This is a genomic window from Pseudomonas sihuiensis, assembly GCF_900106015.1.
GTDB lineage: Bacteria > Pseudomonadota > Gammaproteobacteria > Pseudomonadales > Pseudomonadaceae > Aquipseudomonas > Aquipseudomonas sihuiensis.
Genome location: NZ_LT629797.1, coordinates 3563025 through 3618728, shown reverse-complemented (window position 1 = coordinate 3618728; position 55704 = coordinate 3563025). Strand labels below are relative to the sequence as shown.

Below are 55704 nucleotides of genomic sequence, written 5' to 3'. Positions count from 1 at the left end.
TGCTCGACGCGGTCCCAGCGGTTGTCGCGGTCCATGGCGAAGTAGCGGCCGGTGAGGCTGGCGATGCGGCCTTTGCCGAGGCGGGCGAAGGCGGCGTCGAGCAGCTCGATCGACGGCTGCGCGCTTTTCGGCGGGGTATCGCGGCCGTCGAGGAAAGCGTGCAGATAGATCTTCTCGGCGCCACGCTTGGCAGCCAGTTCGGCCATGGCGACGATGTGATCCTGGTGGCTGTGTACGCCGCCATCGGAGAGCAGGCCGAGGATATGCACGGCCTTGCCGGCGGCCACAGCCTTGTCCACGGCCTGGTTGATGGTGGCGTTATCGAAGAATTCGCCGTCACGAATCGCCTTGGTCACGCGAGTGAAGTCCTGGTACACCACGCGGCCGGCACCGAGGTTCATGTGGCCGACTTCGGAGTTGCCCATCTGTCCGTCCGGCAGGCCCACGTCCATGCCGCTGCCGGAGATCAGACCGTGCGGGTAGGTGGCGCGCAGGCGGTCGTACACCGGCGTGTTGGCAGCATGGATGGCGTTGTACTCGGGTTTGTCGCTGTGACCGAAGCCGTCGAGGATGATCAGAACCAAGGGTTTTGGCGTGGCACTCATTGAACTGGCTCGCTCTGCGTCTGAGGGGGCAATGAAACAGCCCGGCATTTTAGGGCCAAGCGCCTGGCGCGTCACTGCCAGACGGGGTTTGGCCGACCTGTGGGGCTGTGTATACTGGCCGGCATTTTACCGTCCTGGGCCATATAGATGTTCGCCAACCTGATTGAATTCATCATCAACCACTACGTACTGAGTGGAATGTTCGCCGTTCTGCTGGTGTTGCTGATCGTCACCGAAATGCGCAAGGGCGGGCAGAGCCTGTCGAGCCGCGAGCTCACCGCGCTGGTCAACAGCGACAAGGGCGTGGTGCTCGACGTGCGCGCGCAGAAGGACTTCTCTGCCGGCCATATCGTCGATTCGCTGCACATTCCTTACGACAAGGTGGCCGCACGTGTCGCCGAGCTGGAAAAGCACAAGGCCAAGACCATCGTCGTCGTCGACGCCATGGGTCAGCATGCCGGCAGCGTCGCCCGCGAGCTGAAGAAAGCCGGTTTTATCGCCGCCAAGCTGTCCGGTGGCATCGCCACCTGGCGTGGCGACAACCTGCCGCTGGTGAAGTGACATGACCAGTGTGGTCGTCTACTCCAGCGACTGGTGCCCCTACTGCATGCGCGCCAAGCAACTACTGGCCAGCAAAGGGGTGGACTTCGAGGAAATTCGCGTCGACGGCCAGCCGGCCATCCGCGCGGAGATGACCCGCAAGGCCGGCCGCACCTCGGTGCCGCAAATCTGGATCGGCAGCACCCATGTGGGTGGCTGTGACGACCTCTATGCCCTGGAGCGCGCCGGCAAGCTCGACGCCCTGCTGCAGAGCCCCGCTTGAAACCTCAACGTTAAGGAAGGCAAACGCCATGACCGAGCAAGCCAACAGCGGCGCAGCCGCTGCCGATTCGCAGAATCCGCAATTCTCCCTGCAGCGTATCTACGTCAAGGACCTGTCCTTCGAAGCGCCGAAGAGCCCGGAAATCTTCCGCCAGGAGTGGACGCCGAGCGTTGGTATGGATCTGAACACCCGCCAGAAGGCACTGGAAGGTGACTTCCACGAAGTGGTGCTGACCCTGTCGGTGACCGTGAAGAATGGCGAAGAAGTCGCCTTCATCGCTGAAGTGCAGCAGGCCGGTATCTTCCTGATCAAGGGCCTCGACGCTGCCTCCATGAGCCACACCCTCGGCGCCTTCTGCCCGAACATCCTGTTCCCGTACGCCCGCGAAGCGCTGGACAGCCTGGTGATCCGCGGCTCGTTCCCGGCGCTGATGCTGTCGCCGGTGAACTTCGACGCGTTGTACGCTCAGGAGCTACAGCGCATGCAGCAAGCCGGCGAAACCACTGCTCACTGAGTGCTCGGTTCGGTTGCATGAAAAAGCGCCCCTCGGGGCGCTTTTTTGTGTCCGCTCGCGGCCTTAATTGGCGCCAGCGAAGCCGTTCTGCCGCCAGGCCTCGTAAACGGTGACGGCCACGGTATTGGACAGGTTCAGGCTGCGGCAGCCGGCGCGCATCGGCAGGCGTACGCGCTGCTCGGGCGGCAGGGCGTTGCGCACCTCTTCTGGCAGGCCACGGCTTTCTGGGCCGAACAGGAACGCGTCGCCGGGCTGGTAGGCGATCTCGTGGAACGGCTGCGAGCCCTTGGTGGTGAAGGCGAACAGGCGCGGCTGGCCAAGGCTGTCGAGGCAGCTCTGCAGGTCCGGGTGGCGCTTGAGCGTGGCGTATTCGTGATAATCCAGGCCGGCGCGGCGCAGCCGTTTGTCATCCAGCTCGAAGCCCAGCGGCTCGATCAAATGCAGCTGGCAGCCGCTGTTGGCGCACAGCCTGATAATGTTGCCGGTATTGGGCGGAATTTCCGGTTGAAAGAGGATGACGTGGAACATGCAACACTCCGAGCGCTTGGACGAGCGCCATTCTACGCCGCCAGAAGATCCACGGCCGCGTTTGCGCTGGCGTTTCGTGGCATCGGTGATGCTGATCGCCTTTCTTGTCGGCATGATGATCGGCCGGGTGTTCGATCCACCGCGTCTGCGTATCGAGGATGCCGAGGCCTGGGAGCTGGGATTGCAGCTTTGGTTCAATCGTGAGCCACAGGCGCAGGCCGAACATGTCGATGGCGCCTTGGTGTATCGCTACGAGGATGCCTACGGGCGGGTGCGTGAGGGGCAATTGAAACTGCCGTTGGGGCTGGTGAACTGGCGCGTGGAGCGCGACGGACGGGATCTGCTGCTGGTGCTGGTGTCACCCCGCCCGCTGGACGGGGAGTGGCGCGGTGCGCAAGAGGATGGACGTTGGCGGGCGCGCCTGACGCTGCGTCCCAAATAAAGAAGGGGATTCCCCGGCCTGCCTGTACCAAGGTCCCCGAAACGGGTGGCGCCGTGCTCGTTGCCAAGCTGCGGCGCGTTACACATGACGCGCGGTGGCGTCGAATAAAGAAGGGGATTCCCCGGCCTGCCTGTACCAAGGTCCCCGAAACTGGGATTGCTTTAGCATATGCAGGGCGTGTGCCAGTTTTGTTACCGGAGCTGAAAGACTTGGTTTCGCTAGGGTTTTAGGCCCTCTGGCGAGGGCTGCGGCGTCATTTGCTGCGCCGATGTGCACCAGCGTGCAGCGTGATGCACCGATGGCGCACCACGCTGTTCTGGATCGCTCGATGGGGCTCAGCGTGGCAGTAGTTTCAGCGTGCCCTGGCTGCTGGCTTTGACGTCGGCGTCGCTCAGGTGCTGTGGCTGATACTCGCCAGTTACGTGGGCGGTTGCCTGATCGCCATAGTGGGTATCGAACGGTACGCCGCTCTGGCCGACGGGAATGCCGCCCAGCGCCTTGTCAGCAGCTGCCAGGTCGACCAGGCGCCGGGTCGAGGGGCCATAGACCACGGGCCAGGGCGCCGGACCAACCTTGTGCGAGAGGTTGTTCGGTGTTTCATGGCCGCCTGGTGCGGCGAATGGGCCGACGTTCAGCAGCCAGGCCAGTGGCTGCTGCTGACCAAGCGGATGCTCGTGGGTGAGGGTATGACCGCGGCCCCAGTTCCAGGCGTCGACATCATTGCCGAACACGCTGCGTAGATGCGTCAGGCTGGCGCGCCAGGCGTCGGCGACGATCTGCGCACGGCTTTCGCGTTGCTCGCTGCCCTGACGATTCCACCAGGGCGAGTCGGCGTTGGCGGTCAGGCGCGGCAGGGCAGTGTCGAGCACGCGGGTTTGCAGCAGGCTGTCGAAGAACACCTCGCCCAGCTCGTCGGCCATGGCTTCGCGGGCAAGCTGATAGGTCAGCTGGTTGAACAGGGTGGCGGCCACGGAGTCGAGCTCGTGGTCGCCATTCCACTTGGCCAGTTGCTCCACCAGTGCGCGCTCCTCATCGGTCGCTGCTGCTGCGCGCAGCTCGTCGAGGATCGGCGCCAGCAAGCGCGGACCATAGCCGGTACCAGGATCAAGCTGCAGCGCCTGGCTGTTTTGCGTGTCCCATTTCACCGAGGTATCGCTCAGGCGCTGGTTCAGGCGCCGACCGCGATCAGGCAGGTTGTAGTAACCGGGAATCTCGATGCCGCTGGCCGGTACGGGCTGGTAGTTGGCCGAGAGGATATAGCCGCGCTCGGGGTTCTCTTCCTGCGGGTTGGCGCTGAAGGGGTGATAGCCGAGTTTGTCCGCCTCACCGCTGGCGCCATCGAGAATGAAGGTCGGGTTGACGCCATCCGGGCGCAGCGGCAGCTTGGCTGCGGCCCACCAACCAATATCGCCGCTGGCACTGGCCCAGAGCACGTTGAGGCCGGGGGCTTCGATCTTCTCGACGGCGGCGCGGGCCTTGTCCAGGCTGCTGGCGCGGTTTAGCCGGTAGAAGGCATCAAGCATTGGGTTGTCGGTTTCGAGGAAGGCCCACCACATGGCGATCGGCGTGCTGCCGTTGGTCTGGCCCAGGGCGTCGTTGATGATCGGCCCGTGCGGCGAGCGGCGTAGGGTGATCTGCACCGGCTCGGCGTCTTTGACCCGGATGGTTTCGGTGCGCTGTTCGAGGTCGACCCAGTTGCCCTGGTGCCAGACCTGGTTGGGGTTGTCCGGATTGGTGCGCTCGGCGATCAGGTCGAGGTCGTCGTTCTGGAACATGGTCAGGCTCCAGGCGAAGTCACGATTGTGGCCAAGCATGGCGCTGGGAATCAGTGCGTGGTGGTAGCCATACAGCTCGTAACCAGGTGCCTGCAGGTGCGCTTCGTACCAGACGGCCGGCAGCGAGAAGCGAATATGCGGGTCGCCCGCCAGCAGCGGTTTGCCGCTGGCGGTGCGGCTGCCTGAAACGGCCCAGGCGTTGCTACCTTCGAACTGGGGCAGACCGGTGCCCTCCAGAGCGCTGTTGCTGAGCTGGGCGAGGGCGGAAAGATCCTGCCAGTCGCCGGCGGCCAGGGAGGTGCCAAGCACGCCCTGCGGATGCCAGTCGAGGTCGAACAGCTTGAGATAGTCCGCGCCCAGCTCGTCACGAATATGGGTCATCAGTGGTTCGGTGCGCAGGGCTGCAGCGAAGCTGTAGGCCATGTAGCCAGCGACGCTGAGCGTATCGGCCATGGTGAACGGACGCGGCTCGATGCCCAGCAGGTCGAACTCCAGCGGTCGTGAGCGGCTGGCCTGGTACTGGTTGACCCCTTCGAGATAGTGCTGCAGCGCCTGGGTGGATGGGTTGTTGGCGTCCAGCCTGGCGGCGTAGGCATCGGCATGGCGAGCGATTTCCAGGGTGCGGAACAGGCGGTCGGTAGGCACCAGCTTTTCGCCGAGCACTTCGGCCAGTTCACCGCGCGCCAGGCGACGCAGCAGCTCCATCTGGAACAGACGATCCTGAGCGTGGACGAAACCGAGGGCGCGGTACATATCCGCTTCATTCTCGGCGCGAATGTGCGGCACGCCGCGTTCGTCGTAGTCGACCGTGACCGGCGCCTGCAGGGCAGCGAGTACTCGTTCGCCGTCACGCTGCGGCTGCTTGTCGTGCAGGTACCAGGTCAGGCCGCCAGCGGCCGCGGCAACCACCAGGGCAAGGGCGGTCAGGGAGCGTTTCATCGAGCGATCCTTATTGTTGTGGGGCAAGCGTGCGGGCATTTTGCTCAGGCGCGTGGGTAGTGGCATTGACCATATGCCTCAATGCTGAAAGTCTATGGTCAATACTTGCCCGGAACCGCCATGGTCGATAACGCCTTCGTCGCCCTTACCCACTCCTCGACCCTGCGTCGGCTGCTCTACGAGGCCCTGGCGGCGCTGGGGCTCGACCCGACCGACACCTACCGCCGTGCCTACGCCGGTGTGCCGCTTGCTGCGCCGCTGCTGGAAGCGCGCGAGGAGCACGACAATGCGCCGCGTTTCTGGCAGGCGCTGGAGGGCATCAGCGGTGACGCCGATATCGGCCTGCACCTGGGCGAGGTCATGCAGCCTCGGCCGATGGATGTGGTCAGCTACCTGCTGTTGGCGGCTCGGGATCTGCGCCAGGGCCTGCAGGCCTTCGTGCGTTTTCAGCACATTCTGTCCGGCGGTTTCGTTGCGCGGCTACAGGAGCAGGGGGACGAGGCGCACCTGGTGATCGATCTCAACTACCGCGAGGTTGGCTCGCTGCGTCAGCAGATGGAGTGCCTGGCCGTGCTGCTGAGCAAGATGCTGGCGTCGGCTGCTGGCGGCGAGCTGCCGTTGCTGGGTGTGGAATTTCGCCATCGTGCTCCGCGCAATCTTGCCGAGCATCGCCGTTTACTGAGTGTCGAACCCCGTTTCTCGCGGCCGCACGACGTGCTGATCCTGCCGCGTGCGTTGCTCTCCCGGCCTTCGCGCTGCGCCAGCCCGCGGCTGTTCGAGGTGCTCAGCGAGGAAGCCGAGAAGCAGTTGGCGGGGCTGGTGGAGAACCAGTTGCTGGCGCGGGTGCGCTACTGGCTGGAGGTCAATCTGGGTGGTACGACCTGCAGCCTGGAGGCCTGTGCACGGGCGCTGGGCAGTAATCGCGGTGCCTTGCAGCGTTCGCTGAGTGAGCAGGGCAGCAGTTTTCGCGCACTGCACGATGAGGTGCGGCGCCTGCGTGCGTTGCGCCTGCTGGATCAGGGCCTGGGCGTGCGCGAGGTGGCGCGGGCGTGCGGTTTCGCCGAGCTGTCGCCGTTCTACCGCGCCTTCCGACGCTGGCAGGGTGGGACGCCACGCGGTCTGGTAGCGCGCCACGGATCGACTGGCGTTTGAGGTGCTCTCGGGTGGGTTAGCCGCCTGTCGCACTTGTCAGTCGATTCGCCATGTCAGCTGCGGCGTAACCCACCGCCGGCGTAAGGCGATCTACCGCCTGGTGGGTTACGCGACGCCCTGCTTTGCTCGGTGACAGGGCGTTTGGTTTTCAGTGTCGTTAACCCACCCTTGTATCTACGGGGTCAATCGTTGCTCGGCTTGGCCCAGTCACAGAAGCAGCCCACCGCCAGGGTATTGCTGGCATTCACCTTGCGCCCGGCCGCCAGCGCTTCGAGAATCGGCTCGATGAAGCTGTTGCTCGAGTTGCACACCAACCCTTCGCTGTAGGGGCCGAAGTAGGCCAGCTGGCCCTGTTTGTCCCAGATCGCTACGGCAGGGCTGGCCGGCAGGTTGGCGCTGCCGGGTAGCTCATCGATGGGTTGCAGCGCGGCCAGTTCGGCGGGCAGGCGGCCCTGGCTACCGGGCTTCTGTACGACATGAAATTGCACGCCCTTTGGCGTGTAGTGTTCGATCAGTTCGGCCAGGTGCTGCTGGTTGCCGACATTGCATGGGCAGGCCGGGTCCCAGAAATGCACCAGGCGGATCGCACCGGGGCCACTCAGTTCAGCGGGCAGTTGCAGTTCGGCGCCGGAGAACACCGCTGCGCGCTCGTCGAAGGTGCGCAGGTAACGCGTTTCGAACCAGCGGTAGGCCAGCACCATGCCGGCCAGCCAGGCCAGGGCGAGCAGGGCGATGAGCAGGTTCTTGCGTGTCAGGCGGGGCATGGGGCAGGCCGGGCGTAAAAGGGCGTGTAGCTTGCCACGATGCGCCGGGCAGCTGAATATCGCAGCATTCGAGGAGATGTCGTCGGGATCGTCCGCGCGCATCCTGCAACCTATGGAAAGCCCTATGTCAGAGCCGTTTCAGCCCGATCAATTGCGCCCTCTGCTGCGACCCTTGGCCGCAGCACACCTGGATCTGCCGGCGCTGCAGGCGTATCGCAGCTTCTACGGCTTCGACCGGTCTGCGCGCTTTGCCGGGCTGGACAACCGCCTCGGTAGCTTCAATGCCGCCGGCTACCAGATTGCCGTGCAGCTGTGGGTGCCGGCCGAACCGCGTGGCACCCTGCTGTTGCTGCACGGCTATTACGACCATATGGGTCTGTACCGGCATGTGGTCGACTGGGCACTGAGCATGAATTTCGCCGTGCTCGCTTGCGACCTGCCAGGGCACGGCCTGTCCAGCGGTGCGCGCGCCAGCATCGGCGATTTTGCCGAGTATCAGCAGGTGCTGGGCGGGTTGTTCGAGCAGGCCAGCGAGCTGGGGTTGCCGCAGCCCTGGCATCTTTGTGGTCAGAGCACGGGGGGCGCGATTGCGCTGGATTATCTGCTCACGGACGGCAAGCGCCCGGAACTGGGGCAGAGCATTCTCCTGGCGCCATTGGTGCGGCCGCGCGCCTGGGCCTGGTCGAAGCTCAGCTATCGAATGCTCAGCCCCTTCGTTCGCGAAATTCCACGGCGCTTCAGCGAGAACTCCAGCGACGCCGCCTTCGTCGACTTCGTGCACAACCTCGATCCCCTGCAGCCGCGCAGCTTGCCGACTGCCTGGGTGGGGGCGTTGGCCAAATGGGTGCCGCGCATCGAGGCGGCCGGGCGCAGCGTGCACAGCCCGCTGATCATTCAGGGCGAGGCGGACATGACCGTGGACTGGCGCCACAACCTCGAGGTGCTGCAGGACAAGTTCCATCAGCCACAGATCCTGCGGCTGACGGAGGCGCGTCACCACCTGGCCAATGAGAACGAGGCGCTGCGCCTGCGTTACTTCGATTTTCTGCGCGAGCGCTTGGCGTAGGGTCAGATGCCCTGCGGCGCTGGTGCAAGCTCGTTGGTGCTCATGCCTACTGCAAGGCCTGCGCGCAGCGCCTGCAGGGCAGCCTGGTAATAGGCTTTACCCGCCTCCGACTGGGCGAATTCGACGAACTGCTCCAACTCGGGGTCGCTCAGCTCGCGATAGACGTGCAGCAGGGTGTTGTCGAGATCCTGTTCGATCTGCGTCATCAGACGCTCACGCTGGCCATTGAGCAGCCCCTGAGCCTGGCCGCCGCCGAGTAGGCCGGGAATCATCTGGCTGAGGCTGTCGGCCGCCACGCCGGCCAGCGCCAGACTGACTTCGGCGCCGGCTTCCTTGGCGGGAATGGCCTGGGCCAGGTGACGAATCAGCAGGCGACGGGTGGCATCGGCGTCGGTGCGTGGCAGACCATTGGCGTACTTGGCCAATTGGTCGCTACGGGTGGCCAGCGTCTCGGCGGCGACGATCTTGCGGCCCAGTTCGGATTCGAAGAAGGCCAGCGCCGGCTGCGGGTCAGCCAGCTCCTTGCTCAGGCTGTGTTGCGCGCGCTGGTCGATGGCGGCAGCTGCGAAGCGGCGATTGCTGTTATCCACCAGTGCCTGAAACACCGCCGGTGGCAGGGTGCTGCGGTAGCGCTGCTGAGCAGCGTCGAGCGCCTGATTGAAATGTTCACGCTGTTGCGGCCAGCCGGCAGCCTGATACAGGCGCAGGTGGTCGTCTGCCAGGGCCGGCAAGGTCAGGCCAATCAGCAACAGGGCAAACAGAACGCGCATCGAAAACTCCTTGGCAAACTTTCCTGGCCGGCCGCAGGGTGCTGCGGCCGGTTATTTTCGGCGGCTGGCGGAGGCTTGTCGAGTCACGACATGCCACTGATACAATCGCCGCCATGACCGAATCCAGCCTGCACGACCTCTTTTCCGGCCTTATCGACGACCTTGCCAGCCAGGGCTGGTCGCAACGGGCGTTGTTCGCCCCAGAAGTTCTGACCCGCGAACTGGCCGTCGAGTGTCGCACGCGTGCACAGAATGGCGAACTCAATGTCGCCGGCGTTGGGCGCGGGGGCGCGCAGCAGGTGCGGGAAGGGATTCGCGGCGATCGCATCCAATGGCTGGAACCTGGCCAGAGCCAAGCCTGTGACCAGTATCTGCAATTGATGGACGGTTTGCGTCAGGCACTCAATCAGGCGCTCTATCTGGGGCTCGAAGACTACGAATGCCACTTCGCCTGCTACGCACCGGGGGCCTTCTACCAGCGGCATCTCGATCGTTTTCGCGATGACGACCGCCGCACGGTGTCGGCGGTGTTCTATCTGAACGAGGACTGGCAGACCGAGCAGGGCGGGGCGTTGCGCCTGTATCTGGCCGATGGCCGGGAGCATGACGTACTGCCTCAGGCTGGAACACTGGCGCTGTTTCTATCTTCCGAGATGCCTCACGAAGTGCTGCCGGCCACCCGCGAGCGACTGTCATTGACCGGCTGGTTCAGGCGTCGGGGTGGCGCGGTACTCTGAGGCCTGTGGGCTGTCTGGCGACAGTCATGGAGAGGGCGATGCAGAAGATATTGGTCAGCCGCTGCCTGCTCGGGCATCGGGTGCGTTATGACGGTGGTGCTCACGGACCCTTCGATCAGCTGCAGCGGTGGCTGGACGAAGGACGGGTGGTGGCGCTGTGTCCGGAGGTGGCGGGTGGGCTGCCGACGCCACGTCCGCCTGCGGAAATTCGCGATGGACAGGGTGGTGCGGTGTTGGATGGTCGGCTGCCAGTACTGACGATCGAGGGCGAGGATGTCACGGCTGCGTTCGTCGACGGCGCCGAACAGGCGCTGGCGCTGGTGCGCGAGCACGACATCCGCCTGGCACTGCTGAAGGCGCGCAGCCCTTCGTGTGGCAATCTGGAAAACTATGACGGCAGCTTCAGCGGCGTGCGAGTGCCGGGCGAGGGCGTGACCGCTGCCCTGCTGAAACGAGCTGGAGTGAAGGTGTACAACGAAATGCAGTTGGACGAAGCGGCCGCCGAGTTGGCGCGGTTGGAGCGGGATTGAGGTAGCCCGGATGCAATCCGGGGCACGGTGGTGCGCGCGGCGCACCCTACGGAATGAGAAAGGGAGGCCCGAAGCCTAATGCTGATCAGATAAGTTCGTCACCACCCCCTCCTACTTGCAGTAGAGGGGGGCGCTTTTCGTAGGAGCCAGCTTGCTGGCGATGCTTTTTATGGCGGATCGCCGGCAAGCCGGCTCCTACAAAGATCGAGTGCAACGGCTTAACTGACTGGCATTAGGCCCGAAGCCTCCCTTTGTTCATTTCTGCATACCTTCGGGGCTCGCGAGCCAGAGCGAGACAAGGCGGGAGCGACCGAGGAGAGCGGAGTTTACGTCAGTAAATGAGCATCTCCGAGGTTGTTCCCAACGCCGTATCGCCGACGCGCAGCCGCTCCGGTTTAGAACAGGACGCGGCTGCGGATGGTGCCATTGACGTGCTGCAGCTTCTCCAGCGCCAGGTCGGAGTACTCGGCGTCTACGTCGATCACCACGTAGCCGACCTTGTCGTTGGTCTGCAGGAACTGACCGGAGATGTTGATGCCGTTGTCGGCGAACACCTTGTTGATGTCGCTCATCACGCCCGGAATGTTCTGGTGGATGTGCAGCAGGCGGTGCTTGCCTGGGTGTGCCGGCAGGGCCACTTCAGGGAAGTTGACCGAGGACACCGAGGTACCGTTGTCGCTGTACTTGACCAGCTTCTCGGCCACTTCCAGGCCGATGTTGGCCTGCGCTTCGGCGGTGGAGCCACCGATGTGCGGGGTCAGGATCACGCGATCCAGGCCACGCAGCGGGCTCTCGAACTCTTCGTCGTTGGACTTGGGTTCGACCGGGAACACGTCGATGGCCGCACCGATCAGGTGCTCGTCCTTGATCGCCTGGGCCAGGTGATCCAGCTCGACCACGGTACCGCGTGCGGCGTTGATCAGGATGCCGCCCTTCTTCATCGCGCGGATTTCCTTCTCGCCGATCATCCACTGGGTGGACGGCAGCTCCGGCACGTGCAGCGAGACGATATCGCACAGGCCCAGCAGCTCGTACAGGTCACCGATCTGCGTGGCGTTGCCCAGCGGCAGCTTGGTCACGGTGTCGTAGAAGAACACCTGCATGCCCAGCGCTTCGGCCAGTACCGAGAGCTGGGTGCCGATCGAGCCGTAGCCGATGATGCCCAGCTTCTTGCCGCGGATCTCGAAGGAGTTGGCCGCCGACTTGATCCAGCCACCGCGATGGCAGGAGGCGTTCTTCTCGGGGATGCCGCGCAGCAGCAGGATGGCTTCGGCCAGCACCAGCTCGGCCACCGAGCGGGTGTTGGAGTAGGGTGCGTTGAACACGGCAATACCGCGTTCGCGGGCAGCGTCCAGATCGACCTGGTTGGTGCCGATGCAGAAGCAGCCGACGGCGACCAGTTTTTTCGCGCAGTCGAAGACGTCAGCCGTCAGCTGGGTGCGCGAGCGGATGCCGATGAAGTGGGCATCGGCGATCTTCGCTTTCAGCTCATCGCCCGACAGAGCGGTTTTGAGGTACTCGATGTTGGTGTAACCGGCGGCCTTCAGCGTGTCCACGGCGTTCTGGTGGACGCCTTCGAGAAGAAGGAACTTGATCTTGCTCTTGTCCAGAGAGGTCTTGCTCATCGGAGTACCTGTGTCCCACGGGATGTTGTCAGGGAAGGGCCGAGAAACTCAGCCAGCGCCCGTAGATCGCTGCATGGCTCGATTCACGGGGTGCGTATGCTAGCATGTTCGCCTTTTTCAATGCTCGGTTGCGACCTGAATGGTTCTCAGGGCGACCATGAATCCTTTGAGAGTTCCGTAGATGACCACCCCTGCCCAGATCGAAGAGCTGAAGACCCTGGTTGAACCCGGCAAGGTACTGACCGACGCCGATTCCCTCGAGGCCTATGGCAAGGACTGGACCAAGCATTTCGCCCCGGCGCCTTCGGCCATCGTCTTCCCCAAGACTACCGAGCAGGTGCAGGCCATCGTGCGCTGGGCCAACGCGCACAAGATCGCCCTCGTGCCGTCTGGCGGCCGTACCGGCTTGTCGGCCGCTGCCGTGGCGGCCAACGGCGAAGTGGTGGTGGCGTTCGACTACATGAACCAGATTCTCTCGTTCAACGAGTACGACCGTGCAGCGGTATGCCAGCCGGGCGTGGTGACCAAGCAGCTGCAGCTGTTCGCCGAAGAGAAAGGCCTCTATTACCCGGTGGACTTCGCCTCTTCGGGTTCCAGCCAGATTGGCGGCAATATCGGCACCAATGCCGGCGGTATCAAGGTGATTCGCTACGGCATGACCCGCAACTGGGTGGCGGGCCTGAAGGTCGTGACCGGTACCGGCGAACTGCTTGAGCTGAACAAGGACCTGATCAAGAACGCCACCGGTTACGACCTGCGCCAGCTGTTCATCGGTGCCGAAGGTACGCTGGGCTTCGTGGTCGAGGCGACCATGCGCCTGGATCGCGCGCCGAAGAACCTCACCGCAATGGTGCTCGGCACCGCTGATTTCGACTCGATCATGCCGGTGCTGCACGCTTTCCAGAGCAAGCTCGACCTGACCGCGTTCGAATTCTTCTCCGACAAGGCCCTGGCCAAGGTACTCGGCCGTGGTGATGTGCCGGCGCCGTTCGAAAGCGAATGCCCCTTCTATGCCTTGCTGGAGTTCGAAGCCAGTACCGAGGAAGTGGCCAACCAGGCGCTGGAAACCTTCGAGTACTGCGTCGAGCAGGGTTGGGTGGTCGACGGCGTGATGAGCCAGAGCGAGCAGCAGCTGCAGAACCTGTGGAAGCTGCGCGAATACATCTCCGAGACCATCAGCCACTGGACACCGTACAAGAACGACATCTCGGTCACGGTCAGCCAGGTGCCGGCCTTCCTCAAGGATATCGACGCCATCGTCGAAGCCAACTACCCGGATTTCGAGGTGGTGTGGTTCGGCCATATCGGTGACGGCAACCTGCACCTGAATATCCTCAAGCCCGAGAACCTGTCCAAGGACGAGTTCTTCGCCAAGTGCGCAGTGGTCAACAAGTGGGTGTTCGAGACCGTACAGAAGTACAACGGCTCGATCAGCGCCGAGCACGGTGTGGGCATGACCAAGCGTGATTACCTGCACTACAGTCGTTCGCCGGCGGAAATTGCCTGCATGAAGGCGGTCAAGGCGGTGTTCGATCCCAACGGCATCATGAACCCCGGCAAGATTTTCGCGGTTTGATCTCGTAGGGTGCGCTGCGCGCACCCATGATCCAACGCGTCTTGGTGCGCGCGGCGCACCCTACTGATCAGGAGTCCCCGATGAGTTATCAGCACCAGTACGTCGACGGAACCACCGTCCACTTCCCCCTCGGCAAGGTCGTTTGCATTGGCCGCAACTACGCCGAGCACGCCAGGGAACTGAACAACCCGGTGCCCAGCGAGCCCTTGCTGTTCATCAAACCGGGCTCCTGTGTTGTGCCGCTCGATAGTGGCTTCGCCATTCCCGAGGATCGCGGTTCGGTGCATTACGAGGCGGAAATCGCTGTGCTGATTGGCAAGCCGCTGTCGAAGGCGCCGGATGCCGAGGAAGTGCGTGACGCCATCAGCGGCTTCGCCCCGGCCCTGGACCTGACCCTGCGTGACGTGCAAGCCAAGCTCAAGGAGAAGGGCTATCCCTGGGAAATTGCCAAGAGCTTCGACGGTGCCTGCGTGCTGGCGCCTTTCGTACCCGGCGATGTCATCGAGGACCTAGCCGATATCGGCATTCGCCTGGTGATCAACGGCGAAACCCGCCAAGACGGCAACAGCCGCGACATGCTCAACCCCATCCTCAGCATGATCCAGCACATGGCCGGGCACTTCGCCCTGCAGCCGGGTGACGTGATTCTCACCGGCACGCCGGTCGGCGTTGGCGCGCTGAACAAGGGCGATGAGCTGGTGCTGGAGTTGGTCGGTCACAGTAGTTTCAACAGCCGCGTGCTATAAGCTCTGACCGCCGCCTCTTCAGGCGGCGGAACTCTTCCAGACATCGGATGTCGGATCGCCATCAAGCAGCCGAACCGTCGCCGATGCCCTCCCTTCGTTCCCGCCTTTCTCGCCCCCGTTATTGGTTGTCCGGCATGGCCGTGCTGGCCGCGATCACGGTCGTAAAAACCCAGCATCTGGATGATCGCGCCCTGCTCTGGTGGCAGGAGGGGCATACGCCGTTGGTCGAGCGCTTGGCCAGCGTCTGGCTGCCTGGCTACCGTGCGGTTATTCAGGCCAAGCCCTTGTCTGGCCTGGAGCGAGATGAAACTTCGGGGCTTACCTACAACCCGGTAACCGGCACCCTCTTCACCGTCACGGGCAAGAATCCACTGTTGGTGGAACTCTCGCGTGAGGGGGAGGTGTTGCGGCGTATCCAGCTGAAGGGCTTTTCTGATCCGGAAGCGGTAGAGATGATGGATAACGGGCGCATGGCCATCGTCGATGAGCGTCGTCGTCAGCTCACCACCTTTACCCTGCGTGACGATGACCTGGAACTGGATGCGGCCGATTTACCCGGTTTCGACCTGGGCTTTGTCGACGCGGGTAACAAGGGCTTCGAAGCCGTTGGCTGGGATGCGCGCAGCAGCAGCCTGATGCTGGGCAAGGAGCGTAGCCCGATGGGCTTGTTCAGCCTGCCTTTTCCTGGCGAGGACGGTGCAGCTGGCATGATGCAGCCTTTCAACTACGGCAGTCTGGGAGTGCGCGATATTTCTTCGCTGAGTATCGATGCGCGTACCGGCCATGCGCTGGTGCTGTCCGATGAGTCGCGCATGCTGCTGGAGCTGGATCGTAGCGGTCACCCGGTCAGCTTTCTCAGCCTTACCGGCGGTCTCAACGGTCTGGAACAGGGCATCAAGCAGGCTGAGGGCGTGACCATGGACGAAGAGGGCAACATCTATATCGTCGCCGAGCCCAATCTTTTTTACGTTTTCAGCAAGGCGCAACCGGGTGCCAGTTGAGTGGGGTGGCGGATTCAGTTTGGCTTAAGCCGCGATTCAGTCTGGCTTCAGCTAGCGGCACTAATCTGACCCCGTCACTTACGAACAACGAGGTTCACACCATGAAACGTACCGCTCTCGCTCTGATGGTTCTGCCGCTGCTCAGCACTGCCGCTTTCGCCACTGGCTACACCGGCCCTGGCGCTACTCCGCAGGTCACCACTGTATCCGCTGCACTGCAGGCTGCCGATGACACCCATGTCGTACTGGAAGGTCAGATCGTCAAGCGCCTGCAGGACGAGCTCTACGAGTTCAAGGACGCCACCGGCACCATCCAGGTCGAAATCGACGACGAAGACTGGCCGGGCCAGACAGTTTCGGAAACCGCCAAGGTGCGTCTGACCGGTGAAGTCGACAAGGACTTCAACAGCCGCGAGATCGATGTCGATCGCGTCGAACTGATCAACTGATCGCGATATCCCGCCCGCCCGCCCGCCACGTCAAGCCCGTGGCGGGCTTTTCCGTGGTCGTCAGAGAAGTCCATCATGCGTCGTTTGCTCTCCATAAACCCCTGGTTCTATCTGCTGTTCTTCGTGTTCTTGCTTGGCGCCGTGCTGGGTCAGCAGTATCGGCTGTTCGAGCGAGCCTGGTTCTCCGTGCAGGAATGGCAGCATGGCGCGCAGTGGCGCGGTCAGTCGCTGTGGCTGGGTGACTACCGCGTGGTGATCGAGGCCAAGCCGATTGCCGATATCAGCGACGTATCGGCGCTGACCTACGATCCGGATCGCCGCAGCCTGTTCAGCGTCACCAACAAGCCGGCCAAGGTGATCGAGATCAGCCTGCAGGGCGAGCTCAAGCGCACCATCGATCTTGAGGGTTTTGGTGATCCCGAGGCCATCGAATATGTGGCGCCCGGTACCTATGTCATTGCCGACGAGCGCGAGCAGCGCCTGGTCAAGGTGCGCATCGACGACGCCACGCGCGTGATCGACGCAGCCGATTTCCAGCAACTTTCCCTGGGTATCGGGCGCAACGGCAACAAGGGTTTCGAAGGGTTGGCCTACGATGCGAAGGATCAGCGTCTGCTGGTGGCCAAGGAGCGCGATCCGGTGCGTATCTTCGAGGTGCTCGGCTTCCCCCATGTCGACGAGAGCAAGCCGCTGGCGCTGCAAGTCAATACCGACCCCAAGCGCGATGCGCGGCTGTTCGTGCGCGACCTTTCCAGCCTCGACTTCGATACGGCGACCGGCCATCTGCTGGCGCTGTCGGATGAGTCGCGCCTGGTGATCGAGTTGAACACCGAGGGCAAGCCGATCAGTACCCTGTCGCTGCTACGTGGCCAGCATGGCCTGCAGCGCAGTGTGCCGCAGGCGGAGGGGGTGGCGACGGATGACGACGGCAACCTGTACCTGATCAGTGAGCCGAACCTGTTCTATGTGTTCAGGAAACAGGCCGACTAGCCCGTCTGGTCGTCCGTTTGCGCATCGGGCGCGTTCTTCTGCACCGACTCGATGCCGCTCTTGCAGCTGGCGGCGCTGGCATACATCTGACTTTGCCCGACTACCTGGCCGTTGGTGGCCATGAGCAGGAAGTAGTGTTTGTCGTTGCTCGAGGTCTTGGTCTCGAAGGCGCCGTCGCGCTGTGAGTTCTTCTTCACCGACTCGATGCCGTTCAGTGCCGAGTCCTTGGCCTTGTACATCTCGCTGGTGAGGATGACCTGGCCATTGCTGGCCAGCAGGTTGAAGTGGAATTGGCCGTCTTTGGCTTTCTTCAGCTCGAACTTTCCAGACATGTTCATTTCTCCCTGAGCGCCCGGCGGTATGCCGCAGCAATGTCAGCAAGCGTAGACCATCAATGTGAATGGCTCTTGCCGACATGGGTATGGCCATCGTCCGCTAGCGGCTGCACGCCGCCGCTGACGTTGAGCTGGCGCAGGATGCCGCAGCCTTCCGCTTCCTTTGGGTCGTTGCAGCGGTCGCGCAGCTCGGTGAGTTGCGCGCGTAGCGCCTGCAGGCTGTCGATGCGCGCCTGAACATGTTCGATATGTTCGTCCACCAGGCTGTTGATGCCGGCGCAGCTTTCGTGTGGCAGGTCGCGCAGAGCCAGCAGCCGCTGAATCTCTTCCAGGGTCATGTCCAGCGTCCGGCAGTTGCGGATGAACACCAGGCGCTCCAGGTGCGGGGCGCCGTACAGGCGGTAGTTGCCTTCGCTGCGTGCGGGTGCTGGCAGCAGGCCCTCACGTTCGTAGTAGCGGACGGTCTCTACCTGGCAGCCGGCCTTTTTCGCCAATTCTCCGATTTTCATGGGATCGCTCCGTGGGTGCTTGACCCTATAGTGACTACAGGGTGTGTACTCGGCAATAGACACCTGACGGAGATTGGCCATGAGCCGCTGCTGCGATCACTCGCACCACCAGTCACCTGCTCATCCTGAGCATGCCCACGGTCACGAGGCCGTGCCGCAGCCAGCGGACGCCGCGCTGACGGGCGCGTGCAATACCCGTATACGCATCGAGCAGATGGATTGCCCCACGGAAGAGCGCCTGATTCGCGACGCGCTGGGTCGCCTGCCTGGCGTGGCCGGTCTGCATTTCAATCTGCTGCAGCGCGTGCTCACCGTCAGCCATGACGAAGGCATGCTGGCGCAGGTGCTGCCGGCCATCCGCGCGCTGGGGTTCACCCCGCAGGTCGAAGATGATCGAACTGCGCAGCAGCCGGCTGCTGCACCGGCGAAAAAGCCCTGGTGGCCACTGGTACTGGCTGGTGGGGTGGCAACCGCTTCGGAAGTCGTGCATTTCGCCGGGCTCGGCCCCGACTGGCTGGTGGCACTGCTGGCCGTTGCCGCCATCCTGATGTGCGGGCTGAACACCTACAAGAAGGGCTGGATCGCCCTGAAGAACCGCAACCTCAATATCAATGCCCTGATGAGCATCGCCGTGACCGGCGCGGTGCTGATCGGCCAGTGGCCGGAAGCAGCGATGGTGATGGTGCTGTTTACCCTGGCCGAATTGATCGAGGCGCGCTCGTTGGATCGGGCACGTAACGCCATACGCGGGCTGATGGATCTGGCGCCGCCGCGCGCTACCGTGCAGCAGGCCGATGGCAGTTGGCAGGAGCTCGACGTGCAGGCTATCGGGCTGGGCGCGGTGGTGCGTGTGCGTCCTGGTGAGCGCATCAGCCTCGATGGTGAGGTGGTCGGCGGCAGTTCGACGGTCAATCAGGCGCCGATCACCGGTGAAAGCCTGCCGGTGGAAAAACGTGTGGGCGACGCGGTATTCGCGGGCACCATCAACGAGGCGGGCTCGCTGGAGTTTCGCGTAAGCGCGGCAGCACGCGATACCACCCTGGCGCGCATCATCCATGCGGTGGAGGAGGCGCAGGGCTCGCGTGCACCGACCCAGCGTTTCGTCGACCAGTTCTCGCGCATCTATACCCCGGTGGTCTTCGCCTTCGCCCTGGCGGTGGCCGTGCTGCCGCCGCTGGTCATCGGTGGCGCCTGGCTCGACTGGGTCTACCGCGCCCTGGTGCTGCTGGTGGTGGCCTGCCCCTGTGCACTGGTGATTTCCACGCCGGTGACCATCGTCAGCGGCCTGGCGGCCGCCGCACGCAAGGGCATCCTGATCAAGGGCGGCGTCTATCTGGAGAACGGGCGGCATCTGGCCCTGCTGGCGCTGGACAAGACCGGCACGCTGACCCATGGCAAGCCGGTGCAGACCGACAGCCTGCACTTGCTGGAAGTGGATGAACCGCTGCACGCCGCCTGGGCGGCGAGCCTGGCCGCGCGCTCGGATCACCCGGTTTCCCGGGCGTTGGCCCAGCGTGCCGAAGAGCAGGGGCAGGCGTTGCACGATGTCGAGGATTTCGAGGCACTGCCGGGGCGGGGTAGCAGAGGACGGATCGATGGCACGCTTCTCTTTATGGGTAACCACCGCCTGGTCGAAGACCTCGGGCTGTGCTCGGCGCAACTGGAGCAGCGCCTCGAGGCATTGGAACGCCAGGGCAAGAGCATGGTGGTGCTGTGCGACGAACAGCGTGCGCTGATGCTCTTCGCCGTGGCCGACACGGTGCGCCAGACCAGCCGCGAGGCGGTCGCCGAACTTCACGAACTGGGTGTACGCACCTGCATGCTCAGCGGTGACAACGTTCATACCGCCGCGGCCATCGCCGAACAGGTCGGTGTCGACGAGGCACGCGGCGACCTGTTGCCAGCCGACAAGCTGGCCTGGGTCGAGGCGCGTCAGGCACAGGGCAGGGTGGTCGGCATGGTCGGCGACGGCATCAACGATGCGCCAGCCCTGGCCAAGGCCGAGATCGGCTTTGCCATGGGCGCCGCCGGCACCGACACGGCCATCGAGACGGCAGATGTCGCACTGATGGACGACGATTTGCGCAAGATTCCGGCCTTCGTTCGCCTGTCGCGGCAGACCCACGCCATCCTGGTACAGAACATCGTCCTGGCCCTGGGCATCAAGGCGATCTTCCTGGCCCTGACCCTGGCGGGCGAGGCGACCATGTGGATGGCCGTGTTCGCCGATATGGGCGTGAGCCTGATGGTGGTGTTCAACGGCCTGCGCTTGTTACGCAAATGAAGGAGGGCGATATGAACATGAAACTGCAAGTTGTCATCGACGAGGCTTTCGCTCAGGCGCAACAAGAACTGCGTGCCCGCCGCAGCGCCGAAGCGTTGGTCTGGCTGGAGCGGGCGCACATCCTTACCCAGCGTCGTCCATGGCTGCATGCACGTTCACATTGGTTGATGCTGCGGGCCGGCTGGCAACAAGGGGATATGCGTGAGGTGCTGGGGCAAATGCCGCGCATCCTGGCGGCGCTGCTGTTCTCGCGCATCTGGGTGCCCGTCGGCAACACCGGGCGGGCGCGGGTCAGTGCCTTTCAACCCATGCCGATCAGCGAGGAACTGCGCCGCCTGCTCGAGTAGGCGGCGCATTGGCAGGCTCCGTAGCCGGGGTGTAATCCGGGAAATTCCGCTGAATCTGCCCCGGATTTCACCCGGGCTACGGTTTAACGCTTGAGCGTTTTCACGCCTTCGGCGGTGCCGAGCAGCAGCAGATCGGCCGGGCGGGCGGCGAACAGGCCATTGGTGACCACGCCGACGATGGCGTTGATGTCCGCCTCCAGCTTCACCGGGTCGGTGATCGACAGGTTGTGCACGTCGAGAATGACGTTGCCGTTGTCGGTCAGCACACCTTCGCGGTACACCGGGTCGCCGCCCAGCTTCACCAGCTCGCGGGCGACATGGCTGCGCGCCATGGGAATCACTTCCACCGGCAGCGGGAAGGCGCCCAGCACCGGCACCAGCTTGCTGGCGTCGGCGATGCAGATGAAGGTCTTGGCCACGGCGGCGACGATCTTCTCGCGGGTCAGCGCCGCGCCGCCACCCTTGATCAGGTGCAGGCGCTCGTCGCTTTCGTCGGCGCCATCGACGTAGAACTCCAGCTCGGCGGTGCTGTTGAGGTCGTAGACCGGGATGCCGTGGCCCTTCAGGCGTGCAGCGGTGGCTTCAGAGCTGGCGACGGCGCCATCGAAGTCCATCTTGTGCTTGGCCAGTGCGTCGATGAAGAAGTTGGCGGTGGAGCCGGTACCGACGCCAACGATGCTCTTGCTGTCGAGGCGCGGGAGAATGTGGTCGACGGCGGCCTGGGCCACGGCCTGTTTCAGCTGATCCTGGTTCATCGCGGGGAAATGCCTGGGGAGGTGGGGGAAGTAGGCGCGAATTATAGCCGCAAGTGCTGTGCTGACGGAGCAGAACCCACGCGTTTCGTATGGTCGTCCGGCGCGGCGCTGGGGTAGACTCGGCAGTCCTCTCAAAGCCCGAACGCCTGCGAAATCGCCATGCTCGAACAGTACGTGAAGAAGATCCTCACCTCGCGCGTTTATGACGTCGCGGTGGAAACCCCGCTGCAACCCGCCCGCCAGCTCAGTGAGCGGCTGGGCAGCCAGATTCTGCTCAAGCGCGAGGATCTGCAGCCGGTGTACTCGTTCAAGATTCGCGGCGCCTACAACAAGCTGGCGCAACTTTCGGCCGAAGAGCTGGCGCGCGGCGTGGTCACCGCCTCGGCCGGCAACCATGCCCAGGGTCTGGCCCTGGCGGCCAAGCATCTGGGGGTGAAGGCAACCATCGTCATGCCGCGTACCACGCCCGAGCTGAAGGTGCAGGGCGTGCGTTCGCGGGGCGGCAAGGTGGTGCTGCACGGCGACGCCTTCCCCGAGGCGCTGGCGCACTCGCTGAAGCTGGTGGAAGAGAAGGGCTACACCTATATCCACCCTTACGATGACCCACTGGTGATCGCCGGCCAGGGCACCGTGGCCATGGAAGTGCTGCGCCAGCACCAGGGGCATATCGATGCCATCTTCGTGCCGGTCGGTGGCGGCGGCCTGATCGCCGGCATCGCGGCCTATGTGAAGTACCTGCGCCCGGAAATCAAGGTGATCGGCGTCGAGCCGGACGACTCCAACTGCCTGCAGCAGGCGATGGAGGCTGGCGAGCGCGTGGTGCTACCGACGGTCGGGCTGTTCGCCGACGGCGTGGCGGTGGCGCAGATCGGCCAGCACACCTTCGATATCTGCAAACAGTATGTCGACGAGGTGATCACCGTCAGCACCGACGAAATCTGCGCGGCTATAAAGGACATCTACGACGATACCCGCTCGATCACCGAGCCGGCCGGCGCGCTGGCCGTGGCCGGGATCAAGAAGTACGTCGAGCGTCAGGGTGCCAACGGCGAAGTGCTGGTGGGTATCGACTCCGGCGCCAACGTCAACTTCGACCGCCTGCGCCACGTTGCCGAGCGCGCCGAGCTGGGCGAGAAGCGCGAGGCGATCATCGCCGTGACCATCCCCGAGCAGCCGGGCAGCTTCAAGGCCTTCTGCGAGGCAGTGGGCAAGCGCCAGATCACCGAGTTCAACTATCGCTATCACACTGACCGCGAGGCGCACATCTTCGTCGGCGTGCAGACCCATCCGGAGAACGATCCACGCCAGGCGTTGGTCGAGGGCCTGCGTGCGCAGGGCTTCCCGGTGTTGGACCTGACCGATAACGAACTGGCCAAATTGCATATCCGCCATATGGTCGGTGGTCATGCCGCTGGTGTCGGTAACGAGATGGTGCTGCGCTTCGAATTCCCCGAGCGGCCGGGCGCCCTGTTCAATTTCCTGCAGAAACTGGGCGGGCGCTGGAACATCTCGATGTTCCACTACCGCAATCACGGTGCTGCTGATGGCCGCGTACTGGCGGCGCTGCAGGTGCCTGAAGATGAACGCCATCTGGTGCCGACGGCGCTGGATGCCATCGGTTATCCGTATTGGGATGAAAGCGACAACCCGGCTTATCGCCTGTTTCTGGGCTGAACACGACCTTCGAACCGTAGGGCGGGTGTAAGCCGCCCTGCGTAATCGCCTGATAATCAAGGAAGCCCCTGATGGAACACTATCTGCTGGTCCGTATTCTCCACAGCGCCCCGGGCGTGTTGCTGCTGCTCGGCCTGATCGCCCATGGCGTCATGCTGTTCAAGGCGCAGCGCGGTGGCGATGCGACGGTGCTGGCGCGCAAGCTGCGCGTGACCCTGCTGTTCAGCTTCCCGGCATTCGCCGTGCTGGCGCTGAGCCTGCCGGTTACCGGCTACTGGCTGGTGGACACCGCCGGCTGGCCGCTGGGACAGACCTGGCTGCTGCTGGGCAGCATTCTCTATGCGCTGATGATGCTGCTCGGTTTGTTGCTGGCCGGTCGCCTGGCGGTCTGGCGTGCGCTGGGTGATACACCGGCGCCGACATCGCTCAAGCGTCTGTGCCTGATCTATGCGGGGCTAATTCTGCTGCTCTTGATCGTCATCATGGCGTTGATGGGGGCCAAGCCGGTCTAAGCAGATCGGCGGGCTGCTCGCTTCGCTCGCGAGACCGCCCTACGTTTTACCGGCTGCGCCTGCTTTTCGCCTGTAGGAGCGGCTGGGCGGCATTCCGCTTCAGCCGCGATTGCCACTATGAAATATTTCGCGGCTGAAGCCGCTCCTACGCCACCCTGGTGACATCGCACACTCAGCGCAGCGAAATCACCGGCCAGCCGCGCTCGATGGCGGTGGCGCGCAGCACCTCGTCCGGGTCGACCGCCACCGGGTTGGCCACGGCCTCAAGCAGCGGCAGGTCATTGCGCGAGTCGCTGTAGAAGTAGGCGCCATCGAGGTTGTGCCCCGTTTCTGCCAGCCATTCGTTCAAGCGGGTCACTTTGCCGCCCTGGTAGCACGGCGTGCCGGTGATCTGCCCGGTATAGCGGCCATCCTGCATGCCGCATTCGGTGGCGATCAAGGTCTCCACGCCCAGGCGCTCGGCGATGGGCGCGGTGACGAAGCGGTTGGTGGCGGTGATGATCACCAGCTTGTCGCCCGCAGCGCGGTGCTCGGCCAGCAGTGCCTCGCCCTTGGCCAGGATGATCGGCTCGATCACCTCGGCCATGAACTCGCGGTGCCACTGCGCCAGTTGTGCCATGTCGTGGCGGCCGAGAATGGCCTGGCTGAAATTCTGATAAGCCACCACGTCCAGCTTGCCGGCGCAGTAATCGGCATAGAAGGCATCGTTGCGCGCCAGGTACTCGGCCGCGTCGACCAGGCCGCGCTGGCAGACGAATTCGCCCCAGCTGTGATCGCTGTCGCCAGCCAGCAGGGTGTTGTCGAGATCGAAAAGGGCCAAGCGCACGGTTCGTTACCTGTTCTGTAGAAAGGGAGGGCGCGCCAGAATAGCCGCTTTGCCGGGGCTTTCAAACAGCGCCTAAACCCGCGTTGCTGCTGTCGCCGGCTTTGTGGAACAATGCCGGAACTTGCGTGTACGAGGTTGCTTGCCGTGATCGATTCTGATGGTTTCCGCCCGAATGTCGGCATCATCCTGACCAATGATATCGGCCAGGTGCTCTGGGCCAGGCGTATCAACCAGGATGCGTGGCAGTTTCCTCAGGGTGGCATCAATGATCGTGAATCGCCGGAAGAGGCGCTTTACCGTGAACTGAATGAAGAGGTCGGCCTCGAAGAGCAGGATGTGAAGATCCTCGCCTGCACCCGCGGCTGGTTGCGTTATCGTTTGCCGCAGCGTCTGGTGCGTACGCACAGCCAGCCGCTGTGCATCGGGCAGAAGCAGAAGTGGTTTCTGCTGCGTCTGACGGGGGCTGAAGACCGCGTACGCATGGACCTGACCGGCAAGCCCGAGTTCGATGGCTGGCGCTGGGTCAGCTACTGGTACCCGCTGGGCCAGGTGGTCACATTCAAGCGCGAGGTCTACCGACGCGCGCTCAAGGAACTTGCCCCGCGCCTGATAGTGCGCGACTGATACGGACCCCAATCGAGCATGCTCAATACGCTGCGCAAGATCGTCCAGGAAGTAAACGCCGCCAAGGATCTCAAGGCGGCGCTGTCGATCATCGTGCAGCGGGTCAAGGAAGCGATGGGCAGCCAGGTCTGCTCGGTCTACCTGCTCGACCCGGAAACCAATCGTTTCGTGCTGATGGCCACCGACGGCCTCAACAAGCGCTCCATCGGCAAGGTCAGCATGGCCCCCAGCGAAGGTCTGGTCGGCCTGGTCGGTAGCCGTGAAGAACCACTGAACCTCGAAGACGCTGCCAGCCATCCCCGTTACCGCTACTTCGCCGAAACCGGCGAGGAGCGTTATGCCTCCTTCCTCGGTGCACCGATCATCCACCATCGGCGGGTGATGGGCGTGCTGGTCGTGCAGCAGAAGGAGCGCCGCCAGTTCGACGAAGGCGAGGAAGCCTTCCTGGTCACCATGAGCGCGCAGCTCGCCGGCGTTATCGCCCATGCCGAGGCGACCGGCTCGATTCGCGGCCTGGGGCGCCAGGGCAAGGGCGTGCAGGAGGCCAAGTTCGTCGGCGTGCCGGGTGCGCCGGGGGCAGCGGTCGGTACTGCTGTCGTGGTGCTGCCCCCGGCTGATCTGAATGTGGTTCCAGACCGCAGCGTCGATGACATCGCGGCCGAGCTGGAGCTGTTCGACAAGGCGCTCGGCTGGGTGCGCGAGGACATGCAGGAGCTGTCCGAGAAACTCGCCACTCAGCTACGCAAGGAAGAGCGCGCGCTGTTCGACGTCTACCTGATGATGCTCGAGGACGCCGCACTGGGTAACGAGGTGCGCAAGGTCATTCGTACCGGCCAGTGGGCGCAAGGCGCCTTGCGCCAGGTGGTGCTCGACCACGTCAATCGTTTCGAGCTGATGGATGACGCTTACCTGCGCGAGCGCGCCTCCGATGTGCGCGACCTCGGCCGGCGTCTGCTCGCCTACCTGCAGGAAGAACGCAAGACCACGCTGGTCTATCCGGATAACACCATCCTGGTCAGCGAGGAGCTGTCGCCGGCGATGCTCGGCGAGGTGCCGGAAGGCAAGCTGGTCGGTCTGATCTCGGTGACCGGCTCGGGCAACTCCCACGTGGCGATTTTCGCCCGCGCCATGGGCATTCCCACGGTCATGGGTGTGGTCGACCTGCCGTACTCGAAGATCGACGGCATCAAGCTGATCGTCGATGGCTATCATGGCGAAGTCTTCACCAACCCCAGCGAGCTGCTGAGCAAGCAGTACGCCGATGTGGTCGAGGAGGAGCGCCAGCTCACCGAAGGGCTCGACGCTCTGCGCGCGCTGCCCTGCGAGACCCTCGACGGTCACCGTATGCCGCTGTGGGTCAACACCGGTCTGCTCGCCGATGTTGCGCGTGCCCAGCAGCGAGGTGCCGAGGGCGTCGGCCTGTACCGTACCGAAGTGCCGTTCATGATCAACGAGCGCTTCCCCAGCGAGAAGGAACAGCTCGCTACCTATCGCGAGCAGTTGCAGGCCTTCCACCCGCTGCCGGTGACCATGCGCACCCTGGATATCGGCGGCGACAAGTCGCTGTCCTACTTCCCGATCAAGGAAGAGAACCCTTTCCTGGGTTGGCGCGGTATTCGCGTGACCCTCGATCACCCGGAAATCTTCCTGGTGCAGACCCGCGCCATGCTCAAGGCCAGCGAGGGTCTGAACAACCTGCGCATCCTGTTGCCGATGATTTCCGGCACGCAGGAGCTGGAAGAGGCATTGCACCTGATCCACCGCGCCTGGGGTGAGGTGCGTGACGAGGGTACCGATGTGCCACTGCCGCCTATCGGTGTGATGATCGAGATCCCGGCCGCCGTTTATCAGACCCGCGAACTGGCGCGCCAGGTGGATTTCCTCTCGGTCGGCTCCAACGACCTGACCCAATACCTGCTGGCGGTCGACCGCAACAACCCGCGTGTGGCCGATCTCTACGATTTCCTCCACCCGGCGGTGCTGCAGGCCTTGCAGAAAGTGGTCAACGACGCGCATCTCGAAGGCAAGCCGGTGAGCATCTGCGGTGAGATGGCCGGCGATCCGGCGGCTGCCGTGCTGTTGTTGGCAATGGGCTTCGATTCGCTGTCGATGAACGCCACCAACCTGCCCAAGGTGAAATGGTTGCTGCGTCAGGTGACCCAGAGCAAGGCCAAGGAACTGCTGGGGCAGGTGATGACCATGGACAACCCACACCTGATCTACAGCACCCTGCACCTGGCGCTGCGCAATCTGGGGCTCGGTCGGGTGATCAACCCGGCGTCGAATATCCAGGCCTGATTCGCCTGTAGGGGCGTCCGGGCTACCCGCATAACGCGACCTCGCCCACCAAGGCACCATGCGGGCCGAAGCTGCGCTCGGTGATATTCCAACGCCCGTCCCGGCAGAGGTTCAGCACCGTACTGGCGCGGGTGCCATAGGTAGCAGTGGTAATGAAAATACTCGACAGTACGCGCTCCGTCTCCAGCCCGACGCCGGTGTCCGGCAACAGGTGATCGGCTGGCTGGCTGCGATCGGTCAGCAGCTCCAGTAGCGCTTCATCCTCGCTTTCGAGTCTATCGCTCAGGGCATTTCTGGCACGCAGCAGCTTCGGCCACGGCGTGTCGAGATCGGCGTTGGACATACCATAAATGCCGCTCTGCAATTGCCGAGGCAGGCCTTCCTGAGAGTTGAAGTGCCAGAGCTGATGGCGGTCGCCCAACAGCAGGTTGAAGCCGGCATGCTCTTGTGCGCCGCGCATGATCCTGTCGAGATAGGCCGGTGCCGACTCCTGACCCAGCAGGTAGTCGGCTGTCAGCACGCCGCGTGAACGGGGACCGGCTTTTTGCCGCGGGTCGCGGATATTGGTCAGCGCCGCGAAGCGGCCTTGCGCGGTAACACCGAGCCAGGTACCCCCAGCTTGCAGATCGCGACCGGCGAATACGCCAGGTGCATCCGCCCATTCGCTCAGTGCTGCGCTGGGGCGCGCGTAGAACTCGTCGCGATTGGCCGCCAGGCGCAGCATCGTCGGGCTTTCGGGCTGCCAGGCGAAGACGATCAGGCACATGCGCATTCCTCCAATGGCGGAGTCTGGCAGGCTAGCGAGCTCAGCCAGGGGCGGCAACCGTTCCGTCGATCCGTGTGCCGTTGAGGAGGCATTTCCGCTACCATGCCGCTTTGTTTTTGGGGGTGTCGATGGAGCTGCTGCTCTACCTGGTACTGGGCTCGGCTGCCGGTGTGCTGGCTGGCCTGTTCGGCGTGGGCGGTGGTCTGATCATCGTGCCGGTGTTGGTGCTGAGCTTCACCGCCCAGGGTATGGCAACGGAAATCCTCACTCACCTGGCAGTGGGCACTTCCCTGGCGACGATCGTCTTTACCTCGATCAATTCGCTGCTCGAGCACCATCGCAAGGGCGCGGTGCGCTGGCCGCTGTTTCGCTGGTTGACCATTGGCATTCTGCTCGGTGCTGCGCTGGGGGCCATGACGGCGGCGTTGATCCAGGGACCGTTGCTGCAGAAGATCATCGGTACGTTCGCCATCATCGTTGCCGCGCAGATGGCGCTGGACCTGAAACCCAAGGCCAGTCGCGGTGTCCCAGGCAAGCCGACATTGACGGTAGCCGGCGGGGTGATCGGCTGGGCGTCGGCGATCTTCGGCATTGGCGGTGGTTCGCTGACCGTGCCCTTTCTGGTCTGGCGCAGCGTGCCGATCCAGCAGGCGGTGGCCACCTCGGCAGCCTGTGGTTTGCCGATTGCCATTGCCGGCGCGTTGAGTTTCATGTTCACCGGCTGGGGGAATCCGAATCTGCCGCCATGGAGCGTCGGTTTCGTGTATCTCCCGGCATTGCTGGGGATAGCCCTGACCAGCATGTTCTTTGCCCGTTTTGGTGCGCGCCTGGCTCATCGCCTGTCGCCACTGTTGCTCAAGCGTCTGTTCGCCCTGCTGCTGTTCAGCGTGGGCCTGAGTTTTTTCATTTAAGGAGTCCTGGATGCTGCCTTATCCGCAGATCGACCCGGTGGCCATCGCCCTTGGTCCCCTGAAAATCCATTGGTACGGCCTGATGTACCTGGTCGGTATCGGTGGTGCCTGGTGGCTTGCCTCGCGCCGGCTGGAGCGTTTCGATGCGACCTGGACCAAGGACAAGCTGTCCGATCTGGTGTTCTGGGTGGCCATGGGGGTGATTCTCGGTGGGCGCCTGGGCTACGTGTTCTTCTATGATTTTGCCGCCTATATCGCCGAACCGGCGAAGATCCTGCGAGTCTGGGAAGGCGGCATGTCGTTCCATGGCGGGCTGATCGGGGTGATGCTGGCGACCTGGTGGTTCGGCAAGCGCAACGGCAAGAGCTTCTTCGAACTGATGGATTTCATCGCACCACTGGTGCCGATTGGCCTGGGTGCCGGGCGCATTGGTAACTTCATCAATGCCGAGCTGTGGGGCAAGGCCACCGACGTGCCATGGGCGATGGTCTTCCCCACCGACCCGGAGCAACTGGCGCGCCACCCGTCGCAGCTGTACCAGTTCGCCCTGGAGGGCGTGGCACTGTTCACCATCCTCTGGTTCTACTCGCGCAAGCCGCGCCCGACCATGGCCGTTTCCGGCATGTTCGCCGTGTGCTACGGCATCTTCCGCTTCATTGTCGAATTCGTCCGTGTGCCCGACGCCCAGCTTGGCTACCTGGCCTGGGGCTGGCTGACCATGGGGCAGGTCCTCTGCATACCGATGATTCTCGCCGGCCTGGGCCTGATCGCCTACGCCTACAAACGCCAGGCTACCCAGGAGGGGGCCGCACCATGAAACAGTACCTCGACCTGATGCGCCATGTGCGCGAGCATGGCACCTTCAAGGAAGACCGCACCGGCACCGGCACCTACAGCGTGTTCGGCTACCAGATGCGCTTCGACCTGGCCGATGGCTTCCCCATCGTCACCACCAAGAAGTGTCACCTGCGCTCGATCATCCACGAGCTGCTGTGGTTCCTGCAGGGCGATACCAACATCCGTTATTTGAAGGAAAACGGCGTCAGCATCTGGGACGAGTGGGCCGACGAGAATGGCAATCTCGGCCCGGTCTACGGCTACCAGTGGCGTAGTTGGCCGGCACCCAACGGCGAGTCCATCGACCAGATCGCCAAGTTGATCGAGATGATCAGGAAGAATCCGGACTCCCGTCGCCTGATCGTCTCGGCCTGGAACCCCGCGCTGGTCGAGCAGATGGCCCTGCCGCCATGCCATGCGCTGTTCCAGTTCTACGTGGCGGACGGCAAGCTCTCCTGCCAGCTCTATCAGCGTTCGGCAGACATCTTCCTCGGCGTGCCTTTCAACATCGCCAGCTACGCGCTGCTGACGCTGATGGTGGCGCAGGTGTGTAACCTGCAGCCGGGCGAGTTCATCTGGACCGGTGGCGACTGCCACCTGTACGCCAACCACATCGAGCAAACTGATCTGCAACTGACCCGCCAGCCGCTGCCGCTGCCGACCATGAAGCTCAACCCCGAGGTGAAGGATCTGCTGGCCTTCAAATTCGAGGACTTCGAACTGGTCGGCTACGAAGCGCACCCGCATATCAAGGCGCCGGTGGCAGTGTGAGATAGAAGTGGGTGGGCTCTGGTGGGCTAAAGCGGAGCGCCGCCCGGCCCACCCTACGGTCTGGCAGCGTCACGAAGCTCTACTAGGATGTAGGGTGGGCCGGGTGGCGTTTCTTGTAGGGTGGGCTTCAGCCCACCGATTCACCAATCCGTTGCCGCCGGCCCCTTCACCGACACCCAACAGGCAAAGGACTGCCCATGCCCCACTACCGCCGCGAACGGATTCCCGGTGCAACCTACTTCTTCACGGTCACTCTCGCTGATCGTCGTTCCCGCTTACTGGTGGAGGAAATTGCGCTGCTGCGCCAGGTCTACGTCGAGGCCAGCAAGCGCATGCCGTTCAAGACCGTCGCCATCTGTGTTCTACCCGACCATCTGCATGCTGTTTGGGAACTGCCTGAGGATGACCGCGACTATTCCCGGCGTTGGGCATTGATCAAAAGCCAGTTTTCTCGGGCTCTACCCGCCATGGCGTCTGTCAGCGCCAGCAAATCCAGAAGGCGTGAGAAGGGAGTCTGGCAGAGACGCTTCTGGGAGCACCGCATCCGTGATGAGGAGGATCTCGCAAGGCATGTCGACTACATCCATTTCAACCCGGTAAAGCACGGCCTGGTGAGTCAGGTTGGCGACTGGCCTTATTCGAGCTTCCATCGTTATGTCGGGCGCGGGCTCCTGCCTGCAGATTGGGGTGGGCGGGATGATGGTGATGGCGAGTTTGGGGAGTAGGTATTGGTGGGCTGAAGCCCACCCTACAGATAACTATCACTCATCGCGTAGGGTGGGCTTCAGCCCACCGGTTGCATGGAAAGGTCGCTGCACAGGCGCTCTACCTGTTCGGCGCGTTCGGCCTCTTCCAGGCGTGCGCCGGGATTGAGTGATGACCATTCGGGATGCGCCCGTGCCACGTTAAGTGGCGCCGGTAGCTTGCCCTGGCGCCACAGGGTTTCTCGCGGGGCGTTGAGGGTGATGGCGTCCACCGCGGCGTGACCACGTACGTTCAGTGCAGCCAGCAGTTGCTGCTGACGTAGGGCGAGCAGGCGCAGTACAGCATCGTCGACGGTCAGCTCGCGCTGGCCCTTGAGTTTTCCCTTCAGTCGTTCCCCGTAGTTGCGCAGGGTCTGTGCGCTACCACCGATCACCGCGCCCAGCGCGGCGGCCGCGCCCAGGGTGATGCCGCCGACCAGCAGGTCGACGCCGACGCCCGTGGCGGCGCCGGCCGCCATGCCGCCACCGACCTTGATGCCGAGCTGCTTCAGCGTTTCCGGGTTGAACAGGTCGTCGCCCCAGCGGCCGTCGAGCAGCGGCAGGTCGGCCGCCTTGGCATCGCTGCTGCGGAAGGCATACAGGCGCAATAGGGCCTCGACGCAGCGCTGCTCGCGTTGGCGAATCGCATCGCGCAGCTCAGAAATGGCGCCCTGTTCCAGCACCGGCTGGGCGGCGACGCTGCGGCGGCAGGCGGCGCAGTCGATCAGCAGTTCGGCGATCAACCGGTTGCCGGCCTGTCGACGGGCCTGGCGCTGTGCTTCGTGATCCTCGATCAGGCGTTGCAACTGGGAGCGCGAACGCTCCAGCAGCAGGGCCAGGCTTTCGTACAGGCGTCGTTCGCCATCTTCGGGTGGCGCCACACTGTCGAACGCCACCAGGGCGTGCAGGCCGAGGCGAGCCAGGGCTTCGCGCCATTCACCTTCGCGGTGGCTGGCGCTGGCGACAAAGTTGAGCACCGGCAGCAGCGGCCGGCCACACATGGTCAGCACCGCCAGTTCGTCGCGGTACTTGGCCAGCACCGGCTCACGCACGTCGATTACATACAGGCCGGCGTCGGAGGCCAGCAGCTGACGCAGCACCTTGGCCTCCTGTTCGTAACGCTGGCGCGCTTCGCTGCCTTCGAGAAAACGCGCCAGACGGGCCGGGCCGTCCAGGCGTTCACCGGGGCGGTCGAGGCGCTCCAGGTAGTCGAGCAGGGCAATGGCGTCTTCCAGGCCGGGGGTGTCGTACAGCTCCAGCAAGGCCTGGCCGTCCACCGACAGGCGCGCACCCTCGACATGGCGCGTGGTGCTGGCGCGCGGCGAGACTTCGCCGAACTCCACGTCGCGGGTCAGGGTACGCAGCAGCGAGGTCTTGCCGACATTGGTATGGCCGACCAGGGCCAGTTTCAGTGGTGGGCTCATGGCGTGGTCTCGGCCGGGTAGCTCGGAAGCAGAGCGTGCATCGAGGTAGGAGCGAGCTCTGCTCGCGAAGCTTTTGCCGTTTGCCATGGTTCGCGAGCAGAGCTCGCTCCTACATGAAGGCCGTGTGCCTGCGGCTCTCTATTCATGTCCGCTCTCCAGCCAGTTCAGCGGCGCCGTATCACCGTGGGTCAGCCCTAGGGTGTCGAGGGCCTGGTGCCAGTCCGTCAGGCGCGCGCTGTCCAGGCTCTCACCGGGCGTCGGCGGTAGCAGCCAGACGCGCGTGGCGCTCGCACAACGCGCCAGTTCGCCGAGCAGCGCCAGGGTGCCGCGATCCGGTGAGCGGCGCGGGTCGCAAGCAATGGCCAGACGTTCGGGTGGGAAGCGGGTCAGTTGTTCGAGCAACTGGCGGCGCTGTTCGCGGCTATCGATCACTCCGGCATCGGCCACGCCCTTGGGTAGCGGCGCGGGCGGCCAGGGGCGACGCTCGTCCAGTTCGATGCCGAGCAGGAGGGCGCCGCTGCCAGCTTGGGAATTGGTGCCGCCTTGCGGCTGATGCAGAGCTGCTGGCGCCAGGTCGCAGACGCCGAGGCGTTCGCTGTCCGGTTGCAGGCGCTGGCGCAGCAGGCTGTAGCCCGGCAGGTCGAGATCCAGGCGCAGCGCGCCTTTGCCGGATTGCCAGCGCCACAGGCACAGCAGCGCCAGCAGCAGGCGTGGCAGCAGGCCGTAGACCAACACCACGCCGACCAGCCAGCCGGCCCAGCTCTGCCGGGCTGCTTCGCTGGCGATAGCGGCATCGCCGCTGGCGCGAATGACGTCGATGTCTGGCAAGCTGAAGCCGAGCAGCGCGGGCAGGGCGCCGATGGCCTGGGTCAGGGCGATGAAGGTGTCGCCACCAAGAATGGTGGTTTCCCAGACGAAGCCGTAGCGGCGCGTAGCGAGTAGCAATAGCAGGGTGGCCAGCGCCGCGAGCATGGCCAGCGCCCACAGACCGTTGATCATCAGGCCCAGTCCCCAGCGGGTCAGACGCTGGCGTTGCAGCATCAGCAGCAGAGCCGGGGCCAGTTGCGCAGCGCTGGCATCACGCGCCAGTTTTTCGCTGAGCCACAGCCACAGGCGACCCAGCGCGCCGGGGTTGTCACGGGTCAGCAGCAGGCCCAGCAGCCAGCCGAGCAGCATCAGCAGGTTGAGCCCAAGCAGACTGCCCAGTGCCCAGAACACATTGACCGGTTGGCGCCCGTCACCCAGTGCCGCGAAGGCCAGGCCGAAGCCGCTGAGCAGGGCCAGCAGTGCCAGCAGCACACCGGCCAGGCGTGCGCCCTGCAACCAGTGCAACAGCGCCTGCCACTGACCATCACGGCGGGCCAGGTGCAGGGCGCGATGCTGGATGCGCTCGGCCAGTTCAACCTGTTCGGCACGGGCCAGGCGATTGGCCTCGCTGTCTTCGAGCGGGCCGGCATGGTCCTCGCGCAGGCGAATGGTTTCGCTGAGCCAGAGGCGTTGGAAGGGGGTAGGGGAGGAGGCGTCTGTCACGCGGCGTCTCGTCATTCGGATCAGGGGTTGAGAATAACCCCTGATCCGCTTCGGTGCGAATCAGCGCTGCTCGCGCAAACGCACGGCGATATCCGGCTGGTCGATGAACAGGCCATCGATACCGGTGGCGAGGAAGGCACGCAGCTCGGCTTTGATATCGCCGCGCTCGCTCGGTTCGCTGCCGTTACGCAGACGGGTGGGCAGGAAGGCGTTTTCAGCGCGGAAGGTGTAGGGATGCACCTTGAGCCCGGCCGCATGGGCGTCACGTACCAGGCTGGTCGGCGCGGTCAGGTTACCGGCGGCATCACGCGGGATGATCATGCCTTTCTCCGGGCCGATGCCGCTGGCGTAGCTCGCGATGGTTTGCAGGCCTTCTGGCGTGATCATTTGCTGGTAGCCAAGGCCGCTGCCAAGCACCTGCTGATCGTAGGGTTGGCCTTCTACCCACAGCAGTTGCACCAGGCGGATCGGTGTCAGCGTGCTCAGCGCCTTGAGGTTTGCCACTTCGAAGGACTGGATGAAAACGGGCGCGTCGGCGCTGTCGTAGCCGTTGCGTTCGAGCACCGCCAGCAACGGTTTCTCCATGGCCAGGTCGAGTTGCTGGAAGTGGGTGGGGTGCTTGGTTTCCGGGTACAAACCCAGGGTTCGTTGCTGAAGGGCTTCCAGACGTTTCACCAGATCGATGATCTCTTGCAGCGTGGGAATCTCGAACTGGCCATCGAAGCGGGTATTGCCCGGTCGCTGCTGCGGGATACGTTCGATGGCGCGCAGGGTTTTCAGCTCGGCCAGGGTGAAGTCCTCACTGAACCAGCCTTCCAGGCTGCGCCCGTCGACGCTCTGGGTGCGTTTGCGGTCAGCGAATTCGGGGCGCTGCGCCACGTCGGTGGTCAGCCCCAATTCGTTGTCGTGGCGGGCGACCAACTGGCCATCGCGAGTCATCACCAAGTCGGGCTCGATGTAGTCGGCGCCTTGAAAGGCTGCCAGCGCGTAGGCCGCCAGTGTGTGCTCGGGCGCGTAACCGCTGGCGCCCCGGTGGGCGATCACCAGGGGAGCCTTGCTGTCCCAGTTCTGGGTTTGCCTGACGCTGGGTTGCTGCTGGGCCCAATCGATGGCGGCCTGTACTTTATCCGGGGCGGGGCTGGCGAAGACCGCCAGTGGCAGCAGAGTGACGCCCAATACCCAGGCAGAGAGTGATTTCGACATGATGCTGGCTCCTTGCTCGTAGAATCAGCCCTTAGCCTGCTACGGCGAATGTGACGATACGACGACAGCGCTGCTGCAGCCACTGATGGGCTGCGAGGCCGCTGGGGGCTCTGTTATGCTCGCGGCCATGAAAACGACTCTACCTCTTTCTCTGATCGCCGCGCTCGCGCACAACCGCGTGATTGGCCGCGACAACCAACTGCCCTGGCACCTGCCGGCGGATCTCAAGCACTTCAAGGCGATGACGCTCGGCAAGCCGATCATCATGGGGCGCAAGACCTGGGATTCGCTCGGGCGCCCGTTGCCGGGCAGGCTCAATATCGTGGTCAGCCGTCAGGCCGGCCTGACCCTGGAAGGTGCCGAGGTATTCGCGACGCTGGAAGAGGCTATCGAACGAGCTGACGCCTGGGCGCGTGAAGAGAATGCCGAGGAACTGATGCTGATCGGCGGCGCGCAGCTCTATGAGCTGGGCCTGGCCCAGGCTGATCGTCTTTACTTGACGCGTGTCGGCCTGGATCCCGAGGGTGATGCCTTCTTCCCCGAGGTCGACGAGGCCACCTGGCGTATGACCTCCAGCGTCGAGCACCCGGCTTCGGCCGAGACACCGTCTTACGCCTTCGAAGTGTGGGAGCGCCGCGGCGCATAATCCTGCCTGGCGTTCCGGCCATTTCTGCCGCCAGATTCTCCTGCGCGGCGGGACGGCCACTGCCTTGCCTCTGCCGTAATTTTCTTTCGTGCATCCTGATGCAGGTTTTTACATGTCTGAGCAATCGCCCGTCGACGAGCGCCCGAGCGCCGTCGCTGCACTCTTCGTACGCCACCCACTCTGGGAAGATGCGCTGGCCCTGCTGTTCGGCACCGCTCTGGTGGCGCTGGGCATCGCCTTCTACACGCATGCCGGCCTGCTCACCGGTGGCACTGTCGGCATCGCCTTTCTGGCCAACTACCAGGCCGGCTGGTCGTTCGGTCTGGTGTTCTGCCTGGTCAATCTGCCGTTCTACCTGCTCGGTATCTGGCGCATGGGCTGGGCTTTCACCTTGCGCACGGGCTGCGCGGTGATGCTGGTTTCGCTACTGGCCGAGCTGACGCCGCACTGGGTCGCCTTCGCCCACCTCAGCGCCGTGTATGCTGCGCTGTTCGGCGGCGCTGCGATGGGGCTGGGTTTGCTCATGCTGTTCCGCCACCGCGCCAGCCTGGGTGGGGTGAATATTCTCGCGCTGTATATGCAGGAGCGCTTCGGTTTCCGCTCTGGCACCGTGCAGATGGCTATCGACGCGAGCATCGTCCTGGCGGCGATTTTCGTGGTGTCGCCAGACAAGGTGCTGCTCTCGGTGCTGGGGGCGGTAGTGCTCAATCTGGTGCTGGCGATCAATCACCGGGCGGATCGCTACGTCGGCGTTAGTTGAACGCATCAACGAACGAGGGGCTGCCTCGCTGGAGACAGCCCCTCGTAGTTTCGTTTTTCGCGGAGGCGAGAATCAGATCACTTCAGTGAACTGGATGATCTCGACCCAGTAGCCGTCCGGGTCCTTGATGAAGGCGATATCGCGCATGCGGCCGTCGGTCAGACGTTTCTGGAAATCCACTCCGAGGTCTTCGAAGCGCTGGCAGGCCGCCTTGATGTCCGGCACCGACACGCACAGGTGGCCGAAGCCACGTGGGTCGCTGTTGCCGCTGTGGTAGGAAAATTCCGGGTCTTTCTCGGTGCCGTAGTTGTAGGTCAGCTCCAGCACGCCGGGGATCGACTTGCGCCATTGATGGCGAGCAGCCGGGTCAGCCGGGATCTGCGACTTGTCGTTGATCAGGGCGAGGAAGTACAGGCTGAACTCGGCGTCAGGGAAGTCCTTCTTCTCCAGCAGGGTGAAGCCCAGCACGCGGGTGTAGAAATCCAGCGACTTCTGCAGGTCCTTCACGCGGATCATGGTGTGGTTGTAGACGAAGTCGGCGGTGGCGACGTCGGGTTTGGCGGTCACGCCGGGAATGGCGTTGAGCTCGTCGAGGGTCATGGGGTTCTCCATCAGGTAGGGAATGGGGTCGGTGCTGAAAGGCCGTATCTGCATAGATGGCCTCGCCCATGGCGTTTTTCAAGGTCGAATGTCACAGCAGGGTGGATGGGACTCTTTCATCTGCCTTGCTGGCGTGGTGTCTTGAATGGTGGGCTGAAGCCCACCCTACAGCCATGCCCGATCGAGGAGGGTGGGCCGGGCGGCGATCCGCTTCAGCCCACCAATTCCAGCACCCGCATTAGACCTTCAGCGTGATGAGCTCGGCCCGTGCCCGGTCATCCTCGATATGCAGAATGCCCACGCCGATGGGTAGCTTGAAGCGCCGCGGCCCGGCGCTGCCGGGGTTGAGATAGAGCACTCCGTTGCGCTTTTCGTGCAGCGGCTTGTGCGAGTGACCGGCGATTACCACGTCGATGCCCTGAGCTGCCGGGTCGATATCCAGCTGCTTGAGGTCGTGCAGCACATGCAGGGCGATGGCGCCGAAGCGTAGCGTCAGGCGCTCGGGGATGGCGTCGGCCCAGCTGTCCTGGTCATTGTTGCCGCGCACCACCGACAGCGGCGCGATGCGTTCCAGCTCGGCCAGAATGTGCGGCCCGCCGATATCGCCGGCATGGATCAGGTGATCGACGCCCTGTAACGTAGCCAGCGCCTCGGGGCGCAGCAGGTTGTGGGTGTCAGCGATCAGGCCGATATGCATGATGGGCTCCTGAGCATGGATGCAGGAGCCAGCTTGCTGGCGATCAGCGCCAGATGCAAAACCTTCCGACAATAAAAAGCCCGGCAAACCAGGCCGGGCTTTTCGCTGTAGCAATGCTGACGAATCAGTCGTCGAGCATCGCCTTGTTGCGCACCGCACCCTTGTCGGCGCTGGTGGCGAGCAGGGCGTAGGCCTTGAGCGCCGTGGTGACCTTGCGCGGACGCTGTTCCACCGGCTTCCAGCCCTTCTTGTCCTGGACGTGGCGGCGGTGCGACAGCTCTTCATCGCTGACCAGCAGTTGGATGGTGCGATTGTGGATGTCGATATGGATCTTGTCGCCGTCTTCCACCAGCCCGATGGCGCCGCCGGCAGCGGCTTCCGGCGAGGCGTGGCCGATGGACAGGCCCGAGGTGCCGCCGGAGAAACGGCCATCGGTGAGCAGGGCACAGGCCTTGCCCAGGCCCTTGGATTTCAGGTAGCTGGTCGGGTAGAGCATTTCCTGCATGCCCGGGCCACCTTTCGGGCCTTCGTAGCGGATGATCACCACATCACCGGCCTTGACCTCGTCGGCGAGAATGCCTTTCACGGCGGCGTCCTGGCTCTCGAAAATCTTCGCGGTGCCTTCGAACACGTGGATCGATTCATCCACGCCGGCGGTCTTCACCACGCAGCCGTCGAGGGCGATGTTGCCGTACAGCACCGCCAGGCCGCCTTCCTGGGAGTAGGCGTGCTCGACGCTGCGGATGCAGCCGTTCTCGCGGTCATCGTCCAGGCTCGGCCAGCGGGTGCTCTGGCTGAACGCGGTCTGGGTCGGGATACCGGCCGGGCCGGCCTTGAAGAAGGTGTGCACCTTCTCGTCGCGGGTCTGGGTGATGTCCCACTGGGCGATGGCGTCGGCCATGCTTGGGCTGTGCACGGTGGCCACGTCGGTGTGCAGCAGGCCGCCGCGAGCCAGCTCGCCGAGGATGCTGAAGACGCCGCCGGCGCGGTGCACGTCTTCCATGTGGTACTTCTGGATGTTCGGCGCCACCTTGCACAGCTGCGGCACGATGCGGGACAGGCGGTCGATATCGCGCAGGTCGAAATCGATCTCGGCTTCCTGGGCGGCGGCCAGCAGGTGGAGGATGGTGTTGGTCGAGCCGCCCATGGCGATGTCCAGCATCATGGCGTTCTCGAACGCCTTGAAGTTGGCGATATTGCGCGGCAGCACGGAGTCGTCGTTCTCGCCGTAGTAGCGCTGGCACAGCTCCACCGCCAGGCGCCCGGCGCGCAGGAACAGCTGCTCGCGGTCGCTGTGGGTGGCCAGGGTCGAGCCGTTGCCCGGCAGCGACAGACCGAGGGCCTCGGTCAGGCAGTTCATCGAGTTGGCGGTGAACATGCCGGAGCAGCTACCGCAGGTCGGGCAGGCGCTGCGCTCGTACTCGGCAACCTTCTCGTCGCTGGCGCTGTCGTCGGCGGCGATGACCATGGCGTCGACCAGGTCCAGGCCGTGGTTGGCCAGCTTGGTCTTGCCGGCTTCCATCGGCCCGCCGGAGACGAACACCACCGGGATGTTCAGGCGCAGGGCGGCCATCAGCATGCCGGGGGTGATCTTGTCGCAGTTGCTGATGCAGACGATGGCGTCGGCGCAGTGGGCGTTGACCATGTATTCCACGGAGTCGGCGATGATCTCGCGGCTCGGCAGCGAATAGAGCATGCCGTCGTGACCCATGGCGATGCCGTCGTCGACGGCGATGGTGTTGAATTCCTTGGCCACGCCGCCGGCCTTCTCGATCTCGCGGGCGACCAGCTGGCCCATGTCCTTCAGGTGCACGTGGCCGGGCACGAACTGGGTGAAGGAGTTGGCGACGGCGATGATCGGCTTCTTGAAGTCTTCGTCCTTCATCCCGGTGGCACGCCACAGGGCGCGGGCGCCGGCCATGTTGCGGCCGTGGGTGGAAGTCTTTGAGCGGTAGTCAGGCATGACGATGATCCTGCGGCTAATTCGGTTATGTAGGCGGTGAGCGTCGTGGGGCGGCAGGTCACCGCGTGTCGTGGGCTGCATGACGAGACGGGATCACCGTTCGCGCGGCCAGGGCTCACAGGCCCGCCGGAGGATGCCTGGCGGGAAATAAGTCGATTCTACGCCGCAGCGGGCGCCAGGGGAAAGGCTGCTGACGGTCATCATCCGTGGTGATCCGTCAGATTCAGTGTGGTGGGTGATGCAGTGATCAATTGCCTCGTGACGCGCCGTCAAGGCCTTCCGGTAGCCGGATACCGCTATCGGCGATTCGATAGAGTTCGTCTGGGGTGAATGACGGAGCACTCGCCTCGCTATCCGGGCCACTTTGAGTGGCAGCGAGAATATCGGTATAGGCCTGAGGTATTTCTACCGCCGGGTTGCTCGGCTGGCCCTGGGATTGGCCGCTGATGGTCAGGGTGCCTGCGTTGTAGCTGATGGCGTAGTTGCCCGAGGTCAGGCCGCTGACGTTCAGCTCGTAGCTGCCGGCATTGATCGCGCCCTGAGCACTGCCGCCGTAGGTGAGGCTGCCGCCGAGCACACCGACATCCTCGCCATTGACGAAGCCGCTGTAGCTGACCCCATTGCCGCCAGTGAAGGCCATGCCATCGTACGTCTTGCTGGCATCAACGGCGGTGACGGTGAGCGCGGCCTTATCGATGGTCAGGGTGGTATCGTCGTAGCTGATGTCGTAGCCCTGCTGACCCGAATACAACCCGTCCAGGCTGAGACTGCCATCGGTGGTGCTGTAGCTGCCAGCGTTCTGCGAGGCGCTGGAGTAGGTCAGGCTACCAAGCAGCAGATCATCATCCTGGGTGGTGCCGAGATCAGTTGTATAGCCACTGGTGCCGCTGCTCTGGCCATCGTAGGTTCTATTGCCGATGTCCGTCGCCGTGACGGTCACGCTCTGCATGAAGCTGCGTAGCAGCGGTGCAGTTTGCCCTTCGTAGATCCTCCACACTGCATTGCTACCGCCGCTGGTGGCCAGGTTCCAGGTGGCATAGTTGGAGGCGTCGCGTAACGCCGTGCTGTCCAGGCCGCGTGGATTTTCCACGGTCGCAACACCACCAATGGTCCCCGCGCCGGGGCCGGTGAAGGTGTCGGTGTTCCAGAACGAGTCCGCTACGCGTCCGGTTGCTATGTCGCCTACCAAGCCCCCTACGGACGTCACCCCGCTCACGCTGCCAGTGGCGTAGGTGTATTCGATCAGGCTGCCGTTATAACCGGCCAAACCACCTACATACTCTGTGCCTTGTACCTGACCGGTGGCATAGGCATTGCGGATGGTGCCGGTGTTGGCGCCCACCAGGCCGCCGGTCATTACGGCACCGCTGATGCTTCCCGTGGCGTAGGAATTTTCTACCAGGCCCCAGTTTTCACCGGTCAGCCCACCTACGACGTTCTCCGCGCCGCTGACATTGCCAGTGGCATAGCTGTTGCGAATGATGCCGTTGTCCCGGTTGCGTGCCACCAAGCCACCAGCACCGCGTGCAGTGGAACTGACGGTGACGTTGGTATGGAGGTTGCTGAGTATGCCGCCGTAGTTGATGCCTACCAGGCTGGCAGCATTGAACCTGCCATGGATGCTGCCACCCACCAGTCCCAGGTCGTGAATCTGTGCCCCGGCGGCTGTCTGCCCGATCAATGCCACTTCGCTTTCGTTTGCGCGATTTATCCTGAGGTCGCGAATCAGGTGGCCTTGACCATCCAGCGAGCCGGTAAAGGGAGTGCTGGCGTTGCCCACCGGTTTGAACCCTGCCGCTCCCCAGACATCGCCGTAGTAGCCATTGCCGCCTGCTGCAAGCGCAGCACCGAGATCCAGGTCGGTGCCCAGGCGGTAGTCGGCTGACAGATCCAGCGCCATCAGTTGCAGGGCGTGGGGCGTGAAGAGGGTCGTCGAGTACTCGCCGCGCAGCATGGGCCGTGTATCGCCTTCGAACATCACCCAGGTGTTGGTGAAGTCGAAGCCGGCGTAGGTGGCTTGGGTGCGGGCATTGGTGGAGTCGATGCCAGTGCCGGCTGCACTGCTTGCTTGGCCGGTGGAGTCCATGTCCCAGTAGCTGTTGGTGACCGTAGCTCCGGAGCCATCAACACTCCCCACCAGCCCGCCAGTACCGGTTACTCGGCCGCTGGCGTAAGCATTGGTCAATGTGGTGCCCTGCACGGTACTGCCGATAAGCCCGCCGATGGCACTACCCGTACCGGTCACCGCTCCGGTTGCATAGGCGTCCGTGACCGAGGCAGCACGATTACGACCGATCAAGCCACCCACCTCACTCGTCCCGCTGACCGTAGCTGTAGAGGAGGAGTGGCTGACGGCGCCCTGATCGCTCCAGCCCACCAACCCGCCGACTAAACCGCCCGCTGAAGATACCTGCCCGGTGACATGGGCATTGGTCAGAGTACCGGCGCTCAGCCTTGCCACCAGGCCACCCACGGTGCCAGCGCCGGTGATGGAGACATTGGACAGGGTCAGATCGCGGAGGGTGGCTTCAGTCAGGCCGAACATACCGACAGTCGACTCGTTCGGGCGATTGATGACCAGGCTGTCGATGGTGTGCCCTAGGCCGGCAAACGTGCCGTTGAAGCCATCGATAGGAGCGAAGCCGGCTCCAGCGTTCCAGGTACTGGTCGAAGCGGCATCGAGGTCGATGGCGAGGGCGTAGTGGCCGCTTCCCGAGATTCCTTGCAGGGCGCCGAGGTCGCGAATCAGGGTGTAGTCGATGCCACCGAGATTCAGTCCGGCATTGCCTCCGGAGAGGGTAATGCGGGCGCCCTGGTTCAGGCTGTAACCATTGCCGTAGGCCAGCACCAGCGCTGCATTGTCGCCGCTGGCGGTGATGTCCTTATTGACGTTTATGCGGCCATGGGCATCAAGCGTCAGCGTGGTATCTGCGCTCCAGCTCACGGCAGCATTGACGTTGATGTCACCGTTTTCGCTGCCTCCCGCCACGGTCTGTAGCGTGATGCTGGTGTTCTGCAGGTTGGCGCTGAGGGTGCTGGCACCGATGCCGCTGGTGGTCTGGCCGGCACTGCCGGCGCTGACGGTGAAGTCGCTCGGGTCGATCAGCCAGGTGCCGGTTTGCCCGGTCGTGGCCTTGGTGGTGACGGTCGTGCCCTCGACGATTTGCACATGGGCGCCGCTGGTGTCGATAAAGCCGCCATTGCCGCCATCCGCCGCGCTGGCATCCAGGGTGCCGGCGACCTGCACCGTGCCGCCGTCGAAGTCGCCGAGCAGGACGATCCTGCCTTCTTTCTCGCCCAGGGTGCGGGCCTGGATCACGCCCTCGTTGTTGACCACAGTCTGCAGCAGCGCATCGGCTGCGCTGGCGGTGAGGATGACGTTGCCGCCGTCGGCCTGGATCAACTGACGGTTTTCCACCAGCGCGTCCTTCACCGCCTCGTCGACCTGCACGCTGAGCAGGCCATCACCCGCGAAGTCGAGGGTAACCGCGTTACCGGCGGCCAGGGCCACCGTGCCCTGGTTGGCGACGATCACGCCGTTGTTGCTGACCGTGCCGCCGAGCAGGGCGACGCTGCCGCCATCGGCGGCGGTGATGCGCCCATTGTTGATGATCGAAGCGGTGCTGCCGTCCCCCTTGAAGGCATAGTTGCCTGCTTCGAAATCGCTCACTGACAGATCCAGGGTGGAGGCCACCAGACCGCCTACGTTGACTTGCGCCCCGGCGCCGAACAGCACCCCGTTGGGATTGATGATGAACACCCGACCGTTGGCATCGAGCTGGCCCATGATTTTCGAGCCGTCGGCGCCGAGTACGCGGTTGAGGGCGATCGAGTCGGTGCCGGGCTGGTTGAAGGTCACCTTGTTGCCGCTGCCGATGTCGAAGCTCTGCCAGTCGATGGCCAGCTTGTTGCTGGCTTGATCGATGACCATCTGCTGGCCGTTGGGCTGGCTGATGCTGCCGCTGCCGGCGACCACCTGACCGCCAGTGGGCAGGTCGGCGGCGAAGGCCGAGCTGGCCAGCACGAGGCTTGTCGCCAATACCGCACCGGCTCCCTTGCCACGTTTGCGGGCGTGTTCATGGGCGACGGCCCAGGCACCCAGGGCGTGGTTCCAGATTAGAGCGTAGCTGCGGTTCATGGATGTCCCCTTATCAATCGTCTGGCTGCGGAGTGTTGCGTTTCGGCCTGCGGTGTAACCATCAAGGGCTTGCAGCGTTAGAAGAAGCGCACCACCTGCGCCCATACGCGCGGGCTGCGGTCGACATCGCTCTGCGGGTCGCTGTTGCCCAGTTTCCACGCGGTCACGGCGCTGACCTGCCAGCCGTGTGCTGCCCAGCGTGCGCCCAGGCCGGCACCGGAAAGGCTGCGATGGTTCTCGCCGGAGGCCCAGGTGTCCTTGTTCAGGCGCACCTGGCCATGGTCGACGAAGGTGCTGAGCTGCCAGGCATCGGTCAGCGCATAGCGCAGCTCGAGGTTGGCCAGCCAGCCCTGGTCGCCGGAGGCTTCGCCCTGCGGGTAGGCGCGTACACCGTAGGCGCCGCCCAGGTAGAGCTTTTCCGAACTGTCGAGGTTGCCGTCGGCCCATTGGCCTTGCAGCTGGGTGTAGAGGCTGAAGCGTTCGCTCAGGCGCTGCAGGCGAACCAGGCTGGGGTTGAGCTTGTGGAAGCGGCCGGCCGTGCCGGCAGTGAGGTCGTCGATACGCTGCGCAGTGGCATCGTCGAGGTTCAGGCTGCCCTGGCTCCAGGCCAGGGCGAAGCTGTTGATGCCACCGCCGAGCAGGGTGTCACGGCTGTTGCCGTTGAGCGTCAGGATGGCCACGCGCGAGCGTTTTTCGCTCTTCTGGTCGAACAGGTCGATGTCGTCTTGCAGGCGCTTGTCGTCGAATTGGGCCTGCACATAGAGGTTGAAATCCCGCGAGCGCATCAGCGGTTGCAGGGCGAAGACGCTGGCGATGCGTGCATTGCCATGGGCATCGAGGTCTTCGAAGTCCTTCGCCAGCTCATAGTCCATGTCCGAATAAGCCACGCCGAGCTGAGTCGACCAGGGGCCGACAGGTAGCTGATAGGCGATGCGGCCGTAGTTCTGCTCTTCGTCCGAACCCATGCCGCGCAGGGTCAAACGGTCACCCAGCCCCAGTGGGCTGTTGAGATTGAGGGTGCCGCCGAGGCGGTACTGGCCGGTGAAGCGGTTGCCGTAGTTGTCGGCGTCGATGGAACCGGACAGCAGCGGTGCGCGCTCGATATTCACCAGCAGGTCGGTGCTGCCGGTGCTGGTGCCGGGGCGCAGGGTGGACTTCACCTCGACACCGGGGGTGTCCTGTAGCAGCAACAGGCTGCGTTCGAGCGGCCTGGCCTGCACCGCATCGCCGGCTTGCAGCACCGCCAGGGGCGCGAGGGCGCTGCCACCCAGGCCGGCCTGGTCGTTGATCTGCACCTGGCCGTAGTGGCCTTCGAGCACGGCGATCCGGACCATGCCGCCATCGATCTCCTGGGCAGGCAGATAGGCGCGTGCCAGCGGGTAACCGCGTTCGCGGTAGATGCGGGTGATGCTATTGGCGGCGCCCTGCAGGTCGCCGAGTGTGAGGGTGCGATTGTTCAGGTCATCGAGCAGCGGCAGCAGTTGCTCGTTGGGGATGGCGCTGTTGCCCTCGAGGACGAAACCTGTGACCTGCAGGCTCGGCCCAGTGCTTTGCACCTGGTCACCGGGTGAGTCGGGCAGGTTGATGTCTATGGATTGCCGCTCGGGTAACTGCAGGGGCTTCTGGTCGAGGCTTTGTTGAGTCTGACCGGCGTCCGGCGCTACGGCTGCCAGAGCCCGGCTGGCAAGGGTATTCCCGGCGGCCAGCAAGGCGACGGACAACAGGCTCGTGGCAACACGCATGGCGATCAGCTTCCTTCTGGGAGACGGCTGTCCAGGCCTGAGTGATCTGCATTAGGCCGAAGACAAAGAGGAAGCGTAGGGCGTGTGACCTGGATGTAGCTTGATAGAACTTGCGGTGTTTGCCTCAGCCCTCCAGGCCGAGGGCGATATCCAGACATTGCGTGGCATCACCCGACCAGGGGGGCTGGCGATAGAGTTCATAGCCGCCCTGGGGGACAAAACGCTCACCGGAGCTTTCCGGCCAGGCCACGGCGAGGGTGCGATAGGCCGCGAATACCTGGTTGTAGGGTGCTCGGTGTTGCAGGCAGGCGTAACGTCCGGCGGGCAGCCTCAATCGGCTCAGTGGGGCGTCACCGATGGGGAGTCCGAGATCGAGCACAGCGCAGTCGTAGCGCACCAGGTCGTTGGGGGTGATCTCTGGGTTGTCGGTGATGGCTCCGATGGCCCTGGCGTTATCCAGTGGATAGCCGATACGTTGCAGTTCTTCGGCAAAGCGTCGCCAGTGCTCCGCAACTCGCGCATAGCTGCCGTAGAAACGCATGCTCAGCAGCGTCAGATCGGGAAGGTGAGTGATCTGTACTTCGGTTGCCCGACGATGTTCCTCAGCTGTGGCGGGGATGCTGGCCTGGCGCGCGAACTGACGGTACTGGGTGGGCGTCAGGGCGAACTGGCGATGGAAGGCACGGATGAAGGCCTCATGACTGGAGTAGCCAACGGACAGAGCGATGGAAAGCACCGACTCCGGGTAGATCAACAGGTGAATCGCCGCACGGTCGAGGCGGGTGCGACGAATGTATTCGCTTGGGCTTTCGCCCATTACCTCGCGGAAATGGCGCTGAAAGTGGAAGGTGCTCAGGCTGGCGCGGGCCGCCAGGCGATCAAGCGAGAGCGGCCGGTCCAGGTGGGCTTCAATGTAGCGAATGGCGCGCAGGATGCGCCGGTCTTCCAGCACATGGGGCGGTGGCTTGTCCCGTTCGTAGGGTTTGCGCGACCCAGCATGAGGGCGTTCGAACAGCAGCGCGTGCTCCTGTTCGATCAGTCGATGTTCGAGTGCGGGCGCAAGCTCGCTGGGGGAGTGATCTGTCGAGTCGGCATCCATGGTTGGTACTTGCTAGCCGTGGCAGTCGGTGAGGGCTGCTTCAGGGCAGCCCGACGATCATAACGGACGTGTTTGTCGAGCGACCAGTGCTCGATGGCCACGCGCAGCGTTGATCTAGCTGCGCAGGATCTGCGCGGGGATTTGCTCCAGCGGAATCTCGCGCCCGACTGCGCCGAGTTTCTTCGCTTCCTTGGGCATGCCATAAACCACGCAGCTGGCTTCGTCCTGGCCCAAGGTCTGCGCGCCGGCCTCGAACATCTCGCGTAGTCCACGGGCGCCGTCGTCGCCCATGCCGGTCATGATGATGCCGGTGGCGTTGGCCCCGGCAGCGCGAGCGGTTGAGCGAAATAGTACGTCCACCGAAGGTTTGTGTCGGCTGACGGGCGGGCCGTCGACCACTTCCACCATGTACTGCGCGCCACTGCGTTTGAGCAGCATGTGGCGGCCGCCGGGAGCGATCAGGGCGCGGCCGGGCATGACCCGGTCGCCATGGCGTGCTTCCAGCACTTCGATCTGGCACAGGCCGTTGAGGCGTTCGGCGAAGGCTGCGGTAAAGCGTTCGGGCATGTGCTGGACGATGATGATGCCAGGGCAAACCCGTGGCAGTGCGGTGAGGATATGTTCCAAGGCCTGAGTACCACCGGTGGAGGTGCCGATGGCCACCACGCGTTCGGTGGTACGGGCCATGGCCGGCTGGCCGGCCGGGATCATGGCGTCGGCGCCCAGCTTGGGTTGTACCGGGGCCTTGCTCTTGGCCAGTTGACGCATATTGGCGCGGGCTGCTGCTTTCACCGCGCCGAGCAGGTCATCGCTGGCGTTGACGAGGAACTTGCTCAGGTTGACCTGGGGCTTGGTGACGATGCTCACGGCGCCGGCAGCGAGGGCCTGCATGGTGGTGCTGGCGCCTTTCTCGGTCAGCGTCGAGCAGATGACCACCGGCGTGGGGCGCTCGGCCATGAGTTTCTTGAGAAAGGTGATGCCGTCCATGCGCGGCATTTCCACGTCGAGGACGATCACGTCCGGCCACTCGCGCTCCATCTTGCTCAGGGCGAACAGCGGGTCGGCAGCGGTGCCTAGCACCTCGATGGCTGGGTCGGCGGCCAGTACAGATGCCAGTACCTGGCGCACGACGGCAGAGTCGTCGACGATCATGACTTTGATGGGTTTCATTTGGGGCGTACTCCAGAACGGCCATGGATCGGCGGCGGTGCCGACTGTTTAAGGGCTAGCTGGCCACTCCATATGTCGAAGATGAGGTTCCGATATCCGACGCCGCCTACATGCTCTCCATGGCAGATGAGCCCCTGCTCGGCAACCAGGCGCCTGGCCATTTCGACATTTTGCAGGCCTATGTGTTGCTGTCTGTCAGAGGCGATGGATGGAAACATGTGCCCCCCGCCGAAGATCCGAACCTGGTAATCGGACACGCGGGTACCGCTCGACGCCACGGCTTCGCTCAACAGGTGCATCGCTTCGTCACCGTAGCGGCCATCTGGAAGCGCGCTCGCGCGCCCGCGGCTGGGCAGCATGTAATGACACATGCCGCCGAGGCGCGCGCGAGGGTGCCACAACACCAGCGAGACACAAGAGCCGAGCAGTGTACGAATCCGCGTGTAGGTCCCGCCAAAGTGGTAGTCGCCTGGCTGTAGGTAGACTTCGGCGATGCTGGGTGGGTTACTCATCGGGATTGCGATAGATCGAAGGTTTGATGACCTTCAGTGTGTCGTTCACGCCGTTGAGGCTTTCCGAGTGACTGATGATGAAGTAGCCGCCAGGGCGCAGATGTTTGAGCAGGCGGGCGACCACGCGGCGTTTCGTTTCTGCGTCGAAATAGATCATCACGTTGCGCAGGAATATCGTGTCGAATTGCCCGACGTCCGGCAGTGCGGCGTTCAGGTTGATCTGGGTGAAGCGCACCCGCTGACGCAAAGCCGGTGTGATCATCATCCGCCCCTCGTTCTCGCCTACCCCACGCAGGCAATGCTTGACCAGCAGATGACGGGGGATGTCGTCACGATCTTCCAATGCATAGACGCCGGTGCGGGCGCGCTCCAACACCCGATGGCTGATATCCGAGGCGAGTATTTCCCAGGGGCGTTCGCCAAGAATGTCTGCCAGCAGCAAGGCGATTGTGTAGGGCTCCTCGCCGCTGGAGCAGGCGCCGCTCCAGATGCGCAAGGGGCGTCCCGAGGGCACCCCGCCGGGTTTGCTCAGGCATTCGCGGAGGAAGTCGAAGTGCTTCGGCTCGCGGAAGAAGTAGGTCTCGTTGGTGGTGAGCAGATCGATGCAGATCTGCAGTTCCTGGGCATCCTTGCCCAGGCATTTGAAGTATTCGCCATAGCTGGCCATTGCGAAGTTGCGCAGGCGCTTGTTGAGGCGGCCAGCCACCAGTGGTTTCTTGGCGTCGGAGAGGTGAATGCCGGCGATATCGTGAAGCAGGCGGCGAAACTGGCCGAACTCCAGGTCGGTGAGTGCGGTGGGCGCGCTGGTGTGCATATCAACCCGTTCTCGATTCGTGAGCCAGGTTCTGGGCCTGCCCGAGCAGCTCGCGATCTTCTGCTGAAATCACCCGGCTGACGTCGAGCATGACCACCAGGCGTTCGTCCAGCTTGCCCATGCCGAGAATGAAATCGGCGCGGATGTGGCTGCCGAAACTCGGTGACGGTTCAATTTCTCCAGCGGCGAGTTCGCGCACTTCATTGACTGCATCGACCACCATGCCGATCACCTGGATACCGTCATGCTGAGCGATCTCCAGAATCACGATGCAGGTGCGTGGGCCGATGATCGTGGCCGAGCCGCCGAAGCGCACGCCCAGGTCGATGACCGGCACCACGGCGCCACGCAGGTTGATGACGCCGAGGATGCTCGGCGGCAGCATCGGCACGCCGGTCAACTTGCCGTACTCGATGATTTCCCGTACGACCTGGATTTCCACGGCGAAAATTTCCCTGGCCAGGGTGAAGGTCAGGTACTGCCCGGCCGGTGCAATAGCGCCGGCTAGCAATCTGGGGCTGGCGCTCATCGACCTACTCCTGGAAGCGTACGTATCCGGCAGGCAGGCCCGCCGCCATGCTGGGCGCGGCACTTTCTTCTTCCTCGCGCGGCGCACGAAGTTTGCTGTTGCTGCGCTGCTGGGCCTTGCTGCGAGCCGGGCCAGCAGCGCGGTCGGTACCACCGAGACGGAAGAAGTCCATCAGCTGCTGCAGTTGTTCGGCCTGGCCGCTCATTTCCTCGGCTGTGGCAGCCAGCTCTTCGGAAGCGGAGGCATTCTGCTGGGTCAGGTCGCTGAGCTGGTTCATCGCCGTGCTGATCTGGTTGACGCCACTGCTTTGCTCTTCCGATGCTGCCGCGATTTCCTGCACCAGGTCGGAGGTCTTGGCGATCGATGGCACGATTTCATCGAGCAGGGTGCCGGCGCGTTCGGCCAAGGCCACGCTGTTCTTCGCCACTTCGCCTATTTCCTGCGCGGCTACCTGGCTGCGCTCGGCCAGTTTGCGCACTTCGGCGGCCACTACGGCGAAGCCCTTGCCATGCTCGCCGGCGCGGGCTGCCTCGATGGCGGCGTTGAGTGCCAGCAGGTTGGTCTGATAGGCGATGTCGTCGACGATGCCGATCTTGTCGGCGATGGTCTTCATCGCACTGACGGTGTCCTTCACGGCCTGACCACCTTCGCTGGCTTCGTTGGAGGCTTTGCTGGCCATGCCGTCGGTGACTTTGGCGTTTTCGGTGTTCTGCGAGATGGAGGCCGACATCTGCTCCATCGAAGCACTGGTTTCTTCGACCGAAGCCGCTTGCTCGGAGGCCGCCTGGCTCATGCTCTGCGCCGTGGAGGAGATTTCCTCGGAGGCACTGGACAGCGAGTCGGCAGAGCCGCGTACTTCAGAGATGATCTGGGTGAGTTTCTCGCTCATGTTACCCATTGCCGCCAGCAGTTGGCCGGTCTCGTCGCGGGCATCACTGTCCAGGCGCACACTGAGATCGCCGTCAGCCAGGCGGTTGGCAGCATCCACCGCCTGATTCAGCGGGCGCGTGATGCTGCGACTGATCAGCAGACCCAGGCCGATACCGAACAGCACGCCACCGAAAATCACACCGATCATGATGTTACGGCTGCTTTGGTACAAAGCGTTGGCGTCTGCGTTGGCTTGTTTGGCGTTGCTCTCCTTGCCGCGTGAAAGCTCGGTCATGATCTGATCGAGCTTGTCTCCGCGCTCCCGAACCTGACCCAGCTGGCGCTGCAGCTCGGGGTTCTCCAGGTAGAAATCCTGCTGGGATGCAGTTTGCAGGGCCTGGGCCATGGTGCTCTGATAATCAGCCCAGGTAGCGTCCACTTCGCGGAACAGCTCCAGCGAGCGCTCGGTAGCAAACAACGCACGGGCCGCGTCTACGTTTTCACGAGCGCTCTCGCTGTAACGATCAATCTCGGCTCGGATTCGATCGCGCTCGCTCTGGTTCGTGGCAAGCAGGAAGTTGGAGCGGGCACGACCGATATAGATCAAGTTGATGTTGGCCTCCTTGATGTAGGAGAGGCCCATCAGCTCACGGTCATATAGCGCGTCTGCTAGGTCGTTCATGGTGGAGCTGTTGGAGAGCCCGACCAGACCGACTATGGCGCTGATACTGGCGACCAGAATGAAAGCGATGATGAGCCTGGTACCGATCTTGAATTTGCTGAGCATGGTGAAGATCCTTTGCTGGGGTAGTCGCAGGTGAGACCGGAGTCGGGAGGCTAGCCACCATCGCAGGTGGCTGGTTTGCCGAGCGCTTCCAGGTCGAGAACCTGATCGAGCGCCAGAAGTGTGATGAAACGGTCACCCAGGCGAATGACGCCGGTGATGAATTCGCTACGTAGGTGGCTGCCGAAGGCCGGAGCTGGCTGAATTTCCGTTTTTTCGATTTCCCGAACTGCATTGACCGCGTCGACCAGTACGCCCAGCGATTGCTGGCGATCCTCGTCGGGCACATCGAGGATGACGATGCAGGTGCGTTTGTTCAGTTCGGTGCGTGGGCCACCGAAGCGTGCCTGCAGGTCGATCACCGGTACCACCGAGCCGCGCAGGTTGATGGCGCCGCGCACTGCCGCAGGCATGCGCGGTACCGGAGTGAAACGGGTGTATTCGAGGATTTCTCTGACATTCAGCGAGTCGACCGCATAGTGTTCCCCGGTGAGCGTGAACGTCAGGTACTGCTGGGTTGATTTTTCCGTCTCGAGGGCGACTTCATTCATGCTTCGATCCTCGCCCGCTGCGGGCTTTCCGGGGTGCGAGTGAGCTGACTGAGCAGGTTGGGGATATCGAGTATCAGCGCCACCATCCCATCGCCGAGAATGGTGAATCCACCGAGGCCCGAGCTGGCGGAAAACACCTTGCCCAACGGCTTGATCACGGTCTGGAACTCACCGAGCAACTGATCTACCACCAAGCCAGCGCGTAATCCTGCTTGCTGCACCACCACCACGCTTTCGCGACGTGGGCGTGGGCTGTCGTCTTCGAACAGCTCGCGCAGATGCACGACTGGCAGCATTTGGCCGCGCAGCTCCAGGTGGCCGCGCTGAAACACGGCGTCGCCGTTCAGCTCGATGCATTCCTCGACCAGCTCCAGCGGAATCACGTAGCTGGCCTGACCGACGCTGACCAGGAAGCCATCGATGATGGCCAGTGTCAGCGGCAGGCGGATGCGTACGCTGGTGCCTTGGCCCGGTGTGCTGTTGAGTTCGATGGTGCCGCGCAGGGCAGTGATGTTGCGCTTGACGACATCCATGCCGACGCCACGGCCCGAGAGGTTGCTGACCTGTTCGGCGGTGGAGAAACCGGGCTCGAAGATCAGGTTGAAGATGTCCTTGTCGGACAGCTGCTGCCCCTCGCTGAGCATGCCGCGCTCGCGAGCTTTGGCCAGGATGCGCTGTGGATCGAGACCGCCACCGTCGTCGCCGACCTCGATGATGATGCTGCCAGCATCGTGGAAGGCGTTGAGCCAGACTCTGCCCTGGGCCGTCTTGCCCTGCGCCAGGCGTGTCTCGGCCGATTCGATGCCGTGATCCATGGCGTTGCGCACCAGGTGCGTCAGCGGGTCGGTGATGCGCTCGACCACGGTTTTGTCCAACTCGGTCTCGCCGCCGTTGATGGAAAGGGCGATGTCCTTGCCGATTTCTCGCGAGACATCGCGCACCACACGCTGGAAGCGGTTGAAGGTGCCGCCGATCTGCACCATGCGCAGTGGCAAGGCGGAGTCGCGGACTTCCTCGACCAGGCGTGAGAGCACTTCGGTGGCTTCCTGCATTTCACTGTGGCCACAGCGTTGGGCAGTCATCTGAGCGCCGGCGCCGGCGATGATCAACTCGCCGACCAGATCGATCAGACGATCGAGCTTGCTGGCATCGACGCGTATCAGGTTGTTCTCGTTGCTTCGGTTTTCCTTGACCTGTTGTTGCTTCTGCAGGGCGGCAGCGATCACCGGCGGTTGTACCAGGCTTTGCTCCATCAGCACCTGGCCGATGGGCAGTGGTTCGTCCTGTTGCTGGCTTCGTACCTGGGCGTGCAACACCTCCTGCAGCTCGGTGGTGGTCAGCGTGCCGCAACGCATGAGGATTTCGCCCAGGCGCATGTCTTCTTCAGGCAGGGCGCGAATCAGTTCGAGGTATTCGTCGGACTTGCTGTGGGGCGGCAGGATGCGAATCAGGCTGTCCTCACGGACGAATTCGAAGGCACCATCGATAGTGGCTTTGTCGGCGTCGCTGAAAAAGGCGACTTCGAACCCCAGGTAGCAGGTTTCCGGATCCATTTCCGCTGCGGTCGGTATGCGGTCAAGCACCGGTACGATGCTGACGATACGGCCAAAGGTATTGAGGTAGCGGAACAGTCCCAGCGGATCCATGCCATTGCGCAGGGTATCCGGGCCGAAACGCAGCGACAGGTGCCAGTGATCGGCGCTCAGACCATGCTCATGACCGCGTTCGATACGTTCGGGGGCGCGAAGCTGTGACTGGCTGTTTGAGGGCGTCGGCAGATAGCGACTCAGGGATTCGCTCAGCTGTTCGTGCAGCGGCTGTAGCTCGTCTGGCAGGGTGGTCAGGTCGGCACCCTCATCGACCAGCCTGACCAGTTGTCCGAGATGGTCGCCGACCTGCAGAAACAGGGCTGTCAGATCAGCGTCGAAACGCAACTCGCCGCTGCGCACGCGGTCTAGCACGCTTTCGGCGATATGGGTGAAGGCCACGATCAGGTCGAGGCCGAACAGGCCGGCCGATCCCTTGATGGTATGCGCCGCGCGGAAGATTGCGTTGATGGTGTCGCTGTCGCCAGGTGCATGCTCCAGCATCAGCAGCGCTTCTTCCATCTGCTGTAGCAATTCCTGGCTCTCGGCGATGAAGACTTTCAGAACCTCGTCCATGTCCATGTGCGCTACTCGCTCGTCGGCTGAATCAGGATGGGATCGCCGAAGAACGAGGCCAGCCCGCTGAGCTCGAAGGCTTCGATCACCATCGGGCTATGGTTGGTGAGGCGCAGTTCACAGCCGATGCGGTTGGCTTCCTGCTTTGCCATGATCAGCAGTTGCAGGCCGGAGCAGTCGATTTCGTCGAGGGCGGACAAGTCCAGTTCCAGCTCGGTGTCGGGGGCCATGGCGTGCAGCAGCAGGGCCATGTTCTCGCCAGCGCTGTAGATGGTCAGGCCACCCTCGAGCGGTAGGATGCGGTACAGACCTTCACTGCTCATGGCCGCGGTCTCACGGCAAGATCAGCTTGGAGACGGCCGTGAGCATCTGTGCTGGCTGAAAAGGCTTGACCACCCAAGCCTTGGCGCCGGCTGCACGACCTTCCTCTTTCTTCGCTTCACCGGCCTCGGTGGTGAGCATGATCACCGGAGTGAACTTGTAAGCAGGCAGTTGCTTGACGTTCTTGAGGAAGGTGATGCCGTCCATGTTCGGCATGTTCACGTCGCTGATGATCAGGTGCACCTTGCGCCCGTCCAGTTTGGTCAGGGCGTCCTTGCCATCGTTGCCTTCGATGACGTCGTAGCCCGCGCCCTTGAGCGTAATGCTGACGACCTGCCGGATCGAGGCGGAGTCGTCGACGATGAGTACGGTCTTGCCCATGGAGAACCTCAGAAGAAAGTGATTTCGGAATCGTTGCGCTTGCCGGGGGCTTCGCCCCGGTGGATGTCGTGCTGCTCGGGCATGGTGTAGGTCTGCGCCAGCTCATCCAGCCAGCGTGGGACGTCCAGGGGCGCAGGTTGATGGCCAAGGCTGAGTTGTTCGTTGCGGGTGTGGAGGTGTTCGAACAGCTTGTCGATGTCGCCGCTCACATGCCCCAGCATCTGGCTGATGCGATCCTGGAACTGCAGCGATACCAACACGTCGGCTATGTCCTGGGCGACAGCCTCGCTCTGGCTGCGCATCGCTTCGTTGTGGCTGACGATGCCGCCGGCACTCTGGTGGAAACGGGTGATCACGCCCTTGATCACTTCGCTGGCGTTGTTCAGGGTCACGGCGTCGGTCTTGGCGTATTCGCGGGAGATGTTCAGGGTCTTGTGGATGGCGCTGTTGACGATGGTCACGGTCTCGCCGATGCGCTGGCCGGTGTTGCCGGACATGGTGGACAGTTTGCGCACTTCGTCTGCGACCACGGCGAAGCCCCGCCCGCTCTCGCCTGCACGTGCGGCCTCGATAGCGGCATTGAG

Annotated in this window: 55 protein-coding genes (2 of these 55 running past the window's edge); 25 read left to right on the top strand and 30 right to left on the bottom strand. The window is 63.5% G+C overall.

What is annotated here, in order from left to right; all coding sequences use genetic code 11:
* A protein-coding gene (gene gpmI, locus BLT86_RS17115) for a 2,3-bisphosphoglycerate-independent phosphoglycerate mutase (protein WP_092378429.1) crosses the window boundary here: on the bottom strand, positions 1-605 show its beginning. Its footprint begins 928 nt before the window's first position; the window shows 605 of its 1533 coding nt (coding positions 1-605); the start codon lies at positions 603-605; the stop codon falls past the left edge of the window.
* 147 nt (positions 606-752) lie between these two features.
* On the opposite strand from gpmI, the gene BLT86_RS17110 reads away from it, so the two are divergent.
* The 3 genes from BLT86_RS17110 to secB are packed head-to-tail and all read left to right on the top strand — an operon-like array spanning position 753 to position 1942.
* Complete coding sequence (locus BLT86_RS17110; RefSeq protein WP_092378426.1) at positions 753-1166, top strand: rhodanese-like domain-containing protein; 414 nt, start codon at positions 753-755, stop codon at positions 1164-1166.
* 1 nt (position 1167) lies between these two features.
* Positions 1168-1428: a glutaredoxin 3 gene (gene grxC, locus BLT86_RS17105; protein ID WP_003464145.1), complete on the top strand. Its 261-nt coding sequence runs from the start codon at positions 1168-1170 to the stop codon at positions 1426-1428.
* Between the two features lie 28 nt (positions 1429-1456).
* Positions 1457-1942 carry a protein-export chaperone SecB gene (gene secB, locus BLT86_RS17100; RefSeq protein ID WP_074680186.1) on the top strand — a complete coding sequence of 162 codons (486 nt, stop codon included), beginning with the start codon at positions 1457-1459 and terminating at the stop codon, positions 1940-1942.
* A gap of 63 nt (positions 1943-2005) precedes the next feature.
* Here the strand turns inward: secB and trmL are convergent, their stop codons facing one another.
* Positions 2006-2470, bottom strand: a complete 465-nt coding sequence (trmL, locus tag BLT86_RS17095) for a tRNA (uridine(34)/cytosine(34)/5-carboxymethylaminomethyluridine(34)-2'-O)-methyltransferase TrmL (protein ID WP_092378423.1) — start codon at positions 2468-2470, stop codon at positions 2006-2008.
* On the opposite strand from trmL, the gene BLT86_RS17090 reads away from it, so the two are divergent.
* Positions 2469-2912, top strand: coding sequence for a hypothetical protein (locus BLT86_RS17090; RefSeq protein WP_092378420.1), 444 nt, complete (start codon positions 2469-2471; stop codon positions 2910-2912). The genes trmL and BLT86_RS17090 overlap by 2 nt on opposite strands.
* A gap of 335 nt (positions 2913-3247) precedes the next feature.
* On the opposite strand, the gene BLT86_RS17085 is transcribed toward BLT86_RS17090, so the two are convergent.
* A complete protein-coding gene (locus BLT86_RS17085) occupies positions 3248-5626 on the bottom strand; it encodes a penicillin acylase family protein (protein WP_167377329.1) in 2379 nt (792 codons plus the stop codon).
* 120 nt (positions 5627-5746) lie between these two features.
* Here BLT86_RS17085 and BLT86_RS17080 point away from each other — a divergent pair, with 120 nt between their 5' ends.
* A complete protein-coding gene (locus tag BLT86_RS17080) occupies positions 5747-6778 on the top strand; it encodes an AraC family transcriptional regulator (RefSeq protein WP_092378414.1) in 1032 nt (343 codons plus the stop codon).
* 182 nt (positions 6779-6960) lie between these two features.
* Here the strand turns inward: BLT86_RS17080 and BLT86_RS17075 are convergent, their stop codons facing one another.
* Positions 6961-7542, bottom strand: coding sequence for a DUF6436 domain-containing protein (locus BLT86_RS17075; RefSeq protein WP_092380445.1), 582 nt, complete (start codon positions 7540-7542; stop codon positions 6961-6963).
* A 124-nt stretch (positions 7543-7666) separates the two neighbouring features.
* Here BLT86_RS17075 and BLT86_RS17070 point away from each other — a divergent pair, with 124 nt between their 5' ends.
* Entirely contained in the window at positions 7667-8608 is a 942-nt protein-coding gene (locus BLT86_RS17070) for a phospholipase BipL (protein ID WP_092378411.1), read from the top strand.
* A gap of 2 nt (positions 8609-8610) precedes the next feature.
* On the opposite strand, the gene BLT86_RS17065 is transcribed toward BLT86_RS17070, so the two are convergent.
* The gene (locus BLT86_RS17065; RefSeq protein WP_092378408.1) at positions 8611-9378 is read right to left on the bottom strand and encodes a DUF2059 domain-containing protein; all 768 of its coding nucleotides are present in this window, start codon (positions 9376-9378) and stop codon (positions 8611-8613) included.
* A 113-nt stretch (positions 9379-9491) separates the two neighbouring features.
* Between BLT86_RS17065 and BLT86_RS17060 the strand changes: the two genes are divergently transcribed.
* Positions 9492-10115, top strand: a complete 624-nt coding sequence (locus BLT86_RS17060) for a 2OG-Fe(II) oxygenase (protein WP_092378405.1) — start codon at positions 9492-9494, stop codon at positions 10113-10115.
* Positions 10116-10153: 38 nt separating this feature from the next.
* Positions 10154-10645: a DUF523 domain-containing protein gene (locus tag BLT86_RS17055; protein ID WP_092378402.1), complete on the top strand. Its 492-nt coding sequence runs from the start codon at positions 10154-10156 to the stop codon at positions 10643-10645.
* A 395-nt stretch (positions 10646-11040) separates the two neighbouring features.
* Here the strand turns inward: BLT86_RS17055 and serA are convergent, their stop codons facing one another.
* Positions 11041-12270 (bottom strand): phosphoglycerate dehydrogenase, encoded by a 1230-nt coding sequence (gene serA / locus BLT86_RS17050; RefSeq protein WP_003464121.1) that lies wholly within the window; start codon positions 12268-12270, stop codon positions 11041-11043.
* A 181-nt stretch (positions 12271-12451) separates the two neighbouring features.
* Between serA and BLT86_RS17045 the strand changes: the two genes are divergently transcribed.
* From BLT86_RS17045 to BLT86_RS17025, 5 genes are all read left to right on the top strand, one after another.
* Positions 12452-13846: an FAD-binding oxidoreductase gene (locus BLT86_RS17045; RefSeq protein ID WP_092378399.1), complete on the top strand. Its 1395-nt coding sequence runs from the start codon at positions 12452-12454 to the stop codon at positions 13844-13846.
* An 80-nt stretch (positions 13847-13926) separates the two neighbouring features.
* Positions 13927-14592: a fumarylacetoacetate hydrolase family protein gene (locus tag BLT86_RS17040; protein WP_092378396.1), complete on the top strand. Its 666-nt coding sequence runs from the start codon at positions 13927-13929 to the stop codon at positions 14590-14592.
* Positions 14593-14639: 47 nt separating this feature from the next.
* Entirely contained in the window at positions 14640-15593 is a 954-nt protein-coding gene (locus BLT86_RS17035) for an SdiA-regulated domain-containing protein (RefSeq protein ID WP_197676068.1), read from the top strand.
* A 101-nt stretch (positions 15594-15694) separates the two neighbouring features.
* The gene (locus tag BLT86_RS17030; protein WP_046493371.1) at positions 15695-16042 is read left to right on the top strand and encodes a NirD/YgiW/YdeI family stress tolerance protein; all 348 of its coding nucleotides are present in this window, start codon (positions 15695-15697) and stop codon (positions 16040-16042) included.
* A gap of 75 nt (positions 16043-16117) precedes the next feature.
* Positions 16118-17032, top strand: coding sequence for an SdiA-regulated domain-containing protein (locus BLT86_RS17025; protein WP_092378393.1), 915 nt, complete (start codon positions 16118-16120; stop codon positions 17030-17032).
* Here the strand turns inward: BLT86_RS17025 and BLT86_RS17020 are convergent.
* Both BLT86_RS17020 and cadR read right to left on the bottom strand, forming a co-directional pair.
* Positions 17029-17364 (bottom strand): YegP family protein, encoded by a 336-nt coding sequence (locus BLT86_RS17020; RefSeq protein ID WP_046493376.1) that lies wholly within the window; start codon positions 17362-17364, stop codon positions 17029-17031. The genes BLT86_RS17025 and BLT86_RS17020 overlap by 4 nt on opposite strands.
* A gap of 59 nt (positions 17365-17423) precedes the next feature.
* Positions 17424-17876, bottom strand: a complete 453-nt coding sequence (gene cadR, locus BLT86_RS17015) for a Cd(II)/Pb(II)-responsive transcriptional regulator (RefSeq protein WP_092378391.1) — start codon at positions 17874-17876, stop codon at positions 17424-17426.
* 79 nt (positions 17877-17955) lie between these two features.
* Between cadR and BLT86_RS17010 the strand changes: the two genes are divergently transcribed.
* Complete coding sequence (locus tag BLT86_RS17010) at positions 17956-20160, top strand: heavy metal translocating P-type ATPase (RefSeq protein ID WP_092378388.1); 2205 nt, start codon at positions 17956-17958, stop codon at positions 20158-20160.
* A gap of 11 nt (positions 20161-20171) precedes the next feature.
* Positions 20172-20507, top strand: coding sequence for a DUF3703 domain-containing protein (locus BLT86_RS17005; protein ID WP_092378385.1), 336 nt, complete (start codon positions 20172-20174; stop codon positions 20505-20507).
* An 83-nt stretch (positions 20508-20590) separates the two neighbouring features.
* Here BLT86_RS17005 and rpiA read toward each other — a convergent pair whose 3' ends face one another.
* On the bottom strand, positions 20591-21262 hold the full coding sequence (rpiA, locus tag BLT86_RS17000; protein ID WP_017675919.1) for a ribose-5-phosphate isomerase RpiA: 672 nt from the start codon (positions 21260-21262) through the stop codon (positions 20591-20593).
* Between the two features lie 159 nt (positions 21263-21421).
* On the opposite strand from rpiA, the gene ilvA reads away from it, so the two are divergent.
* Positions 21422-22936, top strand: coding sequence for a threonine ammonia-lyase, biosynthetic (ilvA, locus tag BLT86_RS16995; protein WP_092378382.1), 1515 nt, complete (start codon positions 21422-21424; stop codon positions 22934-22936).
* A 71-nt stretch (positions 22937-23007) separates the two neighbouring features.
* Complete coding sequence (locus BLT86_RS16990; protein WP_021490460.1) at positions 23008-23448, top strand: DUF2269 family protein; 441 nt, start codon at positions 23008-23010, stop codon at positions 23446-23448.
* 172 nt (positions 23449-23620) lie between these two features.
* Here the strand turns inward: BLT86_RS16990 and BLT86_RS16985 are convergent, their stop codons facing one another.
* Positions 23621-24274 (bottom strand): histidinol-phosphatase, encoded by a 654-nt coding sequence (locus BLT86_RS16985; protein WP_092378377.1) that lies wholly within the window; start codon positions 24272-24274, stop codon positions 23621-23623.
* A 144-nt stretch (positions 24275-24418) separates the two neighbouring features.
* Between BLT86_RS16985 and BLT86_RS16980 the strand changes: the two genes are divergently transcribed.
* A complete protein-coding gene (locus BLT86_RS16980) occupies positions 24419-24898 on the top strand; it encodes an RNA pyrophosphohydrolase (RefSeq protein WP_092378374.1) in 480 nt (159 codons plus the stop codon).
* A gap of 18 nt (positions 24899-24916) precedes the next feature.
* Positions 24917-27196 (top strand): phosphoenolpyruvate--protein phosphotransferase, encoded by a 2280-nt coding sequence (ptsP, locus tag BLT86_RS16975; protein WP_092378371.1) that lies wholly within the window; start codon positions 24917-24919, stop codon positions 27194-27196.
* 22 nt (positions 27197-27218) lie between these two features.
* On the opposite strand, the gene BLT86_RS16970 is transcribed toward ptsP, so the two are convergent.
* Positions 27219-27962: an NRDE family protein gene (locus BLT86_RS16970; protein WP_092378365.1), complete on the bottom strand. Its 744-nt coding sequence runs from the start codon at positions 27960-27962 to the stop codon at positions 27219-27221.
* A 128-nt stretch (positions 27963-28090) separates the two neighbouring features.
* On the opposite strand from BLT86_RS16970, the gene BLT86_RS16965 reads away from it, so the two are divergent.
* From BLT86_RS16965 to BLT86_RS16950, 4 genes are all read left to right on the top strand, one after another.
* Positions 28091-28873 (top strand): sulfite exporter TauE/SafE family protein, encoded by a 783-nt coding sequence (locus BLT86_RS16965; protein ID WP_092378362.1) that lies wholly within the window; start codon positions 28091-28093, stop codon positions 28871-28873.
* A 10-nt stretch (positions 28874-28883) separates the two neighbouring features.
* The gene (lgt, locus tag BLT86_RS16960) at positions 28884-29690 is read left to right on the top strand and encodes a prolipoprotein diacylglyceryl transferase (RefSeq protein ID WP_092378360.1); all 807 of its coding nucleotides are present in this window, start codon (positions 28884-28886) and stop codon (positions 29688-29690) included.
* Entirely contained in the window at positions 29687-30481 is a 795-nt protein-coding gene (locus tag BLT86_RS16955; RefSeq protein ID WP_092378358.1) for a thymidylate synthase, read from the top strand. The genes lgt and BLT86_RS16955 overlap by 4 nt, the downstream gene beginning before the upstream one ends.
* A gap of 197 nt (positions 30482-30678) precedes the next feature.
* Entirely contained in the window at positions 30679-31206 is a 528-nt protein-coding gene (locus tag BLT86_RS16950) for an REP-associated tyrosine transposase (RefSeq protein ID WP_017675911.1), read from the top strand.
* 59 nt (positions 31207-31265) lie between these two features.
* Here the strand turns inward: BLT86_RS16950 and BLT86_RS16945 are convergent, their stop codons facing one another.
* The 3 genes from BLT86_RS16945 to BLT86_RS16935 form a co-directional block, all read right to left on the bottom strand.
* Positions 31266-32648, bottom strand: a complete 1383-nt coding sequence (locus tag BLT86_RS16945; protein ID WP_092378355.1) for a GTPase/DUF3482 domain-containing protein — start codon at positions 32646-32648, stop codon at positions 31266-31268.
* 138 nt (positions 32649-32786) lie between these two features.
* Positions 32787-34178, bottom strand: coding sequence for a DUF2868 domain-containing protein (locus BLT86_RS16940; RefSeq protein ID WP_092378353.1), 1392 nt, complete (start codon positions 34176-34178; stop codon positions 32787-32789).
* 60 nt (positions 34179-34238) lie between these two features.
* Positions 34239-35381 (bottom strand): glycerophosphodiester phosphodiesterase, encoded by a 1143-nt coding sequence (locus BLT86_RS16935; RefSeq protein WP_167377328.1) that lies wholly within the window; start codon positions 35379-35381, stop codon positions 34239-34241.
* A gap of 115 nt (positions 35382-35496) precedes the next feature.
* Here BLT86_RS16935 and BLT86_RS16930 point away from each other — a divergent pair, with 115 nt between their 5' ends.
* Positions 35497-36027 (top strand): dihydrofolate reductase, encoded by a 531-nt coding sequence (locus BLT86_RS16930; RefSeq protein ID WP_092378346.1) that lies wholly within the window; start codon positions 35497-35499, stop codon positions 36025-36027.
* Positions 36028-36139: 112 nt separating this feature from the next.
* The gene (locus BLT86_RS16925; RefSeq protein ID WP_092378340.1) at positions 36140-36787 is read left to right on the top strand and encodes a YitT family protein; all 648 of its coding nucleotides are present in this window, start codon (positions 36140-36142) and stop codon (positions 36785-36787) included.
* A gap of 72 nt (positions 36788-36859) precedes the next feature.
* Here the strand turns inward: BLT86_RS16925 and gloA are convergent, their stop codons facing one another.
* The 16 genes from gloA to BLT86_RS26470 all read right to left on the bottom strand — a co-directional run.
* On the bottom strand, positions 36860-37387 hold the full coding sequence (gloA, locus tag BLT86_RS16920) for a lactoylglutathione lyase (protein WP_021490448.1): 528 nt from the start codon (positions 37385-37387) through the stop codon (positions 36860-36862).
* A gap of 238 nt (positions 37388-37625) precedes the next feature.
* The gene (locus BLT86_RS16915) at positions 37626-38084 is read right to left on the bottom strand and encodes a metallophosphoesterase family protein (RefSeq protein WP_092378336.1); all 459 of its coding nucleotides are present in this window, start codon (positions 38082-38084) and stop codon (positions 37626-37628) included.
* A 124-nt stretch (positions 38085-38208) separates the two neighbouring features.
* Positions 38209-40047 (bottom strand): dihydroxy-acid dehydratase, encoded by a 1839-nt coding sequence (gene ilvD, locus BLT86_RS16910; protein WP_092378333.1) that lies wholly within the window; start codon positions 40045-40047, stop codon positions 38209-38211.
* A 247-nt stretch (positions 40048-40294) separates the two neighbouring features.
* On the bottom strand, positions 40295-44185 hold the full coding sequence (locus BLT86_RS16905) for a two-partner secretion domain-containing protein (protein ID WP_092378329.1): 3891 nt from the start codon (positions 44183-44185) through the stop codon (positions 40295-40297).
* A 77-nt stretch (positions 44186-44262) separates the two neighbouring features.
* Positions 44263-45927 (bottom strand): ShlB/FhaC/HecB family hemolysin secretion/activation protein, encoded by a 1665-nt coding sequence (locus BLT86_RS16900; protein WP_092378326.1) that lies wholly within the window; start codon positions 45925-45927, stop codon positions 44263-44265.
* A 124-nt stretch (positions 45928-46051) separates the two neighbouring features.
* Positions 46052-47026, bottom strand: coding sequence for an AraC family transcriptional regulator (locus BLT86_RS16895; RefSeq protein WP_092378323.1), 975 nt, complete (start codon positions 47024-47026; stop codon positions 46052-46054).
* 114 nt (positions 47027-47140) lie between these two features.
* Positions 47141-48196 carry a protein-glutamate methylesterase/protein-glutamine glutaminase gene (locus tag BLT86_RS16890; RefSeq protein ID WP_092378319.1) on the bottom strand — a complete coding sequence of 352 codons (1056 nt, stop codon included), beginning with the start codon at positions 48194-48196 and terminating at the stop codon, positions 47141-47143.
* Positions 48193-48708: a chemotaxis protein CheD gene (locus BLT86_RS16885; protein WP_059392368.1), complete on the bottom strand. Its 516-nt coding sequence runs from the start codon at positions 48706-48708 to the stop codon at positions 48193-48195. The genes BLT86_RS16890 and BLT86_RS16885 overlap by 4 nt, the downstream gene beginning before the upstream one ends.
* A complete protein-coding gene (locus tag BLT86_RS16880; RefSeq protein WP_017675897.1) occupies positions 48701-49522 on the bottom strand; it encodes a CheR family methyltransferase in 822 nt (273 codons plus the stop codon). Before BLT86_RS16880 ends, BLT86_RS16885 begins: the two co-directional genes overlap by 8 nt.
* A 1-nt stretch (position 49523) precedes the next feature.
* Positions 49524-50051 (bottom strand): chemotaxis protein CheW, encoded by a 528-nt coding sequence (locus BLT86_RS16875; protein ID WP_017675896.1) that lies wholly within the window; start codon positions 50049-50051, stop codon positions 49524-49526.
* A gap of 4 nt (positions 50052-50055) precedes the next feature.
* Complete coding sequence (locus tag BLT86_RS16870) at positions 50056-51708, bottom strand: methyl-accepting chemotaxis protein (protein WP_059392367.1); 1653 nt, start codon at positions 51706-51708, stop codon at positions 50056-50058.
* 50 nt (positions 51709-51758) lie between these two features.
* Positions 51759-52256, bottom strand: coding sequence for a chemotaxis protein CheW (locus tag BLT86_RS16865; RefSeq protein ID WP_017675894.1), 498 nt, complete (start codon positions 52254-52256; stop codon positions 51759-51761).
* Positions 52253-54424 (bottom strand): chemotaxis protein CheA, encoded by a 2172-nt coding sequence (locus tag BLT86_RS16860; RefSeq protein WP_017675893.1) that lies wholly within the window; start codon positions 54422-54424, stop codon positions 52253-52255. The genes BLT86_RS16865 and BLT86_RS16860 overlap by 4 nt, the downstream gene beginning before the upstream one ends.
* 5 nt (positions 54425-54429) lie before the next feature.
* Positions 54430-54741, bottom strand: a complete 312-nt coding sequence (locus BLT86_RS16855; protein ID WP_017675892.1) for an STAS domain-containing protein — start codon at positions 54739-54741, stop codon at positions 54430-54432.
* Positions 54742-54751: 10 nt separating this feature from the next.
* Positions 54752-55120 carry a response regulator gene (locus BLT86_RS16850; protein ID WP_017675891.1) on the bottom strand — a complete coding sequence of 123 codons (369 nt, stop codon included), beginning with the start codon at positions 55118-55120 and terminating at the stop codon, positions 54752-54754.
* Positions 55121-55128: 8 nt separating this feature from the next.
* Positions 55129-55704, bottom strand: the 3' portion of a protein-coding gene (locus BLT86_RS26470; protein WP_370605168.1) for a methyl-accepting chemotaxis protein. It continues 135 nt past the right edge of the window; only the last 576 of its 711 coding nucleotides appear in the window; its start codon lies beyond the right edge, outside the window; it ends in the stop codon at positions 55129-55131.

Bases quoted from the DNA above. Each gene is read 5' to 3' on its own strand.
- BLT86_RS17110 (WP_092378426.1), top strand. From the start codon at position 753: ATGTTCGCCAACCTGATTGAATTCATCATCAACCACTACGTACTGAGT.
- grxC (WP_003464145.1), top strand. From the start codon at position 1,168: ATGACCAGTGTGGTCGTCTACTCCAGCGACTGGTGCCCCTACTGCATG.
- secB (WP_074680186.1), top strand. From the start codon at position 1,457: ATGACCGAGCAAGCCAACAGCGGCGCAGCCGCTGCCGATTCGCAGAAT.
- BLT86_RS17090 (WP_092378420.1), top strand. From the start codon at position 2,469: ATGCAACACTCCGAGCGCTTGGACGAGCGCCATTCTACGCCGCCAGAA.
- trmL (WP_092378423.1), bottom strand. From the start codon at position 2,470: ATGTTCCACGTCATCCTCTTTCAACCGGAAATTCCGCCCAATACCGGC.
- BLT86_RS17085 (WP_167377329.1), bottom strand. From the start codon at position 5,626: ATGAAACGCTCCCTGACCGCCCTTGCCCTGGTGGTTGCCGCGGCCGCT.
- BLT86_RS17080 (WP_092378414.1), top strand. From the start codon at position 5,747: ATGGTCGATAACGCCTTCGTCGCCCTTACCCACTCCTCGACCCTGCGT.
- BLT86_RS17075 (WP_092380445.1), bottom strand. From the start codon at position 7,542: ATGCCCCGCCTGACACGCAAGAACCTGCTCATCGCCCTGCTCGCCCTG.
- BLT86_RS17070 (WP_092378411.1), top strand. From the start codon at position 7,667: ATGTCAGAGCCGTTTCAGCCCGATCAATTGCGCCCTCTGCTGCGACCC.
- BLT86_RS17065 (WP_092378408.1), bottom strand. From the start codon at position 9,378: ATGCGCGTTCTGTTTGCCCTGTTGCTGATTGGCCTGACCTTGCCGGCC.
- BLT86_RS17060 (WP_092378405.1), top strand. From the start codon at position 9,492: ATGACCGAATCCAGCCTGCACGACCTCTTTTCCGGCCTTATCGACGAC.
- BLT86_RS17055 (WP_092378402.1), top strand. From the start codon at position 10,154: ATGCAGAAGATATTGGTCAGCCGCTGCCTGCTCGGGCATCGGGTGCGT.
- serA (WP_003464121.1), bottom strand. From the start codon at position 12,270: ATGAGCAAGACCTCTCTGGACAAGAGCAAGATCAAGTTCCTTCTTCTC.
- BLT86_RS17045 (WP_092378399.1), top strand. From the start codon at position 12,452: ATGACCACCCCTGCCCAGATCGAAGAGCTGAAGACCCTGGTTGAACCC.
- BLT86_RS17040 (WP_092378396.1), top strand. From the start codon at position 13,927: ATGAGTTATCAGCACCAGTACGTCGACGGAACCACCGTCCACTTCCCC.
- BLT86_RS17035 (WP_197676068.1), top strand. From the start codon at position 14,640: ATGTCGGATCGCCATCAAGCAGCCGAACCGTCGCCGATGCCCTCCCTT.
- BLT86_RS17030 (WP_046493371.1), top strand. From the start codon at position 15,695: ATGAAACGTACCGCTCTCGCTCTGATGGTTCTGCCGCTGCTCAGCACT.
- BLT86_RS17025 (WP_092378393.1), top strand. From the start codon at position 16,118: ATGCGTCGTTTGCTCTCCATAAACCCCTGGTTCTATCTGCTGTTCTTC.
- BLT86_RS17020 (WP_046493376.1), bottom strand. From the start codon at position 17,364: ATGTCTGGAAAGTTCGAGCTGAAGAAAGCCAAAGACGGCCAATTCCAC.
- cadR (WP_092378391.1), bottom strand. From the start codon at position 17,876: ATGAAAATCGGAGAATTGGCGAAAAAGGCCGGCTGCCAGGTAGAGACC.
- BLT86_RS17010 (WP_092378388.1), top strand. From the start codon at position 17,956: ATGAGCCGCTGCTGCGATCACTCGCACCACCAGTCACCTGCTCATCCT.
- BLT86_RS17005 (WP_092378385.1), top strand. From the start codon at position 20,172: ATGAACATGAAACTGCAAGTTGTCATCGACGAGGCTTTCGCTCAGGCG.
- rpiA (WP_017675919.1), bottom strand. From the start codon at position 21,262: ATGAACCAGGATCAGCTGAAACAGGCCGTGGCCCAGGCCGCCGTCGAC.
- ilvA (WP_092378382.1), top strand. From the start codon at position 21,422: ATGCTCGAACAGTACGTGAAGAAGATCCTCACCTCGCGCGTTTATGAC.
- BLT86_RS16990 (WP_021490460.1), top strand. From the start codon at position 23,008: ATGGAACACTATCTGCTGGTCCGTATTCTCCACAGCGCCCCGGGCGTG.
- ptsP (WP_092378371.1), top strand. From the start codon at position 24,917: ATGCTCAATACGCTGCGCAAGATCGTCCAGGAAGTAAACGCCGCCAAG.
- BLT86_RS16970 (WP_092378365.1), bottom strand. From the start codon at position 27,962: ATGTGCCTGATCGTCTTCGCCTGGCAGCCCGAAAGCCCGACGATGCTG.
- BLT86_RS16965 (WP_092378362.1), top strand. From the start codon at position 28,091: ATGGAGCTGCTGCTCTACCTGGTACTGGGCTCGGCTGCCGGTGTGCTG.
- lgt (WP_092378360.1), top strand. From the start codon at position 28,884: ATGCTGCCTTATCCGCAGATCGACCCGGTGGCCATCGCCCTTGGTCCC.
- BLT86_RS16955 (WP_092378358.1), top strand. From the start codon at position 29,687: ATGAAACAGTACCTCGACCTGATGCGCCATGTGCGCGAGCATGGCACC.
- BLT86_RS16950 (WP_017675911.1), top strand. From the start codon at position 30,679: ATGCCCCACTACCGCCGCGAACGGATTCCCGGTGCAACCTACTTCTTC.
- BLT86_RS16945 (WP_092378355.1), bottom strand. From the start codon at position 32,648: ATGAGCCCACCACTGAAACTGGCCCTGGTCGGCCATACCAATGTCGGC.
- BLT86_RS16935 (WP_167377328.1), bottom strand. From the start codon at position 35,381: ATGTCGAAATCACTCTCTGCCTGGGTATTGGGCGTCACTCTGCTGCCA.
- BLT86_RS16930 (WP_092378346.1), top strand. From the start codon at position 35,497: ATGCTCGCGGCCATGAAAACGACTCTACCTCTTTCTCTGATCGCCGCG.
- BLT86_RS16925 (WP_092378340.1), top strand. From the start codon at position 36,140: ATGTCTGAGCAATCGCCCGTCGACGAGCGCCCGAGCGCCGTCGCTGCA.
- gloA (WP_021490448.1), bottom strand. From the start codon at position 37,387: ATGACCCTCGACGAGCTCAACGCCATTCCCGGCGTGACCGCCAAACCC.
- BLT86_RS16915 (WP_092378336.1), bottom strand. From the start codon at position 38,084: ATGCATATCGGCCTGATCGCTGACACCCACAACCTGCTGCGCCCCGAG.
- ilvD (WP_092378333.1), bottom strand. From the start codon at position 40,047: ATGCCTGACTACCGCTCAAAGACTTCCACCCACGGCCGCAACATGGCC.
- BLT86_RS16905 (WP_092378329.1), bottom strand. From the start codon at position 44,185: ATGAACCGCAGCTACGCTCTAATCTGGAACCACGCCCTGGGTGCCTGG.
- BLT86_RS16900 (WP_092378326.1), bottom strand. From the start codon at position 45,927: ATGCGTGTTGCCACGAGCCTGTTGTCCGTCGCCTTGCTGGCCGCCGGG.
- BLT86_RS16895 (WP_092378323.1), bottom strand. From the start codon at position 47,026: ATGGATGCCGACTCGACAGATCACTCCCCCAGCGAGCTTGCGCCCGCA.
- BLT86_RS16890 (WP_092378319.1), bottom strand. From the start codon at position 48,196: ATGAAACCCATCAAAGTCATGATCGTCGACGACTCTGCCGTCGTGCGC.
- BLT86_RS16885 (WP_059392368.1), bottom strand. From the start codon at position 48,708: ATGAGTAACCCACCCAGCATCGCCGAAGTCTACCTACAGCCAGGCGAC.
- BLT86_RS16880 (WP_017675897.1), bottom strand. From the start codon at position 49,522: ATGCACACCAGCGCGCCCACCGCACTCACCGACCTGGAGTTCGGCCAG.
- BLT86_RS16875 (WP_017675896.1), bottom strand. From the start codon at position 50,051: ATGAGCGCCAGCCCCAGATTGCTAGCCGGCGCTATTGCACCGGCCGGG.
- BLT86_RS16870 (WP_059392367.1), bottom strand. From the start codon at position 51,708: ATGCTCAGCAAATTCAAGATCGGTACCAGGCTCATCATCGCTTTCATT.
- BLT86_RS16865 (WP_017675894.1), bottom strand. From the start codon at position 52,256: ATGAATGAAGTCGCCCTCGAGACGGAAAAATCAACCCAGCAGTACCTG.
- BLT86_RS16860 (WP_017675893.1), bottom strand. From the start codon at position 54,424: ATGGACATGGACGAGGTTCTGAAAGTCTTCATCGCCGAGAGCCAGGAA.
- BLT86_RS16855 (WP_017675892.1), bottom strand. From the start codon at position 54,741: ATGAGCAGTGAAGGTCTGTACCGCATCCTACCGCTCGAGGGTGGCCTG.
- BLT86_RS16850 (WP_017675891.1), bottom strand. From the start codon at position 55,120: ATGGGCAAGACCGTACTCATCGTCGACGACTCCGCCTCGATCCGGCAG.